At 64.3% G+C, this 56643-nt stretch carries 52 protein-coding genes and 1 tRNA gene (2 of these 53 only partly in view); 19 read left to right on the top strand and 34 right to left on the bottom strand.

Annotation, left to right across the window (positions count from 1 at the left end):
* The 4 genes from J2T57_RS01650 to tal form a co-directional block, all read left to right on the top strand.
* Positions 1-160, top strand: partial view of a glycine cleavage T C-terminal barrel domain-containing protein gene (locus J2T57_RS01650; protein WP_253473246.1) — the 3' portion only. The gene continues 1037 nt to the left of window position 1, outside the view; 160 of the gene's 1197 nt are visible here — the last part of the coding sequence; its start codon lies beyond the left edge, outside the window; it ends in the stop codon at positions 158-160.
* A gap of 4 nt (positions 161-164) precedes the next feature.
* Positions 165-1085 (top strand): methylenetetrahydrofolate reductase, encoded by a 921-nt coding sequence (locus tag J2T57_RS01645; RefSeq protein ID WP_253473243.1) that lies wholly within the window; start codon positions 165-167, stop codon positions 1083-1085.
* 26 nt (positions 1086-1111) lie between these two features.
* Positions 1112-2476, top strand: a complete 1365-nt coding sequence (locus J2T57_RS01640) for an L-serine ammonia-lyase (protein ID WP_253473240.1) — start codon at positions 1112-1114, stop codon at positions 2474-2476.
* A gap of 73 nt (positions 2477-2549) precedes the next feature.
* Positions 2550-3506, top strand: a complete 957-nt coding sequence (gene tal, locus J2T57_RS01635; RefSeq protein ID WP_253473237.1) for a transaldolase — start codon at positions 2550-2552, stop codon at positions 3504-3506.
* Between the two features lie 339 nt (positions 3507-3845).
* Here tal and J2T57_RS01630 read toward each other — a convergent pair whose 3' ends face one another.
* The gene (locus J2T57_RS01630) at positions 3846-4331 is read right to left on the bottom strand and encodes an Lrp/AsnC family transcriptional regulator (RefSeq protein WP_253473234.1); all 486 of its coding nucleotides are present in this window, start codon (positions 4329-4331) and stop codon (positions 3846-3848) included.
* A 140-nt stretch (positions 4332-4471) separates the two neighbouring features.
* Between J2T57_RS01630 and mdeB the strand changes: the two genes are divergently transcribed.
* Positions 4472-7174: an alpha-ketoglutarate dehydrogenase gene (mdeB, locus tag J2T57_RS01625; protein WP_253473230.1), complete on the top strand. Its 2703-nt coding sequence runs from the start codon at positions 4472-4474 to the stop codon at positions 7172-7174.
* Positions 7175-7181: 7 nt separating this feature from the next.
* On the opposite strand, the gene J2T57_RS01620 is transcribed toward mdeB, so the two are convergent.
* The gene (locus J2T57_RS01620; protein WP_253474197.1) at positions 7182-7949 is read right to left on the bottom strand and encodes a dienelactone hydrolase family protein; all 768 of its coding nucleotides are present in this window, start codon (positions 7947-7949) and stop codon (positions 7182-7184) included.
* A 211-nt stretch (positions 7950-8160) separates the two neighbouring features.
* Here J2T57_RS01620 and J2T57_RS01615 point away from each other — a divergent pair, with 211 nt between their 5' ends.
* Both J2T57_RS01615 and J2T57_RS01610 read left to right on the top strand, forming a co-directional pair.
* On the top strand, positions 8161-8601 hold the full coding sequence (locus J2T57_RS01615) for an NfeD family protein (protein WP_253473227.1): 441 nt from the start codon (positions 8161-8163) through the stop codon (positions 8599-8601).
* 44 nt (positions 8602-8645) lie between these two features.
* Entirely contained in the window at positions 8646-9656 is a 1011-nt protein-coding gene (locus J2T57_RS01610; protein WP_253473224.1) for an SPFH domain-containing protein, read from the top strand.
* Here the strand turns inward: J2T57_RS01610 and ggt are convergent.
* The 4 genes from ggt to J2T57_RS01590 all read right to left on the bottom strand — a co-directional run bounded on the left by ggt (position 9644) and on the right by J2T57_RS01590 (position 14883).
* Complete coding sequence (gene ggt, locus J2T57_RS01605) at positions 9644-11512, bottom strand: gamma-glutamyltransferase (protein ID WP_253473220.1); 1869 nt, start codon at positions 11510-11512, stop codon at positions 9644-9646. The genes J2T57_RS01610 and ggt overlap by 13 nt on opposite strands.
* A 98-nt stretch (positions 11513-11610) precedes the next feature.
* Positions 11611-13380 carry a hypothetical protein gene (locus tag J2T57_RS01600; RefSeq protein WP_253473217.1) on the bottom strand — a complete coding sequence of 590 codons (1770 nt, stop codon included), beginning with the start codon at positions 13378-13380 and terminating at the stop codon, positions 11611-11613.
* Between the two features lie 177 nt (positions 13381-13557).
* On the bottom strand, positions 13558-14097 hold the full coding sequence (gene gloA, locus J2T57_RS01595) for a lactoylglutathione lyase (RefSeq protein ID WP_253473214.1): 540 nt from the start codon (positions 14095-14097) through the stop codon (positions 13558-13560).
* 117 nt (positions 14098-14214) lie between these two features.
* A complete protein-coding gene (locus tag J2T57_RS01590; protein WP_253473212.1) occupies positions 14215-14883 on the bottom strand; it encodes an SOS response-associated peptidase in 669 nt (222 codons plus the stop codon).
* Between the two features lie 91 nt (positions 14884-14974).
* Between J2T57_RS01590 and J2T57_RS01585 the strand changes: the two genes are divergently transcribed.
* Positions 14975-16141, top strand: a complete 1167-nt coding sequence (locus J2T57_RS01585) for an FAD-dependent oxidoreductase (protein ID WP_253473209.1) — start codon at positions 14975-14977, stop codon at positions 16139-16141.
* A gap of 43 nt (positions 16142-16184) precedes the next feature.
* Here the strand turns inward: J2T57_RS01585 and J2T57_RS01580 are convergent, their stop codons facing one another.
* Positions 16185-17684 (bottom strand): hypothetical protein, encoded by a 1500-nt coding sequence (locus J2T57_RS01580; RefSeq protein WP_253473206.1) that lies wholly within the window; start codon positions 17682-17684, stop codon positions 16185-16187.
* Positions 17685-17909: 225 nt separating this feature from the next.
* Between J2T57_RS01580 and J2T57_RS22340 the strand changes: the two genes are divergently transcribed.
* From J2T57_RS22340 to J2T57_RS01560, 4 genes are all read left to right on the top strand, one after another.
* Positions 17910-18854: a helix-turn-helix transcriptional regulator gene (locus J2T57_RS22340; RefSeq protein WP_253473203.1), complete on the top strand. Its 945-nt coding sequence runs from the start codon at positions 17910-17912 to the stop codon at positions 18852-18854.
* Between the two features lie 76 nt (positions 18855-18930).
* Positions 18931-19899, top strand: coding sequence for an ATP-binding cassette domain-containing protein (locus J2T57_RS01570; protein WP_253473200.1), 969 nt, complete (start codon positions 18931-18933; stop codon positions 19897-19899).
* The gene (locus tag J2T57_RS01565) at positions 19896-20684 is read left to right on the top strand and encodes an ABC transporter permease (RefSeq protein WP_253473197.1); all 789 of its coding nucleotides are present in this window, start codon (positions 19896-19898) and stop codon (positions 20682-20684) included. Before J2T57_RS01570 ends, J2T57_RS01565 begins: the two co-directional genes overlap by 4 nt.
* A 28-nt stretch (positions 20685-20712) precedes the next feature.
* On the top strand, positions 20713-21015 hold the full coding sequence (locus J2T57_RS01560) for a hypothetical protein (RefSeq protein WP_253473194.1): 303 nt from the start codon (positions 20713-20715) through the stop codon (positions 21013-21015).
* Positions 21016-21034: 19 nt separating this feature from the next.
* Here the strand turns inward: J2T57_RS01560 and J2T57_RS01555 are convergent, their stop codons facing one another.
* The 8 genes from J2T57_RS01555 to gbcB form a co-directional block, all read right to left on the bottom strand.
* Complete coding sequence (locus tag J2T57_RS01555) at positions 21035-21610, bottom strand: hypothetical protein (protein WP_253473191.1); 576 nt, start codon at positions 21608-21610, stop codon at positions 21035-21037.
* Positions 21611-22112: 502 nt separating this feature from the next.
* Positions 22113-22189: transfer RNA gene (locus J2T57_RS01550), tRNA-Ile, on the bottom strand.
* A 274-nt stretch (positions 22190-22463) separates the two neighbouring features.
* Entirely contained in the window at positions 22464-23327 is an 864-nt protein-coding gene (gene purU / locus J2T57_RS01545) for a formyltetrahydrofolate deformylase (RefSeq protein WP_253473187.1), read from the bottom strand.
* Entirely contained in the window at positions 23324-23956 is a 633-nt protein-coding gene (locus tag J2T57_RS01540) for a sarcosine oxidase subunit gamma (protein ID WP_253473184.1), read from the bottom strand. The genes purU and J2T57_RS01540 overlap by 4 nt, the downstream gene beginning before the upstream one ends.
* Positions 23949-26981 carry a sarcosine oxidase subunit alpha gene (locus tag J2T57_RS01535; protein WP_253473181.1) on the bottom strand — a complete coding sequence of 1011 codons (3033 nt, stop codon included), beginning with the start codon at positions 26979-26981 and terminating at the stop codon, positions 23949-23951. The genes J2T57_RS01540 and J2T57_RS01535 overlap by 8 nt, the downstream gene beginning before the upstream one ends.
* Entirely contained in the window at positions 26981-27283 is a 303-nt protein-coding gene (locus J2T57_RS01530) for a sarcosine oxidase subunit delta (RefSeq protein WP_253473178.1), read from the bottom strand. The genes J2T57_RS01535 and J2T57_RS01530 overlap by 1 nt, the downstream gene beginning before the upstream one ends.
* A 10-nt stretch (positions 27284-27293) precedes the next feature.
* Positions 27294-28544 carry a sarcosine oxidase subunit beta family protein gene (locus J2T57_RS01525; RefSeq protein ID WP_253473176.1) on the bottom strand — a complete coding sequence of 417 codons (1251 nt, stop codon included), beginning with the start codon at positions 28542-28544 and terminating at the stop codon, positions 27294-27296.
* Between the two features lie 45 nt (positions 28545-28589).
* On the bottom strand, positions 28590-29693 hold the full coding sequence (gene gbcB, locus J2T57_RS01520) for a glycine betaine monooxygenase reductase subunit (RefSeq protein WP_253473173.1): 1104 nt from the start codon (positions 29691-29693) through the stop codon (positions 28590-28592).
* A gap of 232 nt (positions 29694-29925) precedes the next feature.
* On the opposite strand from gbcB, the gene gbca reads away from it, so the two are divergent.
* Positions 29926-31215, top strand: a complete 1290-nt coding sequence (gbca, locus tag J2T57_RS01515; RefSeq protein WP_301289042.1) for a glycine betaine monooxygenase oxygenase subunit — start codon at positions 29926-29928, stop codon at positions 31213-31215.
* Between the two features lie 275 nt (positions 31216-31490).
* Here gbca and J2T57_RS01510 read toward each other — a convergent pair whose 3' ends face one another.
* The 11 genes from J2T57_RS01510 to rpsU all read right to left on the bottom strand — a co-directional run bounded on the left by J2T57_RS01510 (position 31491) and on the right by rpsU (position 44534).
* Positions 31491-31730, bottom strand: a complete 240-nt coding sequence (locus J2T57_RS01510; RefSeq protein ID WP_253473171.1) for a hypothetical protein — start codon at positions 31728-31730, stop codon at positions 31491-31493.
* A gap of 66 nt (positions 31731-31796) precedes the next feature.
* The gene (gene etfB / locus J2T57_RS01505) at positions 31797-32603 is read right to left on the bottom strand and encodes an electron transfer flavoprotein subunit beta (RefSeq protein ID WP_253473167.1); all 807 of its coding nucleotides are present in this window, start codon (positions 32601-32603) and stop codon (positions 31797-31799) included.
* A complete protein-coding gene (etfA, locus tag J2T57_RS01500) occupies positions 32593-33828 on the bottom strand; it encodes an electron transfer flavoprotein subunit alpha (protein WP_253473164.1) in 1236 nt (411 codons plus the stop codon). Before etfA ends, etfB begins: the two co-directional genes overlap by 11 nt.
* On the bottom strand, positions 33825-35780 hold the full coding sequence (locus J2T57_RS01495) for a (Fe-S)-binding protein (protein WP_366519053.1): 1956 nt from the start codon (positions 35778-35780) through the stop codon (positions 33825-33827). Before J2T57_RS01495 ends, etfA begins: the two co-directional genes overlap by 4 nt.
* Before the next feature lie 2 nt (positions 35781-35782).
* A complete protein-coding gene (locus tag J2T57_RS01490) occupies positions 35783-37849 on the bottom strand; it encodes an NADH:flavin oxidoreductase (protein WP_253473161.1) in 2067 nt (688 codons plus the stop codon).
* 336 nt (positions 37850-38185) lie between these two features.
* Positions 38186-38737 (bottom strand): 4-vinyl reductase, encoded by a 552-nt coding sequence (locus J2T57_RS01485; protein WP_253473158.1) that lies wholly within the window; start codon positions 38735-38737, stop codon positions 38186-38188.
* Positions 38738-38898: 161 nt separating this feature from the next.
* On the bottom strand, positions 38899-39876 hold the full coding sequence (locus J2T57_RS01480; protein WP_253473155.1) for a dipeptidase: 978 nt from the start codon (positions 39874-39876) through the stop codon (positions 38899-38901).
* 200 nt (positions 39877-40076) lie between these two features.
* Positions 40077-41933, bottom strand: a complete 1857-nt coding sequence (gene rpoD / locus J2T57_RS01475; protein ID WP_253473152.1) for an RNA polymerase sigma factor RpoD — start codon at positions 41931-41933, stop codon at positions 40077-40079.
* A 91-nt stretch (positions 41934-42024) separates the two neighbouring features.
* Entirely contained in the window at positions 42025-43770 is a 1746-nt protein-coding gene (dnaG, locus tag J2T57_RS01470) for a DNA primase (RefSeq protein WP_253473149.1), read from the bottom strand.
* A gap of 82 nt (positions 43771-43852) precedes the next feature.
* A complete protein-coding gene (locus J2T57_RS01465; RefSeq protein ID WP_253473147.1) occupies positions 43853-44305 on the bottom strand; it encodes a GatB/YqeY domain-containing protein in 453 nt (150 codons plus the stop codon).
* 13 nt (positions 44306-44318) lie between these two features.
* Complete coding sequence (gene rpsU / locus J2T57_RS01460) at positions 44319-44534, bottom strand: 30S ribosomal protein S21 (RefSeq protein ID WP_253473144.1); 216 nt, start codon at positions 44532-44534, stop codon at positions 44319-44321.
* A 168-nt stretch (positions 44535-44702) separates the two neighbouring features.
* Here rpsU and tsaD point away from each other — a divergent pair, with 168 nt between their 5' ends.
* Positions 44703-45719 (top strand): tRNA (adenosine(37)-N6)-threonylcarbamoyltransferase complex transferase subunit TsaD, encoded by a 1017-nt coding sequence (gene tsaD, locus J2T57_RS01455; protein WP_253473141.1) that lies wholly within the window; start codon positions 44703-44705, stop codon positions 45717-45719.
* A 1-nt stretch (position 45720) separates the two neighbouring features.
* On the opposite strand, the gene plsY is transcribed toward tsaD, so the two are convergent.
* Entirely contained in the window at positions 45721-46317 is a 597-nt protein-coding gene (plsY, locus tag J2T57_RS01450) for a glycerol-3-phosphate 1-O-acyltransferase PlsY (protein ID WP_253473138.1), read from the bottom strand.
* A gap of 115 nt (positions 46318-46432) precedes the next feature.
* Between plsY and folB the strand changes: the two genes are divergently transcribed.
* The 4 genes from folB to J2T57_RS01430 are packed head-to-tail and all read left to right on the top strand — an operon-like array spanning position 46433 to position 49567.
* The gene (gene folB, locus J2T57_RS01445) at positions 46433-46789 is read left to right on the top strand and encodes a dihydroneopterin aldolase (protein ID WP_253473135.1); all 357 of its coding nucleotides are present in this window, start codon (positions 46433-46435) and stop codon (positions 46787-46789) included.
* Positions 46786-47304 carry a 2-amino-4-hydroxy-6-hydroxymethyldihydropteridine diphosphokinase gene (gene folK / locus J2T57_RS01440; RefSeq protein ID WP_253473132.1) on the top strand — a complete coding sequence of 173 codons (519 nt, stop codon included), beginning with the start codon at positions 46786-46788 and terminating at the stop codon, positions 47302-47304. The genes folB and folK overlap by 4 nt, the downstream gene beginning before the upstream one ends.
* On the top strand, positions 47297-48484 hold the full coding sequence (locus J2T57_RS01435) for a class I SAM-dependent methyltransferase (protein WP_253473129.1): 1188 nt from the start codon (positions 47297-47299) through the stop codon (positions 48482-48484). The genes folK and J2T57_RS01435 overlap by 8 nt, the downstream gene beginning before the upstream one ends.
* Before the next feature lie 45 nt (positions 48485-48529).
* Entirely contained in the window at positions 48530-49567 is a 1038-nt protein-coding gene (locus J2T57_RS01430) for an adenylate/guanylate cyclase domain-containing protein (protein ID WP_253473126.1), read from the top strand.
* On the opposite strand, the gene J2T57_RS01425 is transcribed toward J2T57_RS01430, so the two are convergent.
* Positions 49564-50805, bottom strand: coding sequence for a multifunctional CCA addition/repair protein (locus J2T57_RS01425; RefSeq protein WP_253473123.1), 1242 nt, complete (start codon positions 50803-50805; stop codon positions 49564-49566). The two genes, J2T57_RS01430 and J2T57_RS01425, sit on opposite strands and share 4 nt — an antisense overlap.
* On the bottom strand, positions 50802-51770 hold the full coding sequence (locus J2T57_RS01420; RefSeq protein WP_253473120.1) for a complex I NDUFA9 subunit family protein: 969 nt from the start codon (positions 51768-51770) through the stop codon (positions 50802-50804). Before J2T57_RS01420 ends, J2T57_RS01425 begins: the two co-directional genes overlap by 4 nt.
* 131 nt (positions 51771-51901) lie before the next feature.
* Between J2T57_RS01420 and J2T57_RS01415 the strand changes: the two genes are divergently transcribed.
* Positions 51902-52696 carry a sulfite exporter TauE/SafE family protein gene (locus J2T57_RS01415; protein ID WP_253473117.1) on the top strand — a complete coding sequence of 265 codons (795 nt, stop codon included), beginning with the start codon at positions 51902-51904 and terminating at the stop codon, positions 52694-52696.
* Positions 52697-52870: 174 nt separating this feature from the next.
* On the opposite strand, the gene J2T57_RS01410 is transcribed toward J2T57_RS01415, so the two are convergent.
* The 5 genes from J2T57_RS01410 to J2T57_RS01390 form a co-directional block, all read right to left on the bottom strand.
* Positions 52871-53491 (bottom strand): YfaZ family outer membrane protein, encoded by a 621-nt coding sequence (locus J2T57_RS01410; RefSeq protein ID WP_253473114.1) that lies wholly within the window; start codon positions 53489-53491, stop codon positions 52871-52873.
* Positions 53492-53633: 142 nt separating this feature from the next.
* Positions 53634-54977: an acetyl-CoA carboxylase biotin carboxylase subunit gene (accC, locus tag J2T57_RS01405; RefSeq protein ID WP_253473111.1), complete on the bottom strand. Its 1344-nt coding sequence runs from the start codon at positions 54975-54977 to the stop codon at positions 53634-53636.
* Positions 54978-54991: 14 nt separating this feature from the next.
* The gene (accB, locus tag J2T57_RS01400; protein ID WP_253473108.1) at positions 54992-55468 is read right to left on the bottom strand and encodes an acetyl-CoA carboxylase biotin carboxyl carrier protein; all 477 of its coding nucleotides are present in this window, start codon (positions 55466-55468) and stop codon (positions 54992-54994) included.
* A 40-nt stretch (positions 55469-55508) separates the two neighbouring features.
* Complete coding sequence (gene aroQ / locus J2T57_RS01395) at positions 55509-55946, bottom strand: type II 3-dehydroquinate dehydratase (protein WP_253473105.1); 438 nt, start codon at positions 55944-55946, stop codon at positions 55509-55511.
* A 177-nt stretch (positions 55947-56123) separates the two neighbouring features.
* Positions 56124-56643, bottom strand: partial view of a TlpA family protein disulfide reductase gene (locus J2T57_RS01390; protein WP_253473102.1) — the 3' portion only. 5 nt of this gene lie beyond the right edge of the window; the window shows 520 of its 525 coding nt (coding positions 6-525); its start codon lies off the right edge, out of view; its stop codon occupies positions 56124-56126.

Here is a 56643-nt window from a genome sequence, read left to right as displayed (position 1 = left end):
GTCGCCGCGGCTGAAAAAGAATATCGGCTACGCCATGGTGCCAATCGACTACACCGCTCCGGGCACCGAGCTGCGCATCGCGGCCAACACGGGAATGCAGGATGCCCGTGTCGTGGAGAAGCCGTTTTTCGATCCACGCAAGCACACACCCAAGGGCTGATCTGATGCCCGCCACGCGTGTTGCCGGGGTCCGGGAAGCCGGCCCCGGATGCCTGGCCCTGGCAGCGCCGCGCTACGAGGTGTTGCCGGTGTCGGGCGTTGTCGACCGCTGCCGGGCACTGCCATCGGGCGCTACGGTGACCGTGACCTGCTCGCCTCGCCACGGCATCGAGCACACCCTGGAGACCGCGGTGGAGCTTCGGCGGCTCGACCTTCGGGTTGTGCCCCATGTTGCGGCCCGACTGCTAAAGAGTCGCGGTCACCTGGACGATGTGCTCGGCAGGTTGACGGCCGAGGAACTCGATGAGGTCTTTCTGGTGGGCGGCGATAGTCCCCAACCGCAGGGGCCGTATGCCAGTGGACTGGAGGTGCTCGAGACGCTGGATTCCCTCAGTCAGCGCCCGCGGCTGATCGGCGTGCCGGCCTATCCGGAGGGCCACGGCATCATCGACGCGGGGCGGCTGCGCGCATCCCTTGCGGCCAAGGCGGCTGTCGCCCATTACGCAGTCACCCAGCTCTGCTTCGATGCCGGTGTCATCCTGGATTGGCTGACCGCGCAACGTCGCGACGGATTTTCGCTGCCCGTATACCTGGGCGTTGCCGGCCGGGTGGACCCAGCCCGGTTGATGCGTATCGGCATGCGCATCGGGCTCGGCCCCTCCATGCGACTGCTGCGCCGCCAGGGCGGCCTGGTGGGGCGCTTATTGGGCGCAAACCGCCGACGGCAGGACGCCCTGCTGGAAGCGCTTGCCGCGGCTGTCGACCAGCCGGCCCTGAACATAGCCGGCATTCACGTCTATACCTTTAATGAAGTCGATGCTTCCCGTGCATGCCTTGAGTCACTGCGCAGGAAGCACTGCCGGGACTCTTGTCAGCCGGACAGCCGACGCCGCTCGGCGGCGGCCGCCATGACCATCACGTCTTGATTGGAATCGTCTGGAGAGAATAAGCAATGGCGCTCAGCGTCCTGGACCTGTTCAAGGTTGGTATTGGCCCGTCCAGCTCCCATACCGTGGGGCCGATGCGGGCCGCCCGCTTGTTTGCACTGCGGCTGGGCCAGGATGGCTTGCTGGAGGAGGTGGCCCGGGTTCAGGTGGAGCTCTGCGGCTCGCTGGGTGCCACGGGTCGCGGGCACGGCAGTGGGCCGGCGGTGATTGCCGGCCTGGAAGGGCGGGAGCCGGAGACGGTGGATCCGGCCTGGATTCCCCAGCGCGCTGCCGAGGTCGAGGCCTCCAGACGGCTGGCGCTTCGGGGCAATCACAGTATCCGTTTCCAGCCCCGGGACGATCTGCTTTTCCGCAAGCGCCGCAGCCTGCCGGCTCACCCCAATGGCATGGTTTTCACAGCCTGGAACGCCGCCGGCGATGAGCTTGTCAGCGCCATCTACTATTCCGTCGGTGGTGGATTCGTCATGGACGAGGCCAGTGGTGCAATCGGTGAGGACAACACACCCTTGCCGCATCCTTTCGTTACCGCCCGGGAGATGCTGGCCCATTGCAGTGCGCTTGGCTGCAGTGTCAGCGAACTGATGCTGCGCAATGAGGCGGCATTACGCGGTGAGGCTGAGACCCGCGCTGCTCTGCAGGCCATCTGGGTGGCCATGCAGGACTGCGTGGTCAACGGCACGCGGCATTCAGGGGTGTTGCCCGGCGGGCTCAAGGTGCGACGGCGCGCTCCGGAGCTGCTGGCCAAGCTTCAGGAGACCGGTGGATCCACCGATCCGCTGGACGTGATGGACTGGGTCACGCTGTACGCGCTGGCGGTGAACGAGGAAAACGCCGCCGGTGGCCGTATCGTGACCGCGCCCACCAACGGCGCCGCCGGCATCATTCCGGCGGTGCTCCACTACTACCGGGATTTCATGGCCGGTGCCGACGAAGACGGCGTCGCCCGTTTCCTGTTGACGGCGGCGGCCATCGGCATACTCATCAAGCGCAATGCGTCCATTTCCGGCGCCGAGGTGGGCTGTCAGGGCGAAGTGGGATCGGCCTGCGCCATGGCGGCGGCGGGTCTGGCAGAACTCATGGGCGGCACGCCGGCCCAGGTGGAGAATGCCGCCGAGATCGGTCTGGAGCACAATCTCGGGCTGACCTGCGACCCCATCGGCGGGCTGGTGCAGATCCCATGCATCGAGCGCAATGCCGTGGCCAGCGTCAAGGCTGTCAACGCGGCCCGCATGGCCCTGCGCGGTGATGGCGTGCACCATGTGTCCCTGGACAAGGTCATTCGCACCATGCGCAACACGGGCCGCGACATGCTCGCCAAGTACAAGGAGACCTCGCGGGGTGGTCTTGCGGTGAATATCATCGAGTGTTGAGATGCGGCTGGAAACCGGCGCCGACTTGGGCGAGGATATGCGCCCTGTTCCATGCCCGCCCGGGGGTACTGCCATGACCACACGACTGCAGAGTCTGGCCCAGTCCAGCACCATCGTCGCCGATACCGGCGAAATCGGCCTGATCGAGCGCTTTCGTCCCCAGGACTGCACCACCAATCCCTCGCTGCTGTTGAAGGCGGCGCAGGTTGAGGATTACCGTGAGTTGGTGGACGAGGCGGTGGCCTGGGGCAAGGGCCGCACCGGCAGCCGCGAGGATGACGTCGACGCCATCATGGACCGGCTGGCCGTGAACTTCGGCCGTGAACTCACCCGCCTGGTGCCTGGCTATGTATCCACGGAAGTGGACGCTGCCCTGTCCTTCGACACCGCCGGCACCATCGAGAAGGCCCACCGGCTCATCGACCTCTACGCCGAGCTGGATGTGCCCGCGGAGCGGATTCTCATCAAGGTTGCCTCCACCTGGGAGGGCGTGCAGGCTGCCCGCGAACTGCAGCGCAGCGGCATCAATTGCAACATGACGCTGATCTTCAACCAGGTGCAGGCTGTCGCCTGTGCCGAGGCGGATGCCTTTCTGATTTCGCCGTTCGTCGGCCGCATTACTGACTGGTACAAGGCCTCCACCGGCAAGGATTACGCGCCGGAGGATGATCCCGGCGTGCAGTCGGTGCGCAGCATCTTCGAGTACTTCAAGGCCCATGGTCACCAGACGGTGGTGATGGCGGCCTCATTCCGCACCACCGGGCAGGTGGAGGCCCTGGCGGGCTGCGATCGCTTGACCATCTCGCCGCAGTTGCTGGACGAACTGAGCGGCCGTGAGGGTGAAGTGCCGCTGCGCCTTGATGCCGCGGCCGCCGGCAAGGCGGATATTCCCGCCATCGACGCGTCGGAGCGCGGTTTCCGCTGGGCCATCAACGAAGATGCGATGGCCACCGAAAAGCTGGCCGAGGGCATCCGCCGATTCCATGCAGATGCCGAAAAGCTGCGTCAGCATCTGGCGAAGTTGGTCTGATCTGTTCCGTGCGTTCCTGATGCCGCCTGCATGGTTTGCTTCGGGCTCACGGAAGGCTGGGCAGGGCCTGTCCGGGAACGGAGAGCCGGTGCGCCGCTCGGGGACACGCCGTGAATACATCCATGTAGGCTCGACAGCGACATCCCTGTCGCTGACGGTCCCCGAGCGGCGCACCGGCTCTCCGTTTGTGCCATTGGCGTGGGGCGCCGTTTTGGTGCGTTACGGCCTTTGGCCTAACACACCCTACAGCGGGCACGCCTCACGTAGGGTGCGTTAGCGCGAAGCGCGTAACGCACCACGCCAGCGCTGGCCAAGCCACCCCAACCCCCAATCCAACCGTCAACTCGCCGGCAAGGTCTCCAGCGGCAAGGCGGTCTGGTACTTCACCCGTTTCAGGGCAATGCTGGACTGGATGTTGGCGATTCCGGGGATCTTTGTGAGCTGATCCACGATGAGCTGCTCCAGCGCCGCCACATCCGGCACCATGACCCGCAGAAGATAATCCGACTGCCCGGTCATGAGGTAGCACTCCATGACCTCGGGCAGCCGCATCACCGCCGATTCGAATGACTCCAGCTCCCGGCGCACCTGTCGATCCAGGCTGACATGGATGAACACATTCATGTGCAGGCCGAGGCGCTGCGGGGCGAGCAGCGTCACGTGTCGCTCGATAACCCCCGACTCCTCCAGGGCCCGAACGCGGGCCAGGCAGGGTGAGGGTGAGAGGTTGACCCGTGCCGCCAGCTCCACGTTGGTCAGGCGTGCGTCCTGCTGCAACTCTTCCAGAATTCGAATATCTGTTCTATCAAGGCTCTTTCGCGGCATTTTGTTCCGCCTTGCAGGCAAAAAACGAAGGATGATGCCGACAAGCCTGCTTCATGACCCCGACTTCGCGCAATACTGCCTCAGCCTCTACAGTAAAGTGACCAAACCAAAAAAATGCTGCATGCCCGAGGGGGATAGCCATGAGTGCCCTGCCCAAGCCGCCGTTCGTTGCCGCCCGTCACGCCGAATCCGATCAGGATCCGATGGAGACCCGCGAGTGGCTGGAAGCCCTGCAGTCCGTTGTGCAGAATGAAGGCAAGGATCGCGGCCTGTTCCTGTTGCTGCGCCTGCTGGAGGCCGCGCCCAGGCTTGGGCTCAAGACCGACGCACCGCTGACCACGCCCTACTGCAACACCATCGGCGTGGACCAGCAGCCCCCGTTTCCGGGGGATCTGACTGTGGAGGAGCGGCTGGGGGCGCTGGTGCGGTGGAATGCCCTGGCGACGGTGGTGCGGGCCAATCGCGCCGACGGCAGCCTGGGTGGTCACATCGCCAGCTATGCCTCGGCGGCGGATCTGTTCGAAGTGGGCTTCAATCACTTCTTCCGGGCCAAGGTGGACGAGCAGCCCGGCGACCTGGTTTACCTCCAGGCCCACTCGGCGCCCGGCGTCTATGCCCGGGCGTTCCTGGAAGGGCGGCTGGAAGAGGAACAGCTCGAGCGCTACCGACGGGAGGCCGACGGCAAGGGCTTGTCATCCTACCCCCACCCCTGGCTGATGCCCGAGTTCTGGCAGTTCCCCACGGCGTCAATGGGCCTTGGCCCTCTGCAGGCCATCTACCAGGCCCGGTTCATGCGCTACATGGTGGGCCGCGGGCTGTTGCCAGAGAGCAATCGCCACGTCTGGGGCGTATTCGGTGATGGCGAGATGGATGAGCCGGAGTCCATCGGGGCCCTGGCCCTGGCCGCCCGTGAGGGGCTTGATAACGTCACTTTCGTGATCAACTGCAACCTGCAGCGTCTCGACGGCCCGGTGCGGGGCAACGGCCAGATCATCCAGGAACTGGAGGGGCTGTTCCGTGGCGCCGGCTGGAATGTGATCAAGGTGCTCTGGGGCTCGGACTGGGACGATTTATTCGCCCGGGACACCGAGGGTGTCCTGCTGCAGTGCCTGCATGAGACGCTGGACGGCGAATTCCAGACCCTGGCCGCCACCGACGGGCGCTTCAACCGCGAACACTTCTTCGCCAAGAACCCGAAACTGCAGGAACTGGTCTCCCACATGACCGATGACCAGATTGACCGGCTGCGCCGCGGTGGTCATGACATCGTCAAGGTCTATGCGGCCTACCGCGAGGCACTGGCCCACCGGGGCCAGCCCACGGTGATACTCGCCAAGACCAAGAAGGGTTTCGGCATGGGGCACTGGGGCGAGGGCAAGATGACCAGCCACCAGCAGAAAAAGCTGGACGACGAGGCGCTGCTCGCCTTCCGCGACCGCTTCAAGCTGCCCCTCAGCGACGCCGAGGTGACCGGTCTCAAGCTACACCGGCCCGCCGAAGACAGCCCGGAAATGCAGTATCTGCACAAGTGCCGCGAGCGCCTCGGTGGCTACCTGCCCGCCCGGCAAGTTACGGCACCCGCAGTGCCGGTGCCCGCCATCGAGCAGTATGCCGATTTCGCCCTGCACGCCGACGGCAAGACCATGTCCACCACCATGGCCTGGGCGCGGATTCTGAGCGGCCTGCTGCGGGACAAGCAGCTCGGCCCCCGCATCGTGCCCATTGTCGCCGATGAGGCCCGGACCTTCGGCATCGCCAATCTGTTCCGGCAGATCGGCATCTACTCGGCGGTGGGGCAGCTCTACCAGCCCGAGGACGCGGATTCCATCCTCTCCTATCGGGAGGATACCGGTGGCCAGATCCTGGAAGAGGGGATTACCGAGGCTGGCGCCATGTCCAGTTGGATCGCCGCCGGCACGGCCTACAGCAACCATGGTCAGTCCATGCTGCCCATGTACATCTACTACTCCATCTTCGGCTACCAGCGGGTGGGGGACCTGATGTGGGCGGCGGCGGATCAGCGAGTGCGCGGTTTTCTCATCGGCGCCACTGCCGGGCGCACAACGCTGAACGGCGAGGGCCTCCAGCACCAGGACGGCAGCAGTCACGTGATGATGGCGAGCATACCCAATTGCCGCGCCTATGATCCCGCCTTTGCCTACGAGCTGGCGGTCATCATGGATCGTGGCATGCGCGAGATGCTCACCGAGGGCAAGGATGTCTTCTACTACCTTACGGTGATGAACGAGAACTACGACCAGCCGAGCATGCCCAAGGGCGTAGACCCGGAGGAGATTGTTCGTGGGCTTTATCGCTACCGCAATGCCCCGGCGGCCAAGGGCAAGCAGCGGCCTCGGGTGCGGTTGCTGGGTTCCGGCACGCTGTTGCAGGAGGTGATTGCCGCCGCCGATCTGCTGGCCGATGACTGGGGCGTAGACGCGGAAATCTGGAGTGCCACCAGTTACAGCGAGCTGGAGCGGGACGCCCGCAACGTCGCCCGGGACAACCTGTTCCTGCCGGCCCGGCGAAAGCGGATGTCCCATGTTGCCGCCTGTCTGGCCGGGAGTGATCCGGTGATCGCCACCAGTGATTACATTCGCGCCTGGCCGGCACGCATCGCCCCGGACCTGGAAGCGCCGCTGCACGTGCTTGGTACCGACGGCTTCGGACGTTCCGATCAGCGAGTGGCCTTGCGGCGCTTCTTCGAAGTGGACCGCTATCATGTCGTCGCCCAGGCGCTGCGGGCGCTGGCGGATCAGGGAGCCATTACCGAAGCCACGGTGAAAAAAGCCTTGAAGGCTTACGAGATCCGGCCGGATCGACGTGATCCGGCGGCCTCATAGCCAGGATTCATTGGCGCCCAGTGCCGAACAATTCCTCGTAGAAGCGCGTCAGGCCCTGCCAGGAGTGCTGGTCGGCGTGTTCGTCGTAGCCGACGGGCATGCCGAACTCCTCGGCGTAGTCATCGGCTGCGGGGCTGGTGAACGAATGCAGCACATCCGGGTAGCTCACCAGGCTGAAGTCGGCACCCGCGGTCTGCATTTCCTCGACGAAACCGGCGACCTGGGAGGGTGGCACCATCGGATCGGCGCCGCCGGTGTAGACCTGAATGCGAGCCGTGATCGTGCCCGGTTCCGGCGGTTCGCCGCCACCCAGTGCGCCATGCAGGCTCACGACACCGGCGAGGTCGACGCCGCGACGGGCCATGTGCAGCACCACGGCACCGCCAAAGCAGTACCCTTGCGCCGCGATCCGGTTCGGATCCACGGTTTCATGGTTCTGCAGCACCTCCATGGCTGCCCGGAAGCGGGCTTCCGCCACGTCCATGTCACTCATGACCGCCTGCATGAACTGCTGGGCATCATCCGGGTGATCGGCCTGCCGGCCAGTGCCATACATGTCCAGCGCGAAGGCGGTGTAGCCTTCCCGGGCGAGGGCTTCGGCACGATCCCGGGCAAAGTCGTTGTGACCCCACCACTCGTGAACCACCAGAACGCCTGGGCGTTCCCCGGAGATGCTGTCGTCGTAGGCCAGGTAACCGGTGAACTGCTCGCCCTCTACGGTGTAGTCGATGACTTCGGTGCGGATCTCGGCGTGCAGCGTGGCCGCGCTGCCCATTAACACGGCGCAGGCAAGCGCTCGCAGCGGTGTGTTGGCAGTCATGTTGATGGACTCCTTGTGATTCTTGTTGAACAGGCTCTTGGGTATAGCCTCAGAGACCTGTTTTGGCCATCAGGTTCCCGGCCCGTGACCCGAACCTGCCGCCATGGCACACTGCCGGGCCGCGATGGGTCTGCCGCCGCCCCTGTCCAACCGTGGAGAGTCGAGCATGACGTTTGCCATGTGGCAGCTCTGGCTGATCATCGGTCTGCTGCTTCTGCTTGCCGACGTGTTCGTCGCTGGTGGTGCCAGCGGCGTGCTGCTGGTGCTCGGGTTGGGGGCGCTGGGGGGCATGGTGGGGGCGCTGCTCGGGCTGGAGCCCACCGGGCAGATCATGACGGCCGTCGTGGCAAGCGTAGTCAGTCTGCCCTTCGTGGTCTGGATGCTGCGGCGTGCCACCCGTGGCAACAGCGGCAACTCCATCACCGACCCGCGTATCGCCAATTCCGATTTCGAGGTGATCGAACAGCGAGGGCGCCTGGGCATACGTGTGCTTGGCGATTTCTTCCCGGTGCGGACAGTCGATGGAAGCGCCGTGCAGGTGGGTGACAAGGTCCGGGTGGATCGCTTCGAGGGAATCGTTGCCGTGGTCAAGCCGCAATCCGGCTGAGCAGGCCCCGGCAGTTCAGCACTTCACGGTACAGGATGCCTCATATGAATGAACTGATTATTGCCGGCGGTATCGCGGCGCTGGTTATCGCCGTCATCAGCCTGGGGCTGGTGATGGTGCCGCAGCGCCGCACCATGGTCATCGAGCGGCTTGGTCGCTACCACCGGACCCTGGAGCCGGGGCTGAACTTCATCATTCCCTTCGTCGATCAGGGCCGCGCCATCAACATCCTGCGCTTTCGCGGCACCGAACCCTTCATCACCACCGAGCGCAAGATCGACATGCGCGAGATCGTGCTGGATTTCCCCCGCCAGTCGGTGATCACCAAGGACAACGTGGGTGTTGCCATTGACGGCGTGCTCTACTACCAGATCATGGATGGCCAGTCGGCAGTCTACGGCACCGAGAACCTGGTGCTGGCCATCCAGACGCTGGCCCAGACCACGCTGCGCTCGGAGATCGGCAAGATGGAACTGGACGCCATTTTCGAATCCCGGGAGGAAATCAACGCCAGCCTGCAGATCACCATGGACGAGGCCGGCAACAAATGGGGCGTGAAGGTCAACCGGGTGGAAATCCGCGACATCGACATTCCCAACGAAATCCGCGAGGCCATGAACAAGCAGATGGTGGCGGAGCGATCGCGGCGTGCCATGGTGCGGGAGGCCGAGGGTTACAAGGAGGCGGAAATCCAGCGCGCCGAGGGTGACAAGCAGTCGGCCATCCTCAACGCCCAGGGTGATCGGGACGCCGACGTGGCCCGCGCCGAAGGTGAGCGCCAGGCGTTCATCCTTACCGCCGAGGGCGAGGCCCAGGCGATCCGCACCATCATGGATGCCATCGTGGACAAGACCGATCCACAGCAGGCCATCAACTACCTGATCGCCCAGCGCTACATCAGCATGCTGCCGAACCTGGCGAAGGACGGCGACCGGGTGTTCGTGCCCATGGAAGGTACGGCGTTGCTGTCCTCCGTTGGTGGTATGCGGGACCTGTTTGCCCCGGCAGCCGTCGGTGCCATGGATCAGGGCAGTGGCGGACCTCAATCGTCCTGATTGGCGGTGTCCGGTAGCCCCAGGGAAACGACCCCACCGATGCGTCGCCGGTCGGCGGCGCCGTATTGCAGGCCTGTCTCGGGATCGATGATCACGAGTTGCACGGAGCCGATATCCATGGGGCCGGGGCGGAGGTCATGTCCCAAGTCCCGTAACCCTTCGATCACCGAAGGCTGAAACCCGGCCTCCCAGGTTGTCGGCCATCGCTCGGTGGTCTTGGAGATGCGCGGCAGGTCCACCGCCTCCTGGGCGTTCAGCTCGTGATCGATGAGCGCCATGGTCACATTGATCACCGAATTGATGATCGTCGCACCCCCCGGGGAGCCGAATGCCGCCACGGGTCGGTCACCGTCGAAGATCATCGTGGGTGCCATGCTGCTGCGGGGCCGTTTGCCCGGTGCGATGTCGTTGGCACCCGGGTCGTAGGCCTCCGGGTCGTCGTTGGCCTGGGGTGTGAAGTTGAAGTCGGTGAGTTCGTTGTTCAGCAGAAAGCCGTAGCCGGGGACCATCAGCCCGGTCCCCCAGGCGGATTCGATTGTATTGGTGTAGCTCACCACGTTGCCGTGACGGTCGACGATGGAGAAGTGCGTGGTGTTCTCCGGTTCCGGGTGCATCTCCACCACCCGCGCCAGCAGCCGTTCGGCCTGTTCTCCTGTCAGGACAGGCCGCGGATCATTGGCCTCGACGCTGTCGAGACGGCTATTTACGTCGATCAGGGCGCTGCGCTGCGCCAGGTAGTCCGGGTGAATGAGTGCGGCGGTGGGGACGTCCACGAAGTCTTCGTCACCCATCCAGACACCGCGATCGGCAAAGGCAAGCCGCATGGCCTCGAGCATCACGTGCAGTGTTGCGACATCGCCAGCGCCAAAGCCGGCGGCTTCGCTGCCGATGGGGAAGCGCTCGAGCATGCCCAGGACAGCCAGCATGGTAAGCCCGCCGGAGGATGGTGACGGCATGCCGGCAATGCGATAACCCCGGTAGGTGCCCACCACCGGGTCGCGGACGGCGGCGGTATAGGCGGCCAGATCATCCAGTGTCATGCGCCCGGCGAGTTCCGCGTCATCGCCCCGGTGATGGCGTTGGGTCTCGACGATCGCCTCGGCCAATTCGCCAGTGTAGAAGGCGTCGGGCCCCTGTTCGGCGAGCAGACGCAATGTCCGGGCGAAGTCCGGCTGCGTCAGCCATGCGCCTTCCGTCAACGGTTCGCCGTCCGGATGGAAGACGCGGCGTGCCTCATCGTAGGCCGGATCGCCCTGCTCCAGTGTGAGCCGGTCGTGGGTGAGGCTATCCGCAAGGCGCCGACTCACGGGAAAGCCGCCCTCGGCCAGGGCGATCGCCGGCGCCAGCACCTGATCGAAGCCCATGGTGCCCCAGGTGTCGAGGGCCAGTTCCACGCCCCGCACGGCTCCGGGCACGCCAACGGCGATGCCACTGGTGGACGCAACAGGGAAAGAGTGCCCTTCCAGCATGTCAACGCTGGCAGCGGCGGGGGCCGTTTCACGGGAATCGACGATCAGCGTCTCGCCGCTATCCGCCAGGTGGATCATCATGAATCCGCCGCCGCCGATGCCTGACGATTGCGGCTCTAACAGGTTGAGGGCAAACATCACCGCAGCCGCGGCGTCGATGGCATTGCCGCCGTCACGCAGAATCTGCGCGCCAGCCTGCGCGGCTGCTGGTTCCGATGTGGTGACAACACCGCCATCCGCACCGGCAAGCCCGAGCCCCCCGGCGACCGGGGGTGCCAGGCCGAGCACCAGTATCAATGGCAGTGCCAGAGCGAGCCCCGGCGAATGTCTGCCGTGAACGGTGATGCCTTGCGTGCGGCGACCATGGCTGCCCCGGCGAAGCTGCATGAGTGACTCCTTTATTGCGGAAAAGCCCCCGGCGTCACGACGAGCCGGGGGCCTTGCGGCGAAACTGCATTATAGGCGAGGAGTCGCTTGTGCCGGAGTCACTCTGGCTGTTCTTCCTCTTGGCCGAAGGGCAGGAAACGTTCCTGCAAGTTCTCGCGGAGTTCGTCGGTCACAATGGTGGACTGGATGCCGTGATTGAGGCCCTGGATGACATTGGAGCCGCGATTGAATGTCCACTGGGTTGCGCCCCCGACCATGTCCCGAAGCTCGCTACCGGCCCGCTCGATGAGGCTGAGATCCCGGGATTCCGCCGCTGCAGGGTGGTTCGGGTCGGCGGGTGCCGTGGTCAGCGTATTGCCATCGCGCACCACCAGGTTCAGAGAGCCATCGTCGTCACGATTGCGAAGCGCCTGGCCTTCAGCCATGCGGGCGACATTGGCGTATTCATCAAGCAAGTCACTGTTGACGTAGAGCGCCGGCTGATCGTGTTCGCTGGCATTGATCTCCCGAACCTCCCGGCTACCGAAGTCCAGTCCGCCCTTGCCGGCGAAGACCACGGGGCTGACGCCGGAATCAATGGCCTGACTGACCTCGCGGCTCAGCGCATCGTAGCTGACCAACTGGTTGCCGAGGTCGACGTCCGCATTGGCCGCGGCCTCGATGAGTTGCTGGCGCACCGGGTCATCGTAGCTGCGTGGCTCGATACCCTGTCTGGCCTCGTTGTGAAGCAGGCTCAACAGGCCGTCGGCACCATGCTCCGCCTTCACGCCTTCATTGATCACCGCCGCCAGATGGGAGTCGCCGCCATTGCGACTGTCTACCTGCCGCTCGTAGCTGGCCATCAGGCCCAGCGAGGTGCCGTTGGAGTGGAACACACCAACGCCTGGCCCCACCCGGGCAGCGTTTTCACCGACGCCAACACCGACGTTCGCCTCCGCGCTGGTCTGGGAGAAGGTGCCCAGCCATCCGGAGAGTTCGACGCTGGTGGGATTCATCCGCCCCTGTTCGTCCTCGCTACGCTCGATGTTGAGCCCCAGACCTTTCCAGAGGGTACTGGTGGCGGAACTTTCCAGGTTGTACTGCAGAGGTCCGGCGGTGGCAGGCTCCTTGGGTTTTGTGGCTCCCAGACCCTTGCCCAGCCATGCGTGGGCGCGGGCGAGATCCGTACCGTTGTCTTCGTCGCGCTCAAAGCCGATGGGATTGAGCATGCTGACTTTGGCGGGACCCTTGCTCAGGGCGTTGACAGTGCCGGTTGCCGGCACGCCCAGTGAAGAGCTGTGGCTTCCGGAAAGGCTATCGATCGGGCTTAGGCGATAGTTCTTGCCGCTTATGCCGCCTGAAGTCTCGGACTTGGCCCGGTAATTCATGGAGTCCCAGGTGCCGGTATTCGCTGCGATGCCGTTGGTGACGCCGATGTTGATCTTGCCGCCCAGATTCCAGGGCATTTCAGCGATCTGCATGGGGTCGCCGCCAAAGCCGCGCTCCAGGGCCTGGTTCATGCCGTTCGCGAAGTTGCCATACGTTTCCCGATAGGCATTCGCCACGTTGTCAGGAGCTGCTCGCAGATTATCTACAGTGTCACTGCCCAGTTGATGCACCGTATCGCGCACCCCAGCCAGTCCGTCACTCACCACATCAGCGGTCTCGGCCACCATGTCCGCTGCGCCGCGCAGTCCGTCCATGAGGCCGTCCCCGACCTGTTCTCCGAAGCTGCGCTCGCCGTCTTCGGCCGCGACGGATGACTCTTCCGCCTTGACGGCCTTGTCAAACTCCTCGGCGGCACGCTTGCCGAGGGCGCTTCCGGTTTCCGTCGTGCCTTCCTGGCGCTCGCTACGCTCGCTTTCCTCTGCTCTGTAGACACTGCTCATTGCAATCGCTCCCACAACCAAACGGATGACGGCCGCCGATGCCCTTCCCTGGGCAATGGCCGAGACAGGCAATCCAGACTGTACTTCGGGGGAGATTAGAAAAGACGCCGGGCGGTTGGTATCCAGCCGATGGCATAGACCGCGCCGCCACCCATGGCCAGGGCGCCGACGTCTGTCTCAGGATTGGCCCAGTTTTCCGAGCCGGGCGGGCTCGACGATCTCGATCCAGTAACCGTCAGGATCCTTGACGAAGGCCACGTTCTTCATCTTGCCCTGCTCCGGGCGCTTCACGTAGTCGACGTCATTGCTGTCGAACCAGCGCACGGCGGCGTCGAGGTCGGGTACGGCAAAGCAGATATGGCCAAAGCCCTGGGGCTCAGCATTCCCATCGTGGTAGCTGAAATCGGTCTTCTCCTCGCTACCCCAGTTGTGGGTGAGTTCCAGAATGCCTCGTTGACTGAAGGTCCATTGCGTGCGTTCGGCCACGTCTTCCGGCGGTTGCTCGCCGTCGTCCAGCTTGGCAAGGAAATACAGCGAGAACTGCATCTCGGGAAAGTCGAGCTTGCGCAGCAGGCGCATGCCGAATACGCGGCTGTAGTAGTCCAGCGATCGCTGCGGATCCTTCACCCGAAGCATCGTGTGGTTCAGACGGAAGCCCGCTGTCTCCGCTGGCGGCTTTGGGGCCACCCCGGGTTCATGTTCGGTGTCGAAAGCCATGGAATCCTCCATTGGTTATCAGTGCCTGAACGGCCCGTTATCGTGCCTGTGGCGCTGGTTGCGATGCAACATCCGGAAGCGCCCGTTCACCAGACGTCTCAGTGGATCGATGCCTCTTTAGTTGATGGGCTCCAGCAGGTCGGCAGCGTTGTTCCGGGGTGAATTGACCCGGCTGCTGATCCGGTAGGCATCCATCTGTTCCACGGGATAGGTCGCCAGGGTGGCTCTTGCCTCTTCGACGGAACCGAGTAACCACTGCTGGCAATGTTGCGGTTCGAGCATCGCCGGCATCCGGCCCTTGGCATGAATTTCCGCTACCATGGGGTTGGCAGGGACGGTGATGATGGTGCAGGTCTCCACCACGGTGCCATCCGCTTTGGTGGACTGCTCCCAGAGGCCTGCGAAGGCGAAGGCTTCGCCGCCGGCAAGGCGAATGAACCAGGCCTGTTTGCCGCCGTTCACCGCTTGCCATTCGAAATAGCCCACCGCGGGGATGAGACAGCGTCGGCCTTGCCGCCATGGGCCGCGATAGCTGGCGGCTGTGTCGATGGTCTCGGCCCGGGCGTTGATGGTGCTGTAGCGCGTGGGCTCGCCCTTGGCCCAGAAGGGAATCAGCCCCCAACGCAGCATCACGCCCTCGCGCACCTGACCCGCCGTGCGAATGACCGGTACGGGCTGCGTCGGTGCCACGTTGTAGCTGGCCCAGTCATGGCGCCAGTCACGGGGCGTGACGTTAAAGGTCCGCTCGATAGCGGCGTCTGTTCGGCTGACGAAACGACCACACATGTGTCTGGTGATACCCCGGTTCCAGTCTATCCAATAGTCTGGCACAGGCTGGATGGATGGTTCGCCGATTCCCCACGCAGGGCGAGGTGCAATGACAGGCTCGACGAAAGCGACGGACAAGCAGATCGTGCTGATCGGCGGGGGGCACAGCCAGGTGGCCGTGCTCAAGCGCTTCGGTCAACGGCCGGAGCCCGGCGTGGGGCTCACGCTGATCTCCCGCGACCGCTATACGCCGTACTCGGGGATGCTGCCGGGCTATATCGCCGGGCACTACAGCTACAGCGACGTCCACATTGATCTGCAGCGCCTGGCCGACTTCGCCGGTGCCCACCTCGTTATCGACGAAGCGGTGGCCCTGGATCGTGCCTCCCGGCAGGTGCTCTGTCGCGAACACCCGCCGCTGCCCTATGACCTCCTGTCAATCAACATTGGCTCCACGCCGCAGTTTGGTGGCGTGGCTGGTGCAAGTGAACACGCCGTTCCGGTGAAGCCGATCCACGGCTTCAATACCCGTTGGCAAGCATTGCTTGAGCGCATCAGGGCGGGGGCGGGCGAATCTGGCATCGTGGTGGTGGGGGCTGGCGCCGGCGGCGTGGAGATGGTGTTGGCCATGCAGTACCGGCTGCGCCGGGAGCTCTCGGCCCAGGGCAGGGACCCGGACCGGCTGCGCTTCCATCTGGTGGACCGGGGCACGGATGTGCTGGCAAGCCACAATGCCCGCGTGCGGCGGACCTTCCGGGAGGTGTTGCACGCCCGGGGAGTGCAACTGCACCTAGGTGTCGCCGCGGCAGCGGTGGAGCCTGGGCGACTCTTGCTCGCCGATGGCCGTGAACTGCCGGCTGACGACGTGGTGTGGGTGACCCGTGCTGGTGGGGCTGCCTGGCTGGCGCAGACCGGCCTTGCCCTGGATGAGCAGGGTTTCATCCAGATCTCCGAGACGCTACAGACGGTGACTGATCCAGCCGTGTTCGCGGCGGGTGACATCGCCACCATGGTTGATCATCCCCGGGAGAAGGCCGGTGTGATCGCCGTCCGCCAGGGGTCGCCACTGGCCCGAAACCTGCGCCTGGCGGCGCGTGGCGAGACACTGACCCGTTTCGTTCCCCAGCGTCGCTGGCTGGCGCTGATCAGCACCGGTGATCGCTATGCGGTTGCCTCCCGTGGCTGGTTCAGTGCCCGGGGTGGCTGGATCTGGCGGTGGAAGGATTCAATCGACCGGCGATTCATGCGGGCATTCAACGAGCCTGACCAGGGCTGATGACGCGACCCGACCCGGCATCCCGGGCCGGGCCTCGGTCTCCCTAGTGGCTGATGAACCCGTCGCAGTTGCCCGGGCAGACCTCCGTTATCAGCTGTGTGCCGGCTTCTTCCCCGTTACTGCGCCAGAGTTCCTTCCCGGTCGCCAGGTCGCGGGCACCGAACAGGAGCGTCTCCCCGTCTTCGGCGACAGTCAGCATGTTGTTCTGTGTCTGCTGAAAGAAAGGCTGCCCGGTTCCCGTGCCGTTCGCGGTTCCATCGCTGCTCCAGAATCTGTAAAGCCCGGTGAAATCGTCTGAATTGGTGAACGAGTAAATCGCGCCTTCGACACTGATGCGTTGCGCCACGAAGCGGTTAAATCCACCCTGGCCGATCTCGATGTTGGCGACCACACTGACGCCGGAGGTATTGCCCCGCCAGAGCGCGAATCCGTCAGTGGTGTCATCACGGGCAGCGAAATAGACCGTGTCACCGATCACCCCCATGGGAGTTGCATAGACGGACTCGAAGAACTCGATGTTGGTGCCCTCGGCGTCACCGCCCTCCTGCACGATAACAGTGCCGTCCTCGGTGCCGTCGCTGGTCCAGAAGTCACCGCCTGCATACAGGTACAGTTGGTCGCCGGCAGCAGTCAGGGACGCAAAGCCCACACCGAAGTTCTTGACCAACACGGTGCCGCCTGCGGTTCCGTCGCTTTTCCACAGCTGTCCGCCCGTGCTGCTGTTGCCGTCGTTGGCGGCGAAGTACAGCATATCGTCGTCTACCACCACGATGGCCTGCGGACCGAAGACACCCAGCAAGCCCCCGTCTCTGCCCTCCCTGATGACCTTGACGATCTCGGTACCGTCCTCGGTACCGTCGCTTCGCCAGAGTTCCGGGCCCACCTCATTGTCGTTGGCCACGAAGTACAGTGTGCCGCCCATGGCTGTCAGCGACACCGGACTTGATCCGGCGGGATTACCCAGCAGATCGACTCCCCGGATATTCTTCACCAGTACCGTGCCGTCGGCGGTGCCGTCACTCTTCCAGAGTTCCTCTCCGGACGTGTCATCTTCGGCGACGAAGAACAATGTGTCGCCGACGGCGGTGAGTGAGTGCGGACGTGCATCATCCACCAGATCAATGGCTTTCACCATCCCGGTACCACTCTCGGTACCATCGCTTTTCCACAATTGCGGGCCGGCGCCGGTGCCGTCATCGGCCACGAAGTAAAGCGCACCACCGAGCCGTGTGAACTCGTCGATGGCGGCGTCACCGCTGGGGTGAATGTCCCGGACCATGACGGTGCCGTCCTCGGTGCCATCGGTGAGCCAGAGCTGGGATGCCTCCGGGTTGCCGCTGCTACCGTCGTTGCCGGCAAAAAAATGCGGGGGGTCGATGGCGGCGAGTGTTGTAGTACCCCCGTCGCTTCCGCTGCCGCCCCCGCCGGATCCGTCGCTCCCGTTGGATGATCCACCGCCCCCGCCGCCGCCACCACCGCCTATGCAGCCGACGAGTAGCCCGGTGATCATCGATAGCCCAATCAATCGCAAAGTCCTGTCCATACCCTGATTCCCCCCGATTTTCTGCTCAGTCGCGCATCGCGACCGTTTTATTGGAGCGGCAACAGGGCATGAGTGAAATAGTGCAACTGCACCATTGCCATGACCGCAAATCGCTGTGTGCTATTGTGAAAACAAATACATAGGGTCGCGCCTGAGGCTTCTGGTGGAAATCGGGCAGCGGTCGGCAGGATAAAAAAGTCAGCAAGGGAAGTAGCCGGGGGGCCAGTGACTGCTGAGATTGGCAGGATCAGCGAGTTTCTTCTCGCACTCTATCGCGATGCACACCAATTGAGGCCGGATCTCTTTCAGCATCGAACACTGACCCAGATGCGCCATCTGATCGACTTCGACTTTGGTGCCTGGGGCGGCGGTGCGGCCGACGATCGCGAAGTCAGCGATGTGGTGGTGATCGATCAGACCTCCAGCCTCTTCACCGACTGGTCCGCCGTTGCCACCGAGGACGCCTACTGTGACCTTGCGCTAAAGCGCATCAATCACAGCGTCATGTTCGAGGATGTGCCGGACTTTCGGCACTCCCGGGCCTATGTCGAGCACTGGGGTCGCCACGACGCGCGCAACATGGTGGCGACCATCATGGCGGAGCCGGTTTGCGGCTACGTAAGCTTCGTCGGCCTCTGCAGCGCCGATCCTGCGCGCCGCTTCGATGAAGAGCAGCGGTACCGCAAGCAACTGCTCATGCCGCACATCTCCAGTGCCCTGCGATTGTGCAGGGAAAACTGGGCAATGCGCGGCGCTGCGGCGGGAGAGGGTGTGGCCATCGTCAATCAGGCGGGCTGGGTGTTGGCCAGCCATCCCTTGTTTCGGGATCTCATGCGCGAAGAGTGGGGTACCTTCGCCAACAGGCTGCCAGCAGATATCCTGCAGGTGTGCGATACGACGGTGGGGCAGTGGCGAGGCCAGGCGATACAGCTGCGCATCGAAAGTTTCGCGAACTACTACCTGCTTCGGGCGACCGTGCTGTCCCCGCTGGAGTGCATGACCCATCGGGAACAGCAGGTCGCCGAGTGCTTCGCCGGCGGCCTGTCCCACAAGGATGTTGCCCGGGAACTCGGTATCGCCCCCTCGACGGTGCGTAACCACCTGGCCCGCATCTACGAACGGCTCGGAATCGCCAGGAAATCCGAGTTGGTCCGGCTGCTCTGCCAGTAGAAGCTTCCAGTAACCGCAGTCCCCTTTCAATCCTGTAACCAGGCGCTAGAATCCGCCCTTTCGGGAGAGAATGCGCATGACCAACGCGGTCGAGGCAAAAGGACTGGCCAGAAACTTTGGCGTGACCAGGGCACTGGCGGGCGTTGACCTGACCGTCCGGGAAGGGACGGTGCTCGGTTTGCTCGGCCCCAACGGTGCCGGCAAGACCACCGTGGTGCGTGTGCTGGCCACGTTGCTCGCACCCGACGCCGGTGAGGCCTGGGTGGGTGGCTACAACGTACGTACCCAGGCGCATCAGGTGCGCCAACTGGTGGGGCTGACCGGTCAGTATGCCTCGGTGGACGAGCGCCTCACCGGGCGGGAAAACCTGTTGATGATTGCCCGTCTGCTGGGGTTGTCGCACCGTGATGCCAGGGCTCGGGCGGATGCGCTGCTGGCTGATTTCAACCTGTCGGACGCGTCGGGTCGTGCCGCCAAGACCTACTCCGGCGGCATGCGTCGGCGGCTGGATCTGGCCGCAAGCCTGGTCGGCCGACCCCGCATCCTGTTTCTTGATGAACCCACAACCGGGCTTGATCCCCGAGCCCGCATGGACCTCTGGAATCTGGTGCGCGGGCTGGTCAACGACGGCACCACGGTGTTGCTCACAACCCAGTACCTGGACGAGGCCGACCAGCTGGCCGATGACATCGTCGTGATCGACCAGGGACAGGTCATCGCCGCCGGCACGCCGGAACAGCTCAAGGCCCGGGTCGGCCATCGTGCCCTGGTGGTCGGAGCCGTCAGCGCAGCGGATGTACCGGCTATTCGTGCTGCGGTTGCCGAATTGAGCGGTGCCGTGCCGGAGGTGTCGGGGTTACGGGTGACCGTGCCTACGGGCGAGCCGGAGCTCCTTCCGGCAGTGCTGCGTCGACTCGATGCCGAGGGCATACCCGTAAACGAGATGATGCTGCGCAGTGCGAGCCTGGACGATGTGTTCCTGTCGATTACCGGTCGTCATGTGAACGCAGACGGCGTTGGCGGGAACACGGGGGACGAATCATGAATGATCTGCAACCCCGGCCCAGCCTCTCGCAAGGCCTGCAGCAGACGCTCACCCTTGCCTGGCGAACCCTGCTGCAGATTCGCCATAACCCCTGGGAGTTGGGCGATTTCAGCATCCAGCCCATCCTCTTTCTGCTGTTGTTCCTGTACGTCTTCGGTGGCGCCATACTCGGCTCGACGGACGACTACCTGGCGTTCATGCTGCCCGGCGTGATCGTCATGAACACCATGTTCGTCACCGTTTACGTCGGCTACGGGTTGAATACCGACCTGACCCAGGGCGTGTTCGACCGGCTGCGGGCGCTGCCCATCGCCCGCTGGGCCCCACTGGCGGGCCGGATACTGGCGGATCAGGTCAAGCAGGCATGGGGGATTCTGCTCCTGCTGGCGATCGGTTTTCTGCTGGGCTTTCGGGTGGAGACTTCGCTGCTGGGCGTGATCGGCATGATCGTGCTCGTGCTGATTGTCGCGCTCGCCGTGTCCTGGTCCATGGTTCTGGTCGGCGTACTCTCGCGGGACCCGGAACACGTGCAGATCTTCGGCTTCACGGTGCTGTTCCCGGTGACCTTTGTCAGCAACGCCTTCGTGCCGGCAGACACCATGCCTGGCTGGTTGCAGCCCATTGTCTTGGCCAACCCGGTGTCGACACTGGCCGATGCCTCCCGCGGCCTGATGCTCGGTGGACCGGTTTTGCAGCCCGCGCTATGGTCACTGGCCTGGGCAGTAGCGCTCATCGCCGTGTTCGCCCCGATTTCGTTATGGGCCCTGCGCCGCCGCCTGGGTTGAAGTCCACCAGGCCCTGGAGTGGAGTTGTATGACTGCTGATCGATCAGAGGGAAACCCTTGCGCCCTTTGCGCCCGCAGCCTGCCATTGACCTTCCACCATCTGATTCCCCGCAAGAATCACCGCCGCAGCAGCTTCCGCAGGCGCTTCGACATCACCGACATGCGCAGTCGCGGCACCTGGCTCTGCCACGACTGCCACCGCGCCATCCACCGCTTGCATGACGAACGCACCCTGGGGCTCAGGCTGAACACCCTGGAAGCCCTGCAGGCCGACCCCGCCGTGCAGCGGCACGTAAGCTGGGCTGCAAGACAACGGAGGCGGCCGAGCTAGCAGAGATGCCGGGTGAGGGTCAGGAGCCTCCGGGCACGTCCGTTGAGAAGCGCGTGATCACCTGCTTTTCCTTGCGTCCCCACAAGCGGCGGAATGGTCCTGACAGACCGCCGTGGCTCGTCTCCCAGTGATGCAGCAGGTGAATGCGGTCGGTCGGCGTTTTCAGGAACACTTCCAGGTTGGGGAAGTCGTTACCTCGCACGACACCCGACACCGTGAGGCCATTGCCGTTGAAATGGATGCAGGCATCGATGTACGTGTCGATGTCCGGGGCTCCAACGGCGATGGGGTGTGGATTCGATCCGGCGCTGTGAGCGGTAAAGAGTACGAGGCCGTCTTCCAGCCGTGCGTCGGTCACTGTGACGCGCACGTTGGAAATGTACTCTCTGCTTCGGGTCGTGCGGTGGGTTGTAGGGCTGGCGGCGCCAACGCCGGCACCCGTAACGCCGGAACGGTCGAACGGGACGCCCGCCCAGGTTCGGGCGACATCGGGATAGGAGGGCCGACTGTCCCCACGCCCGTGGAAGCCACCACCAAAGGATTCGAATGGCGCGTAACGCTTGAAGACAAGCAAATAGGACATCATCACCTCCATGTGGCACTGCTTCGGCAAAGCAGCTGCTGAAACACCAGCATGCACCACCATGGCGCACGGTGCCCATCCCCCATTTGGGGGGCGTATGTGCAACGAGTTTACTTATGCGTGGGCGAACTGAATGCGTCCCGCCTTAACGCTTTAGGCTAGGCTAAGGAATTTGCAGATCAGCCGTGGCCAAACCGGCAGTCACCATTCAGTCCAAGGGAAACAATCTGGTCAGTAAAGTGAGTTGCGGAAGACTCCAAGCCCAAGTTATGGGACGGCGAGATTACTCTCGTCGACATCACGACTAAAAGAACTACTTATGCCAACTCAGCATGAGTTGTGGATATGTTCGGTTCCGGAGAGAGGAGGCGAACCCCCGACTACGGAAGTCCGAAACAAGGGAGGAACCAGGCTCGTCGCTGCCGCTATGTTTGGTCTAATTTCGAAGGACAACAGCTCACGTGTCTACACACGCACGGCCTTGGAGAATGTAGATCATGAGTCCGTGAAAATATGGTGGGCCCGCCAGGACTCGAACCTGGGACCAAGGGATTATGAGTCCCCTGCTCTAACCAACTGAGCTACAGGCCCATGCAATGAAGGCGTCATCGGCGGGCAGTATATCGTGGGTGTCATTGAGCGCATAGGTGCGGGCGCGGACGATGCCTATCCAGTCACGCCTATACCATCGACAAAAGTTTGGAGGTACGAGTGGAATCGATGGTGCGTTACGCGCTGCGCGCTAATGGCACCCTACGGCAGGCCGTGCCTGATCGAGGCCTGCTGTAGGGTGTGTTAGGCCGAAGGCCGTAACGCACCGGAGCGGAGTCCGATCAGGCCGTGCGACCCTGCCGTACAGCTCCCCCTACGGCTGGAACACCACCGTTCTGCCGGCGTAGAGAAACACCCGCCGCTCCAGGTGGTGACCCACCGCGCGGGCCAGCGTGATGCACTCGATGTCACGGCCCTTGGCGATGAGGTCTTCCGGGTAGTCGGCGTGATTAACCGGCTCGACTCCCTGGGTGATGATGGGGCCTTCGTCCAGGTCATTGTTGATGTAGTGCGCTGTAGCCCCCACCAGCTTCACACCCTTGCGATAGGCCTGATGATAGGGGCGTGCCCCCTTGAAGCCGGGCAGCAGCGAGTGGTGAATGTTGATGGCCCAGCCTTCGAGCCTGGTGCACAGTGCCGGGGAGAGCACCTGCATGTAGCGGGCGAGGATCACCAGCTCCGCCCCGGTTTCCTGGATCACGTCCCAGACCTGCGCTTCCTGCTGCTCCCGCGTCTCGGCGCTCACCGGCAGGTGATGGTAGGGGATGCCGTGCCACTCGGTGAGCTCACGCAGGTCGGGATGGTTCGAGATCACCGCGCGGATGTCCATGTTGAGCTGGCCGATGCGGTGGCGGTAGAGCAGGTCGTTCAGGCAGTGGTCCGATTTCGACACCATGATGACCACCGGTGGCCTGTAGTCCGGCGGTGTCAGGTCGAACTGCATGTCGAAGCCCGCGGCCCTGGGCTGAAAGCCGTCGCGGAAGTCACCGCCATCGAATCCGTCTCCGGGGCGGAATTCGGCGCGGATGTAGAACTGCCCGGTTTCATGGTCGTCGAACGAGTTGAGTTCGGTGATGTAGCACTCGCTCTCCCGCAGGTAGCGGGTGACCACGTCCACCGTGCCGATCCGGCTGGGGCACTGGGCGGTGATGATCCAGGTGTTCGGCGCCCTGCTCATGATGCCTCCACCGCCACTCCGTACTCTTCGCCAGCGTCCAGTAGCCAGCGCCAGACGTAGTCGGCGAAGCTGCGGCGTACCACCAGTTCCCAGGCGTTTTCGTCCACACGGCGAATATTGGCACCTGCTTTGGCGAATACGGTCACAACACCCTTGCCCACTGGAAAGTTGCGCGGGTGGAAATTATAGGGTGCCGACTTCATCAGCACGTCCCGGGCGTTCGGGCCCTGCATGTGGATTACGGTCTGTCCGCCGCTGACATTGACCACCGAGTAGTGGCCTGAGAGAGCGTCGCGCAGGGCGACTTCCAGGTTGTGTTCCCTGCCGCCCGGCAGGATCACGAGCCATTCATCCGGGCTTATCCACTGCACCTGTATGTCGCCATGCGTCACCAGGCTGAGGGGTTCCAGGGGCAGGGCGGTTCCCAGGGCGGTCGCCGCGCCATCGCGAAATGCGGCGTTACCGGCATCGCCTCGCAGCACGAGATGCCCGAGCAGTGCCCGTTCACGGAGTATGACGCCGGGGCTGCCTGTGGCCGGGCTGTCCCGCAAGGTATGGTGCAGGGGTGACTCGGCCGTGGCATCCGTGCCGGGGTGCTGTTCCATCAATGCCACCTTGGCTTCAGACATGCTGGCGTGCTCCTTCCGGGTCGTAGAACACAGGGCTGACGATCTCGGCTTCGTGAGTCTTGCCGTCGGCCATGGGCAGATAGACATGCTCGCCTGTTCGGTCGCGACCGCCTCTCACCACCGCCAGCGCAAAGCCGTGGCCCAGTGACGGGCTGTAGTAGCTTGATGTGACGTGTCCCACCATGGTCATGGGAATGGCCTGGGCCGGGTCGAACACGACCTGCGCACCCTCCTCCAGCACCACGGTGGGGTCGACGGGTTTCAGGCCCACCAGCTGCTTTCGGTCCGTGCGCTGGGTATCGGGGCGGGTGAGCCCGCGCTTTCCCACCCAGGGCAGCGGTTTCTTGTAGCCGATGGCCCAATGCATGCCCAGGTCCTCCGGGGTTACCGAGCCGTCGGTGTCCTGGCCGACGATGATGAACCCCTTCTCCGCCCGCAGCACGTGCATGGTCTCGGTGCCGTAGGGGGTCAAATCGTAGCCGGCACCCTTGTCCACCAGCGCCTTCCAGACGTGCATGCCGTAGTTGGCCTGCACGTTCACCTCGAAGGACAGTTCGCCAGTGAACGAGATGCGGCAGACCCGCGCCGGCACGCCGGCCACGGTGCCCTGGCGCCATTCCATGAACTTGAAGGCGTCGCCGGAGAGGTCGATGTCATCCGTCAGTTCGCTAAGCAGTTCCCGGGACCGGGGGCCGTTCAGTGCGATGGTGGCCCAGTGATCCGTCACCGAGGTCAAGGTGACCTGCAGCTCCGGCCACTCGGTCTGGTGCCAAAGTTCCAGCCACTCGAGGATGGCGGCGGCGCCGCCGGTGGTGGTGGTCATCAGGAAGTGGTTGTCGGCCAGGCACATGGTGACGCCGTCGTCCATGACCATGCCGTCGTCCTTCAGCATGAGGCCGTAGCGGCCCTTGCCCACCGGCAGCTTTTCCCAGGCATTGGCATAGATGAGGCCGAGGAAGCGCCGTGCGTCCGGCCCCTGGATGTCGATCTTGCCCAGGGTCGAGGCGTCCATGATGCCCACCCCGGTGCGCACGGCGAGGCATTCACGGCGCACGGCTTCATCCATGGTTTCCCCGGCCCTGGGGAAATACCAAGGCCGCTTCCACTGGCCCACGTCCTCGAACAGCGCACCCTGTTCAACATGCCACTGGTGCATGGCCGTGTAGCGGATGGGGTCGAACAGCTCTTTACAGTGTCGCCCCACCACAGCGCCGAAGGGCACCGGTGTGTAGTTCGGCCGGAACACCGTGGTGCCGGTCTCCGGGATGGTCTGGCCTAGGCAGCGGGCGGTGATGGCCATGCCGTTGATATTGCCGAGCTTGCCCTGATCGGTGCCGAAGCCCATGGCGGTGTAGCGTTTGACGTGCTCGATGGATTCGAAACCCTCTCGGGTGGCAAGCTCGATGCCCGCCGCCGTGACGTCGTTCTGCAGATCCACGAACTGCTTGGGTGCCCGCATGGTGGGCTTCTCGTGGGGAACCTGATAGAGCGCTGCCTGGGGCTCCTCCACCCACTGCCTTGCTTCCGGCGGTGTGATGGGTTCGGCGCCATCGAACCCGGCGGCCACCGCCGCCTGCAGGCCCACCTGCAGGCCGTCCGCCAGCACCGCCGGGAGTGCATAGATACCGTTTGCGCCGCCGGCGGCATGCATGCCTTTCACCGCCCCCGGCACAAAGCCGAGGATGTCATCGTTCCAGACTGGACGACTGCCGGTATGGGCGGCCAGATGCACCACCGGGCTGTAGCCGCCGGAGCTGGCGATGGTGTCGCAGGCAATCACATGGGTGTCGCCGGTGACCCGAAACTGCTCCGCGTCGATGCGCGCTACCCGGGCGCCGGTGACCCGCTTGCCACCTTGGGCCTCGATGACGGCGCTGCCGGTGATCACCTCGATACCCTGGTCCCGGGCCATCTGCACCAGCTCGCCGCCGGGGCCGGGGCGAGCATCGACGATGGCCACTACCTCGCGGCCGGCGCGCTTCCAGTCCAGCGCCGCCCGGTAGGCATGGTCGTTGGTGACCGACAGGACCAGGCGGTTGCCCGGCACCACGCCATAGCGGTGGATGTAGGCGGACAGGGCGCTGGCGATCATGTTGCCGGGAATGTCGTTATCGCCGTAGACTAGTGGCCGCTCGTGGGCACCGGTGGCCAGCACGACCTGCCTGGCTCGCACCTGATGCATGCGATGACGGGCCTGCTTTCGACCATCGTTGACGGGCGCGGATTCGCCCAGGTGGTCGGTGCAGCGCTCGTGCAGGGTGACGAAGTTGTGATCGTGGTAGCCGTTGGCCGTGGTCCGGGGAAGGAGCAGCACGTCCGGCATTGCGGCGAGCTCGTCCAGCACCTTCGCCACCCAGTCCATGGCGGGCAGATCGCCGACGGTCTCGGTGCAGGCCTGCAGCCAGCCGCCGAAGGTCTCGTCTTCGTCCGCCAGGATGACCCGGGCGCCGCTGCGGGCGGCGGCCAGTGCCGCCATCAGCCCCGCCGGGCCGCCGCCCACCACCAGCACATCGCAGTGCCGGTGCACGTGGTCGTAGATGTCCACGTCGGGTTCCTTCGGCGCACGGCCCAGGCCTGCGGCCTTGCGGATGTACTTCTCGTAGGTCAGCCACATGGACTGGGGTGCCATGAAGGTCTTGTAGTAGAAGCCGGCGGGCATGAAGCGAGCGCCCATCTTGCCAAGAACCGCCATGGCGTCGCGCTCGACACTGGGCCAGCCGTTGGTGCTCGCCGCCACCAGGCCGTCGTAAAGCGGCTGCTGGGTGGCGCGCACGTTGGGTACCTGCGCCGCCTCGTGGCTGCCTAGTTGGAGTACCGCGTTCGGTTCCTCGGCCCCGGCAGCGACGATGCCCCGGGGGCGCGAGTACTTGAAACTGCGATTGACCACGTCCACGCCGTTGGCGATGAGTGCCGAGGCCAGGGTGTCGCCGGCAAAGCCCTGGTAGGACTGACCATTGAAGGTGAAGGTCAGTGGGCGCCCACGATCAATCCGGCCGCCGTCGGTGAGGCGGTTCACCTGGCTCATCAGTGGGCTCCTTGGGCAAGGCCGTCAGCGGTCACCGCCGGCTGCTCGCCGATCCGGTAGACCTCCAGGATCTCGTAGCTCACCGTGTCCCGGGTGACGTTGAAGAACTTGCGACAGCTGGTGTGGTACCACATCTCATGGTGGATACCCCGGGGATTCTTGCGGAAAAACAGGAAGTCGCCCCATTGCTCGTCGCTTGCCGCGTCCGGATCGTCGGGTCGCTTCAGGTGCGCCTCGCCCTTGTAGTGGAATTCCACTTCCTCGCGGGTTTCACCGCAATGGGGGCAGTAGATATGCAGCATGGCCGGCTCCTCAGTGTGCGACGCCGGCGGCGCCGTGCTCGTCGATGAGCGCCCCGGTATTGAAGCGGTCGATGGAAAACGGCTCGGCGATGGGGTGCGCCTTGCCATGGGCCAGCGTCCAGGCGAACACGTGCCCGGAGCCCGGCGTGGCCTTGAAGCCGCCGGTGCCCCAGCCGCAGTTGAAGAACAGCCCCTCGATGGGTGTGGCCGAGAGGATCGGGCAGGCGTCCGGGCAGGTATCCACGATGCCGCCCCACTGGCGGTTCATGCGTACCCGGGAGAAGCTTGGGAAAAGTTCCACGATGGCCTGCAGGGTGTGCTCGATGGTGGGGTAGCTGCCGCGCTGGCCGTAGCCGTTGTAGCTGTCGATGCCCGCACCGATGACCAGGTCGCCCTTGTCGGATTGGCTGATGTAGCCGTGAACGTGGTTAGACATGACCACGGTATCCAGCACCGGCTTGATGGGCTCGGAGACCAGCGCCTGCAGCGGGTGGGATTCGATGGGCAGCTTGAGTCCCGCCATACCGGCCAACACGCCGGAGTTGCCCGCGACCACGCAGCCCACGGTTCTCGCACCAATGAACCCGCGATTGGTTTCCACGCCCAGTACCTTGCCGTCCTTCTCGCGAATGCCGGTGACGGCCGTTTGCTGCAACAGGTCCACGCCCCGGGAGTCCGCTCCCCGGGCGAAGCCCCAGGCCACGGCATCGTGGCGGGCAACACCGGCCCTGGGTTGCCAGGAGGCGCCCAGCACCGGATAACGGCGGTTCGCCGAACAGTCCATCGCCGGCACGATTTCCTTGATCTGCTGCGGGTCGATGACCTCGCTGTCGATGCCGTTCAGGCGATTGGCGTTGACCCGCCGCTGGATGTCGCGCATGTCCTGCAGGGTGTGGCCCAGGTTCATGACGCCGCGCTGCGAGAACATGACGTTGTAGTTGAGTTCCTGGGACAGCCCTTCCCAGAGCTTGAGCGAGTGCTCGTAGAGCGCCGCCGATTCATCCCACAGGTAATTGGAGCGCACGATGGTTGTATTGCGGGCGGTGTTGCCGCCGCCGAGCCAGCCCTTTTCGATCACCGCCACGTTGGTGATACCGTGCTCCCTGGCCAGATAGTAGGCAGTCGCCAAGCCATGGCCGCCGCCACCCACGACGATGACGTCGTACTCCTTTTTCGGCTCCGGATTGCGCCAGACCCGCTGCCAGTTCTCGTGGTAGCGCAGGCCGTGCTTGACCAGGCCGAAACCCGAATAGCGTTCCATGGTTGTGCTCCCCACTACGTTGTCTTCATCCTCGAAAAGGCGGGATCAATAATCAACCACCACGTCTCCCAGCGGTTTGCTGCAACAGGAGAGGATGTATCCGTCGGCCTCATCCTCTTCAGTAATGCCGCCGTTGTGCTCCATGCGCACAGTGCCCGATACGAGAGGCACACGGCAGGTGCCGCAGATGCCCATGCCGCAGGCCTTGGGAATATGCAGCCCCAGCTTGGCGGCGGCGGCATGCACCGTCTCGGTCGGGCCGACGCGGATGCTCTTGCCGGTGGCGCTGAACTCCACGGTGCGCAGGTCCGTAGTCTCTGATATTTCCGCTTCCGCCTCGGCCAGCCCGGCAAGCTCCAGCACCTCGTCACGAATATCCGCCGGGGTCGCACCAAAGCTCTCCTGGTGGTAGTGGCTCATGTCGAAGCCGTCTTCGCCGAGCATCTGGCGTATCGCCGCCATGTAGGGCGTGGGCCCGCAGCAGAAGATCTCACGTTCCAGGTAATCCGGCGCCATGAGCTGCAGCATGGCCCGGTTGAGAAAGCCGCGGTAGCCGGACCAGGCCTCACCGATATCCCGCCGTTCGCAAATGATGTGCAGCGACAGTTCGGGGATGCGGGAGGCCATGTGCTCGAGTTCGCGGTGGTAGATGATGTCCTTGGGCGTACGGGCGCTGTGTACGAAGGCCACGTTGACGTTGGCGTTGGTGTCGAAGAACCAGCGCGCCATGGACATCAATGGCGTGATGCCCACGCCGCCGGAGAGCATCAGCACCTTGTCCGCCGGGTAGTCGATGCAATTGAAATTGCCCACCGGCCCGTGCACCGCGAGTTCGGTGCCTTCCTTCATGCGGTCATGCAGCCAGTTCGAGACGTGGCCGCCGGGCAGGCGCTTCACGGTGATGGAAAAACTGTAGGGCACTGACGGTGAACTGGAGATGGTGTAGGAGCGCAGTACCGTGTCGCCGTCGATATCCAGCTCCAGGGTGACGAACTGTCCCGGCTTGAAGAAAAACAGTACCGGCTGTTCCGCCATGAAGCAGAAGGTGCGTACGTCCCAGGTTTCCTGAATCACCTTCACGCAGCGCACCACGTGACGGCCATTGGTCCAGGTCTGTGTCGTGACCGGGTTCAGAAAGCTCAGGGTCATGGCCGTATCTCTCGCGCCGTGGGTTGTCTCGGGTGGCTGTATTCTCTGCGCCCGCCCGCACCCCCGCTTGCCTGTTTGCGACACCCGCGTATCCACGCCATCCGCACTGCTCCGTGTACGTCGGTGGCGGTGCAGCCCGTGTCGTCCGCAGACAATCGAACAGGCGTGTAGAGAGGCAGAATCCGAGCATCGCGACAACTGATTGGGCGCTTAACGAGAAGGACGCAACGCCATGAGTTCTGCTTTCCGCAATCTGCTGGAAGATCCCCTTGCCGGAGTCCGGTCTGCCGCACTGCGCATGCTCGCCGAGCGCGACGCCGCTTACTCGCTGCCGGCGGCGTTCTACAACGACGAGCGGCTGTTCCAGCTTGATTTGCAGGAGATTTTCGAGAAGGAGTGGTTGTTTGCCGGAATGACTTGCGAAATACCCACCAAGGGCAGCTACTTCACCCTGGATGTCGGTGACAACCCGGTGGTGGTCGTACGCGGGCAGGATGGTGCCATTCACGCCTTCCACAACGTGTGTCGTCACCGTGGTTCGCGGCTTTGCACGCGGGGTAGCGGCAAGGTGGCGAAGCTGGTCTGCCCATACCACCAGTGGACCTACGAGCTGGATGGCCGGCTGCTCTTTGCCGGCAATGACATGGGGCCGGACTTTGACCTGCATGCCTTCGGCCTGAAGCCGGTGCACGTCCGCACTGCGGGCGGCTATATCTTCGTATGCCTGGGTGAGCGCGCGCCGGCCGTCGATGAGTTTCTGCAGGCGCTGGACCGCTATCTGGCACCCCACCACATGGATCAGGTCAAGGTCGCGGCGGAGTCCAGCATCATCGAGGAGGCCAACTGGAAGCTGGTCATCGAGAACAATCGCGAGTGTTATCACTGCAGCGGTTCACACCCGGAACTGCTCAACTCCTTGATGGAGTTCGACGATACCGACGACCCCAAGGCAACCCCGGCCTACCGGGACATGGTGGCCCGCAGGCAGCGGCAGTGGGACGCCTGTGACCTCCCCTACGAGCTGGCCCGTTTCGGAAAGCGCAATCGCATGACCCGCACCCCGTTGCTGGACGGCACGGTGTCCATGACCATGGACGGCAAACCCGCCTGCGGCCGAAGGCTGGGCATCGCCCCCGGGGTGGATGCGGGCGTCTTGCGCATCCTTCATCTGCCAAACTCCTGGAATCACTTCATGGCCGACCATGCGGTGGTGTTTCGCGTTCTACCCCTTGGCCCGCAGCGTACCCAGGTCACCACCAAGTGGCTGGTGCACAAGGATGCGGTGGAAGGCGTTGACTACGAGGTAGAGACGCTGCGCAAGGTCTGGGACGCCACCAACGACCAGGACCGGCGTCTCGCGGAAGAGAACCAGCGCGGCGTCAATTCCCGGGCCTATGAGCCGGGGCCGTATTCCCCTACCTTCGAGTTCGGTGTCGTGGAGTTTGTCGCCTGGTACGCCGAGCGCATGCAGGCCAACCTGGACGAGCACGGCGGCACGCTGCGCGTGGCCAACGCCGAGTAGGGGTTGATTGCCGAATCGGTGCGTTACGCGCTGCGGGCCAACGCACCGTATGGGGGATATCGGGGAACGGCTGTCGGGTACGCCGCTCATGGACACGCCGTAAACCCCTCCCTGGGGGCTCGACAGCCGTTTGTGCCATTGGCTTGGAGCGGGCATGGCCACCGCTGAATCGGTGCGTTACGGCCTTCGGCCTAACAGCACCCTACGGCGGGCTTCGGCCGGCCACGGCAAACTGTAGGGTGTGTTAGCGCGCAGCGCGTAACGCACCGATTCGGCTAGCGCATGCTCGTGAGGAGGTGCTCTTCGATGGCAGCCCGCACCGTGGGCAGCATGACGTCGAAATGGGTCATGAGATCCTTGACCGTATCCTCGAAGGCGGGAATGGGCTGTACGGCGTGAGCCTGCAGCACCATCCGTGCGGCCTCGTCCGGTGCAGCGCCGGCGGGGACTTGTACGCCCATGCGCACCAGCCGCTCGCGGAAGTCGTCCTGGTCAATCAGGTCAACGATCATCATGGGCCATACCCTCTATGCGGCGGCGCTCGTTTGTTTACAGGCGCTGCAAGACCTCCCCAGGCCTTTTCAGCGTAGTACGCCTTCATCGCGAAGCAACTCAAGAATTGCGTCGGCACCCTGTGCAGGTGAGACGTCCGTCAAAATCCGCCCTCCGGTACCCTCGGCTTTCGCGGCGGCTGCCTTGAAGCGGTCGCGAGCCGACGCTGCGCGGATCATCTTGAGCCTTTTGGGCCGCTTCCGTGCAGGCGTTGTCTCTATCGACGCGTGCATGGTATCGGGCTTTGATGTCACTTCGATGACGTCAAACGTGCCTCGCCGGGCAGGCCCGAAGGCGCTCTGCCGCGGGGACGGTGCCGCCTCGTCCACGGTGACAACGCAGGGCAGCCTGACCCTGAGCCGCCGCCGCTGACCGCGAGGCAGTGCCTGCAGCACGGTGAGCGACTCCGCCGTTACCGATTCGAGCACCGCCACACCGGTGACCAGTGGCCAGCCCATGCACTCTGCCAGCAGGTACGGCAGCAGCCCGGAGCCTTCACCACGCTCGGCATGCATGCCGGTTACCACCATGCACGGGGGGCGGGCCCGCAAATGCTCGAGCAATGCGGGGACGGCATCGGCGTCGTCGGTTTGCTGCAACAACGTCAGCCCAGGCACGCCCATGCCGAGGTACTTGCGTAACGCGGGTTCGGTCTCCTCGTCGAGTCGACCGGCATGGACGACGGTCGGCTCGCAGGTCGCTTCCCGCAGGGTCAGCTCCAGCGCGCGGGCGTCCTGGCTGGCGCGCCGTGGACGGCCCGAGCGGGGATGCAGGCCGAGAGAGACCAGGACGGTCACGGGTATCGCCGGTGTTGTGTGGGGCGTCTCAGGCGGCATCGCTTTGCGCCCCCCGGCGGTAGTGGTCGGCACGCAGGATCAGCGCTGCCAGGATGGCGCCCGCATCGCCGATCACGGAGAGATCCGCCCGCTTGACCATGTCGCAGCCGGGATCGTTGCTGATGGCCACCACCTTGTCGCAGGTCTGGATGCCCTGCAGGTGCTGGACCGCCCCGGAAATGCCAACGGCGATGTACACGCGGGCGCTGACCCAGGTGCCGCTGGCGCCCACCTGGCGATCCCGGGGCATGTGGCCGTCGTCCACGGCGACCCGGGATGCCCCTTCCGTAGCCCCCAGAACCCGGGCGAGGGCATGGAACTGCTCCCAGTCCTGTACACCGTTGCCGCCGGAGAGGACGAACTCGGCTTCTGCCAGGGGGATGGCCGCCGGATCAACCGCGACCAAGCCCAGGTCTTCCAGCCGCGCGTAGGCGCTGACAGATTCCTGATTCAAATGCACTGGCTCGGCAGCATGGTTGGTGTCCAGCACGGGGTCGGCGCACTCTTCGGCGGCCAGCAGGATACGCGGACAGGGCCCGCGCAGGTCCAGCTGCCCGCTACCGGTGCGTTGCATGCACTGGCCATCCACCACCTGCCATACCCGGGTGGCGGGGCGCTCACGCAAGCGCGCGGCCAGGCGTCGACCCAGTTCACCGCCTCCGAGTCTGGAGTCCGGTAGCAGCCAATGCCGGGGTTGATAGTGACGCTCCACCGCCGCGAGGGCGGTAAGCCGTGCTTCTGGCGCATAGCCCTGTTCCCGCTCGCCATCCATATGCAGCAGGCGATCCACGCCGGCATCGCCAAACCCGGCTTCCCTTGGCTGGCCGAAGACCACGGCCAGTACGGCGTGACTGTCGCCGGCCAGTTGCCGGGCCAGGCCGAGTACATCGCGGTCGTGGCTTGAGAGTCGGCCGCCGGGCAGATCCGGCACCACGGCGATCACCGGCGCATCTGACGGTATGGCAACCACTCGGCGCTGGTACTCGGGGCTGACGGCGGTGCCTTGCCCCGCGCGCGCACCCTGTTGCGTGCCGCTGCGGTCGATGCGGCGCAGGCCGTTGGCACCGATAAAGCCAACCGCGTGGGGGTCGCGACGTAACACGCCGCCCGGGCTCATCCAGCAATCGGGGTGAGCGGTCTCATCCATGGAGCCGGTATGTTCGGGGTGCAGCCGATTACGGGCGATCCACTCCCGGCGAGGGTCGCGGCGAATGGTCCTGTTCATGCCAGCAATTCCTCCTGCTCGCGACGTGGCCGGGTGCGTGCGGCATCCACTGCGGGCAGGCAGTCCGCCACCAGTTCGGCGATATCCCGAACCTCAGGGCGGGGTTCCACAACGCCTTCCAGCATGGTGGTGCAACCGGGGCATGCCACGGCCACCACTTGAGCGCCGCTGTCGCGGGCGTCGGTCATGCGCATGTCCGGAATGCGCTGCTTGCCGGGAATGTCGGTGATGGGCGCGCCGCCGCCACCGCCGCAGCAGCGGGAGCGGAAACGGCTGCGCTGCATCTCCTGCACGTCCACACCGATGGCAGCGAGTACGGCCCGGGGGGCATCGTATTCGCGGTTGTAGCGCCCCAGGTAACAGGGGTCGTGGTAGGTAACGCCGCTTTCTCCGGATTGGCTGAGCCGCAACCGCCCCGCCTCCAGCAGTTCCTGGATGTAGCCGGTGTGGTGGCTCACCGTGTAGTGGCCGCCCAAGGCGGGATATTCGTTGCGCAGCACATGCAGGCTGTGGGGGTCGCAGGTCACGATGCGCTGGAAGTGGTAGCGGCCCAGGGTGGCGATGTTCTGCCTCGCCAGCTCCTGGAAGGTAGCCTCGTCGCCGAGGCGGCGGGCGACGTCGCCGCTGTCCCGCTCCTCCACGCCAAGCACGGCGAAGTCCACGTCGGCGGCGCGGAGGATCTTCACTAGCGCCCGCAGGGTGCGCTGATTGCGCAGGTCGAAGGCGCCATCACCGAGCCACAGCAGCACCTCGGCGGCACCGCGCTCGCCGATGCATGGCAGGTTCTGGTCGGCGGCCCAGTGCATACGCGCTTCCGGTGTATAGCCTCCCGGGTTGTCGGTACTGGCCAGGTTTTCCAGTACCTCCGCACCCTTGTTCGGCGTCGCGCCATGCTCCAGGGTGAGATGGCGCCGCATGTCGATGATGGCGTCCACGTGCTCGATCATCATCGGGCACTCTTCCACGCAGGCGCGGCAGGTTGTGCAGGACCACAGCGTGTCCGGTTCCAGTAAACCGCCATTGGCCATGTCGAAAATAGGTTTGCCGGGGCCGCCGGAATGCTGACCGACCGCGACGCCCGGGTAGGAGCTGCCCCGATAGCCGGCGTCGCTGCCGCCGGTCATGCCCACCACCAGGTCCTGCACCAGTTTTTTTGGGTTCAGGGGCTGACCGGCGGCAAAGGCAGGGCAGGCCGCCTCGCAGCGCCCGCACTGCACACAGGCATCGAAGCCGAGTAGCTGCGTCCAGGTGAAGTCTGCCGGCCGGCCCACGCCGAGGGGCGCATCCGTGGCTGTCAAATCCAGCGGCCTGATCGCTGTGGAATGACCGCCGCCAAAGCGCTCCGGACGGCGGTGAAAGGCCAGATGGGCGGCGCCGGCAAAGGCGTGCTTCATGGGCCCGCCCCAGGTCATCCCCACAAACAGTTCCGTGAGCCCCCAGGCCACCACCAGAAACAGCAGGCCCGCCACCAACCAGCCGCCGACTGCAGGGGAAACAACACCCGCTGCCGGCAGGGTGAGGAGGAAAAAGCCCAGGGAAAAGGCCAGCAGACTGGCCGGCAGCCGCATCCATGGGCCGCGAGAAAGTCTTGCGGGTGGATTGCGGCGGCGCAGGGCTACGAACACGGCGCCTGCCGCCATGGTGGCGGTGGCAGCCAGCAGTGCCCAGCCAAGCAGCCGTGCTTCAAGCCCCAGTCCGAATACCAGGACAACCAGTAGTGCCGCGGCGACGAAGCCACCGGCGGTGGCGACGTGGCTGTTGGCGATATAGCGGTCCCGCGCCACCACGTGATGGAGATCCACCAGGTAGCGCCGGGGCAGTGCCAGCAGGCCGCCCACCACGTCCACGGCTTCCGGCCGACCCTGACGCCATAGCCGCACGCGCCGCCATGCACCGATCAGCGCCAGGGCAATAGCCGCCAGCACCAGCAATGAAAGGGCGCCGGCGAGCACGGTCAGAAATCCTTGCAGATGCGTAGCGCATCGTAGATGGCGGCGTGGATGTTGCGCGGTGCCGCGCAGTCGCCGATGCGAAACAGGGCGAAGCCGCCACCGTCCCCCGCCTCAAGGCAGGGCTGCGGCCGGGCGGCGTAGAGCGCCTCCAGGTCTACTTGCCCGTGGTTGCGTGACTGGGCCTTCAATGCGTAGTAGAGCGCCTCATCGGGGCGCACGCCGTTTTCCACCACGATCTGGTCCACCACCCGCTCCTCGTGACCGCCGGTGTACTCGTTTTCCAGCACGGCGATGAGCTTCTGCCCCTCACGGTAGACGCTGTGCAGGGCCAGGTCCGGCGTCATGATCACCTGCTTTTCGTAAAGACTGCGGTAGAAGGTGGGGAAGGTGGTGCCGCCCACGGCGGCGCCGGGCTTGATGTCATCGGTGACGATTTCCACCTTTGCACCCTTGGCGGCCAGGTAATCGGCAGCGGACACCCCGGCGAACTCGCAGATGCTGTCGTAGACCAGCACATTGTCGGCGGGCGCGCTGCGGCCACTGAGTACGTCCCAGGTACTGACCACCAGTCCTTCCTCGGCACCCCAGGCCGGCACCTGGGACAGGAACGGTTGGCCGCCGGTGGCGAGGATCACCACATCAGGCTGCAGGTCGTGGATAAGCGCCTCGGTGCCGGGTGTCTCGAAGCGCAGGTCCACCTTGAGTCGCTCCAGTTCCAGCTGGTACCAGCGGGTGATTCCGGCGATCTGGTCGCGCTGCGGTGCCTGGGCGGCAAGGCTGATCTGCCCGCCCAGTCGGTCACTCATTTCCAGCAGGATGACGTGATGGCCCCGCTCCGCGGCGACTCGCGCCGCCTCCAGCCCGCCGGGGCCGCCGCCTACTACCACCACGCGGCGCGCCGTGGCGCTGCTCTTGACCACGATGTGGGGCAGCCCCATGTATTCCCGGGAGGTAGCGGCGTTCTGCACGCAGAGTACGTCCAGCCCCTGGTACTGCCGGTCGATGCAGTAGTTGGCGCCGACGCACTGGCGTATGCGGTCCACCTGGCCGTCGCGCACCTTGTTGACGAAGTGGGGGTCGGCGATCTGTGCCCGGGTCATGCCCACCAGGTCGACATAGCCGCCTTCCAGAATACGGTTGGCCTGGTTGGGGTCCTTGATGTTCTGGGCGTGGATCACCGGGACGTTCACTACCTCCTTGATGCCGGCCGCCAGATGCAGGAAGGGCTCCGGTGGGTAGCTCATGTTGGGGATGACGTTGGCAAGCGTATTGTGGGTATCGCAGCCGGAGCCCACCACGCCGAAGTAGTCCACCTTGCCTGTGGCGTCGTAGTAGGCGGCGATCTGCTTCATGTCGTCGTGGGTGAGGCCGTCCGGGTGGAACTCGTCGCCGCAGATGCGCATGCCCACCACGAAGTCGTCACCCACTTCGGCCCGCACGGCGTTGAGCACCTCCATGCCGAAACGCATGCGGTTCTCGAAGCTGCCGCCCCACTGATCATTGCGCTTGTTGACCCGGGGGCTCCAGAACTGGTCGATCAGGTGCTGGTGGACGCAGGAGAGTTCCACCCCGTCCAGCCCGCCTTCCTTGACCCGCCGCGCGGCCTGGGCAAAGTCGCCGATGATGCGCTGGATTTCTTCTTCTTCGATGGTCTTGCAGGTAGACCGGTGCACCGGCTCGCGGATGCCCGAGGGGGACAGCAGTTGCGGCCAGTCGTGACCGTCCCAGCGGGAGCGGCGACCCATGTGGGTGATCTGGATGAGTATCCTGCCGCCGTGCCGGTGCACTGCCTCGGAGAGGTTCTGCAAGTGCGGGATCACAGCGTCGGTGGCCAGGTTTACCGAGCTCCACCAGGCCTGGGGGCTGTCGATGGAGACGGGCGACGACCCCCCACAGATACACAAGCCGCAACCGCCCTTGGCTTTTTCCTCGTAGTAGCGCACGTAGCGCTCCGTGGTCATGCCGCCATCGGTGGCGTATACCTCGGCATGGGCGGTGCTCACCACCCGGTTGCGGATGGTGAGCTTGCCGATGTCGATGGGCTGGAACAGGGCGTCGAACTGGCTCATGTCAGGCTCCGTGGCGCGGTCGCGTGGCGGCTTCGATCGGGGTGGTGATGGGCCGGCGGGTGTTGCTGTTGCGGACACGCCGTAAACCCATCCATGGGGGCTCGACAGCGGCATCCCTGCCGCTGACGGTCCGCAACAGCAACACCCGCCGGCCCATCGCCACCCAGCGCGTGCGCAGGCCGTCTCGGTTGGCAGCCTTTTGTGAGGGGGTGGCGTGTCTCCCATGGACCGTCAGCGGCAGGGACGCCGCTGTCGAGCCTACACGGACGTATTCACGGCGAGTCCATGGGAGACATGCCATCCCCTCACAAAAGGCCTTGCACCAAACCTTCGCCGTCATGTCATCGCCTCCCGTGGCCGCACCCGGAAAAGCCCCGTGTCGCAGCCGGGCTCGGCGGCGCTGCGGACCTGCTCGGACACGGTACGCAGCGGGCTACCCTGGGCCGCGAGGATCTGGTCCATGGCACCGGCGAACCAGCCGGTGAACATGTAGTCCACCTTGCGGCCCGCCTTGCCGTACTCGTAGACGAAGGCACTGTGGCGCAGGCAGATCTCGGCGCTACCGGAATCGAGATCGATGTGCTCGATCTCGAAGAGGCCCCAGCCACGCTGGGAGAGGCGCTTCATGTAGTGGGCAAATACGGCTACGCCCTCCAGGCCGTGCAGGGCCGCTTCCTTCTCACACCAGTGCCAGGCCGACTTGTAGCCAGCGTCGTAAAGAATGTCGGCGTAGTGCTCCGGCCCCAGGGCCTCTTCCACGGCCTTGTGGTTGTTAATGAAAAAGTGCCGCGGCACATACAGCATGGGCAGCGCGTCGGTGGTCCAGACACCGGTCTCGCTATCGACGGTGATGGGCAATTCTGGGGGGTGGGTGGTCATCATCTTCATCTCTCAGTCGAAGCCGACGGCTGCGGGCACCACGGGTTGCAGGTTCTTCGGGGGAACGGGTTGCGGACCGTCAGCGGCAGGGATGCCGCTGTCGAGCCCCCATGGATGGGTTCACGGCGTGTCCGCAATCCGTTCACCCGAAGAACCCGCCCCCCGGTCCATCACTCGCCCCAGACGTCGCGCAGGACCCTCACCCAGTTCTCGCCCATGACCTTGCGCGTCACCCGCTCGCTCATGCCCCGGCGCATCAGCGCCTCGGTGAGGTTGGGGAAGTCGCCGATGGTGCGAATACCCTTGGGGTTGATGATTTCGCCAAAGCGGGTGAGGCGGCGGGCGTAGCCCTTGTCATGGGTCAGCCACTCGAAGAACTGGGCGTCCTGCCCCTGGGTGAAATCGGTGCCGATGCCGACGCTGTCCTCGCCGGCGATATCCATCACGTACTCGATGGCCTCGCAGTAGTCGTCGATGGTGGAATTGACGCCGTTCTTCAGGAACGGGGTGAACATGGTCACGCCGATGAAGCCGCCGTGCTCGGCGATAAAGCGCAGTTCCTCGTCGGACTTGTTGCGGGGATGCTCCTTGAGCCCGGAGGGCAGGCAGTGGGAGTAGCAGACCGGTTTTTTCGACTCCAGGATCACTTCCTCGGACGTCTTCGAGCCCACGTGGGAGAGGTCGCACATGACGCCGACGCGGTTCATCTCGGCGACGATCTCCCGGCCGAAGCCGGAGAGCCCACCGTCGCGCTCGTAGCAGCCGGTGCCCACCAGGTTCTGGGTGTTGTAGCAGAGTTGCACGATGCCCACGCCGAGCTGCTTGAAGATCTCCACGTAACCGATCTGGTCTTCGTAGGCATGGGCGTTCTGAAAGCCCAGGAGTATGCCGGTGCGGCCTTCTTCCTTGGCGGCGACGATATCCCGGGTGCTGCGCACCGGGCGAACCAGGTCGGCGTTGTCCCGGAGCAGGCCATTGACCATGACGATGTTGTCGACGGTGGCCTGGAAGTCCTCCCACACCGAGACGGTGCAATTGGCGGCGGTGATGCCGCCGCGGCGCATGTCTTCGAACAGGTCACGACCCCATTTGGCAATGATCAGACCGTCGACGACGATGGCGGTATCGTGGATGGATTGCGTGCTCATGCTGGCCCCCGGCTGCGCCGTTTGTGGCTGCGTCAGGCTGCGGCCTGACAACTGCGGCTAGGATAGCGACGGCACTGAAGGGGGGAGCGCGGAAAAGCGACAGCGAGGATTCAGAAAGCGTCATGCCGCAGGGAAACAGACCTCGCACAGCAAAAAGGCGCCCGCAGGCGCCTTTTCGGGGAGGTGTCGAGCCGTGCTGCCTACTCGTCGAGGAAGCTGCGCAACGACTCCGACCGGGTGGGGTGGCGCAGCTTGCGCAGGGCCTTGGCCTCGATCTGCCGGATGCGCTCGCGGGTGACGTCGAACTGCTTGCCCACCTCTTCCAGGGTGTGGTCGGTGTTCATGTCGATGCCAAAGCGCATCCGCAGTACCTTGGCTTCCCGCGGGGTGAGCCCGCCAAGTACGCCGCGTACCGCTTCCTTCAGGCCTTCACGGGTGGCGGAATCCACCGGTGACATGACCATCAGGTCCTCGATGAAGTCGCCCAGGTGGCTGTCCTCGTCGTCGCCAATGGGCGTCTCCATGGAGATCGGCTCCTTGGCGATCTTGAGTACCTTGCGCACCTTGTCCTCGGGCATGTCCATGCGCTCGGCCAGTTCTTCCGGCGTGGCTTCCCGACCCATTTCCTGCAGCATCTGCCGGGAAATGCGGTTCAGCTTGTTGATGGTCTCGATCATGTGCACCGGAATACGGATGGTGCGGGCCTGGTCCGCGATGGAGCGGGTGATGGCCTGCCGGATCCACCAGGTGGCGTAGGTCGAGAACTTGTAGCCGCGACGGTATTCGAACTTGTCCACGGCCTTCATCAGGCCGATGTTGCCCTCCTGGATCAGGTCCAGGAACTGCAGGCCACGGTTCGTGTACTTCTTGGCGATGGAGATCACCAGCCGCAGGTTGGCCTCGACCATTTCCTTTTTTGCCCGCCGTGCCTTGGCCTCGCCAATGGACATCTTGCGGTTGATTTCCTTGATCTCGGCGATGTTCAGGCCGGTGCGATCCTGCAAGGACGCCAGCTGATCCTGCGCGTAGCGCACCCGCTCGCGCTGCTCGCCCAACTTGTCGGCGTAGGATTCGCCACCCTTCGCCAGGCCTTCGAACCACTCGGTGTTGGCCTCGTTGCCGGGGAAGACCTTCAGGAACGTCTTGCGCGGCATGCCGGCCTTCTTGACGCAGGCCTCCATGACCGTGCGTTCCTGGCGGCGAATCCCCTCGACCGCCCGCCGCAACTGACCCACCAGGCCCTCGAGCACGCGCGGTGTGAGCTTCATGCTCAGGAACAGCGTCGCCATCTCGGCGCGCAGTTCCTTCACCTGCTTGCTGCTGCCGCCATGCTTGGCGAGCATGTCCTGGGTTTCGTCATAGAGTTCCTGCATCCGCAGGAAGACTTCCCGTGCCTGTTCCGGATCCGGCCCGGTATCTGGCGACGGCGTGTCGTCATCATCGTCATCGCTGTCGCTATCGCTGTCGTCATCCGACGATGCGTTGGCGGACTGGTTGTTGTTGTCGTTGTTGTCGTTGTTGCCGGCGGCTCCATCGCCTTCGGAGAGATCGCGGAAGCTGGCGACCAGGTCGCTGAGTCGCATCTCCTCGTTCTCGGCGCGGGCATACTCGCCAAGCAGCAGTTGGGCGGATTCGGGATACGCGGCCAGGGCGGTTACAACCTGGTCCAGGCCCTCCTCGATGCGCTTGGCAAGGTGGATCTCGCCTTCACGGGTCAGCAACTCCACCGTTCCCATCTCGCGCATGTACATGCGCACCGGGTCGGTGGTGCGGCCGAATTCGGCATCAACTGCAGCCAGGGCGGCCGCGGCCTCCTCGGCAGCATCCTCGTCGTCGGTGGTCACCGCCGAGTCGTTGAGCAGGAGAGAATCGGAATCGGGCGCAACTTCATGGACGGTGATGCCCATGTCGTTGATCATCCCGATGATATCCTCGATCTGTTCCGGATCGACGATATCGTCGGGCAGGTGATCGTTCACTTCGGCATAGGTCAGGAACCCCTGCTCTTTGCCTTTGGCGATCAATTGTTTAATCTGTGACTGTTGGTCTTGATTCATACCGCTCTACCTGAGAGGCCGGTGAATGGCGACTGGCCGGTTTCAAAGAACCGGCCATTATAGTGCCTGCGCGCTGCTTTTCCAGCGCCGGTCATCTGGACATGCCCTTCGCCTTTAGCAGGGCAAGCCATTCCTGATGCTCTTCGGGGGTCAGATTCCCCTTTTCCAATTGACCCTGTAAGTATTGCAAGCGCTGGCGTGCAAGCAATGTTTCCAGGTGTTCCATGGCCCCGACGAACTCTGCTTCGACCCCGTCGCTTGGCGTCATATGATCCCAAGTGGCCAGTTTCCAGAGCGCTGCCTCATGGGGGGAATCGCGGAAACGCTCGAGCAACGCACCTGAACTCAGATGGGGCTCCTGCTGCAGGATTTCAATGATTTCCGCCAACAGATCCGCCCCGGGTAATGACAGTTGCGCGACCAGTTCCGGAGGCAAGGCACTCTCGGCCAGTGTAGGTCGTTCCAGCAGTAATGCCACCGCCACCCGAATCAATGTGCGCCGCTGCGTCTTGACCCTGGCCGGCCGGGCGGGCGCCTTTTCCGCTGGTGTGGTGGGCTTGTCGCCAGCCATGACCGCCTCCACATGGGCGCGGTCGACCTTTGCCAGACTGGATAGCTCATCGATCATCAGATCGCGAAACACGCCGGGTGGAATGCGCGCAATCAGCGGTGCCGCCGTCTCGGCAATGCGCGCCCGGCCATCCATGCTCTTGAGGTCCGATTCCCCGGCCAGTTCCCTGAACAGGAACTCTGACAGCGGCAGCGCGTCGCCGAGCAGCTCGACGAACGCGTCGCGACTGTGCCGAACCAGGCTGTCCGGATCCTCGCCGTCGGGAAGGAACAGAAAGCGTGCCTGGCGCCGGTCGCGCATGGCTGGCAGGGCGCTTTCCAGGGCTCGCCAAGCCGCCTGACGGCCGGCACGGTCACCATCGAAACAGAACACGACATCGGTGGTGGTCTGAAACAGACGTTCCACGTGCTGCGTGCTGGTAGCCGTCCCCAGGGTTGCCACCGCGTTCCGAAAATCGTGCTGTGCCAACGCAACCACGTCCATATAGCCTTCGACAACCAGAATATCGGCGGGTTTGCGCTGGGCTTGAAGGCACTCATGCAGGCCGTAGAGCTCGCGGCCCTTGTGAAAAACCGGGGTCTCCGGCGAGTTCAGGTACTTGGGCTCGCCGTTGTCGAGCACGCGGCCACCGAAAGCGATGACCCTGCCGCGACGATCCCGGATCGGAAACATGATCCGGTCGCGGAATCGATCGTACTGGCCGCCATTGTCGCGGCTGATGAGCATGCCCGATTTGTGCAGCGGGCCAGCCAGATGCTCCAGCGACTTGAGGAGGTTATCCCAGCCCGGAGGCGCAAAACCGATGCCGTAGTCTGCGGCGATTTCGCCACTGAGTCCCCGGCCGCGCAGATAGTCGATGGCTCTCTGCCGCTGTGGATGGCGGCGCAGCCAATTGCGGTAGAGCTTGTCTGCCTCTGCCAGGGCGTCGTAGAGATCGCCACTGTCATGCGCCTCCCGCGGTCGGGCCTCCCGGGGAATCTCCATGCCCAGCTGCCGCGCCAGCACTTCCACCGCCTCGGGAAATTCGAGTCGGTCGTACTCCATCAGGAAGCGCAGCGCGGTCCCGTTGGCCCCGCATCCGAAGCAGTGATAGAACTGCTTGCTGGGGCTGACGGTAAACGAGGGGGTCTTTTCCGAGTGGAACGGGCAGAGTGCCTGATAGTTGGCACCGGCCTTCTTGAGGTCCAGCCGGCTCCCGATGACATCCACGATGTCGCTACGCGCGATCAGTTCATCTATGAATGGTTGCGGGATGAGGCCAGCCATCGACACCCCCTTCAGATGGGCGAGTCTGTACACACTGCCTCATGGGCAGACAGCGACGCCGGGCGATAGATTGCTGCGAGCGTCAGCTCAGGCGCTGCTTGACGCGACCGCTGGCCGCACCCATGTCGGCGCGACCCTGCAGCTTCGGCCGGAGAACGGCCATCACCTTGCCCATGTCGCGCACTGAATCAGCACCGGTTTCCTGCAGCGCTTCTTCAATGAGTGCGTTGATTTCGTCGTCGCTCAGGGGCTGGGGCAGGAATTCCTGGATGATGACGATTTCGGCCTGTTCTTTCTCCGCAAGATCACTGCGGCTGGCCTGCTCGTACTGGGCGATGGATTCCTGGCGCTGCTTGACCTGCTTGCTCAGGAGGGCCACGACGTCATCGTCGGATAGCTCGATTCGCTCGTCCACTTCCCGCTGCTTGATGGCGGCAGTCAGCAGTCGCAGGGTACCCAGGCGCTGTTTCTCGCCCGCGCGCATGGCCTGCTTGACCGCTTCGAGTATGCGGCCCTTGAGCGACTCGTTGCTCATGCCGACGCTCGACTCAGTAAAGTCGTTCGCGGCGTTGCTGCTCGCGGGACAGGCGCTTCATGTGACGCTTGACGGCAGCCGCCTGCTTGCGCTTGCGCACCTGGGTCGGCTTCTCGTAGTGTTCGCGACGACGAATCTCGGAGAGAACGCCGGCCTTTTCACAGGACCGCTTGAAGCGGCGCAGCGCGACTTCGAAGTGCTCGTTTTCCCGTACCTTGACGCTCGGCATGCAGCTAATCACCTTCCTGACTGAGTGTGTCACCCGCAATAGCGGTTGTAGACTGTGGGCGCGATATTCTAGCGATGCGCCTGCCCCAATACAAGCGCGAGGTGCCCGGCGGACTGCGCGCCGGTTACACTTATGCGCTCTTTTAATTATCCAGGAGACTTTTCGACCATGCGTGTGCTTGGCATCGAGACGTCATGCGACGAGACCGGGGTGGCGATCTATTGCACCCGGGAGGGCCTGCTGGCGCACGCCGTGCATAGCCAGGTGGCGCTGCATGCCCGCTATGGGGGCGTAGTCCCTGAGTTGGCGTCCCGTGATCATGTGCGCAAGCTCGCACCCATGATCAACGGCGTGCTTGCCGATGCCGGGCTGGATCGCCGGCAACTGGATGGAGTGGCCTATACCCGCGGGCCCGGCCTGGTCGGGGCGCTTTTGGTTGGCGCCGGGGTGGCCCGCTCGCTTGCCTGGGGCCTGGATATACCCGCGCTTGGCGTGCACCACATGGAAGCGCATCTGCTGGCGCCCATGCTGGAGGCGCGGAAACCCGCGTATCCGTTTGTTGCACTGCTGGTGTCAGGCGGCCACACCATGCTGGTACTGGTCGCGGGCCTGGGCCGTTATCGCCTGCTGGGCCAGTCGGTTGACGATGCCGCCGGGGAAGCCTTCGACAAGACAGCGAAGCTGTTGCAACTGCCTTATCCGGGCGGGCCGGCGCTGGAGCGTCTTGCCCGGGACGGTGATCCGACGCGATTCCGCTTTCCGCGGCCCATGACCGATCGCCCAGGGCTTGATCTCAGCTTCAGCGGGCTCAAGACCTATACCCGCAATACCGTCCTGCGAGAAGGAGACGATGCTGCCGCCGATATCGCCCGGGCGTTTCAGGATGCCGTCGTGGATACGCTGGCCATCAAGTGTCGCCGGGCGCTGGAGCAGACCGGCGTGAAGGGCCTTGTGGTGTCGGGAGGCGTGGGCGCCAACCGTGCCCTGCGCGAGCGACTCGGCGAGGTTGCCGCCCAGGCGGGCGCAGAGACCTATTACCCGCGGTTCGAACTGTGCACCGACAACGGCGCCATGGTAGCCCATGCCGGCGCCCTGCGGCTCGAGGCGGGGGAGCAATCCGGGCCGGCATTTGACGTGGTGGCGCGCTGGCCGCTTGAGACACTGGAGCCGCCGGTCGCCGCCTGATTCAGCTCTTGGGAGTGCCGATCTTGCCCTCGGTGCCGTTGAGCAGGTTGCGAATGTTGCTCCGGTGGCGCCAGTAGGTCAGTGCCGTGATGGCAGCCATGCCCAGTACCAGGGCAGTGGGTGCCCCGAAGAGCACCATGTAGATGGGGGCCAGCAGGAAACTGGTGAGCGCTGCCAGGGATGAGAAGCGGAACAGGAACGCGACGATCAGCCAGGTGGCACCGGTGGCCAGCAGCCCGAGCCAGGACCAGGCCAGCAGTACCCCGAGTCCGGTGGCAACGCCCTTGCCTCCCTTGAAGCCGAAGAACACCGGATACAGGTGGCCGAGAAAGGCTGCCAGGCCACACAAAGCCATGGTTTCCGGGCTCCGGCCGGCAACAGCGGCCAGCACCACCGGCAGTGTCCCCTTCAGAAAATCCCCTGCCAGGGTCAGCGCCGCCGGTTTTTTGCCACTCATCCGCAGCACATTGGTCGCGCCCGGGTTCCCGGAACCCTGCTGGCGTGGATCCGGTAGCCCCATCATCTTGCAGACCACCACGGCGGTGGAGATGGAGCCGACCAGGTAGGCGGTGATCAGCAGCACAATATCGATAAGCATGGGCGTATTGAACGGGGCCGATCCCGACGGGTCAAGGCGCGGCGTTGTGGTCGGCTGGCCGGATGCTTCCATCGACGGGTATGATCGCGCCACTGGGCGGCTTAGGGAGACACCCATGGATACCGTGTTCATCCGCGCGCTCGGCGTCGAGTCGATCATCGGCGTACACGCCTGGGAGCGCCGGCTGAAACAGCGGCTGACCATCGATCTGGATCTGGCGTGGAATACGGCAGCCGCCGCGGCCGACGATGATCTGTCCGAAGCCCTGGATTACGCTGCCGTAGCGGCCCGGGTGCAGTCCCTGGCTGCCGCGGAGAGCTGCCACCTGCTGGAGACGCTGGCCGAGCGGATGGCTGACACGTTGCGCGAGGAGTTCGGCGTAGCCTGGCTGCGCCTGCGCGTCAGCAAGCCCGGCGCGGTTGCCGGCGCCGCTGCAGTGGGCGTCGTCATTGAGCGGGGCCAGCCTGGATGAGTGTTGTCCGCGTCTACCTGAGCATTGGCAGCAATGTGGAGCCCACGCACAATGTGCGCTCGGCGGTTGCGGCGCTGCGCTCGGATTTCGGCCAGCTCATCGTGTCCCCGGTTTACCGCAATCCCGCTGTCGGCTTCTCCGGCGATGATTTCCTGAATCTGGTGGTAGGGCTCGATACCGAGCTGACGCCACTGGACCTCGCCGAGCGCCTGCGCGCCCTGGAGGATGCCCATGGCCGTCTCCGCCAGGGGCCGAAATTTGCCTCCCGGACCCTGGATATCGACATCCTGACCTACGGGGACGCCGTCCTGCGTCTGGGGCGACTGGTGATTCCGAGAGACGAAATCCTCCGCTATGCCTTCGTGCTGCGGCCGCTGGCGGATATTGCCGGTGACGACGTTCATCCGGAAACCGGACAGCACTACCGGGCCCTGTGGCGCGAGTGTGAGGTGGCCTGGGGTTACCCACCCATGGAAACGGTGCAGCTGGCACTGGCGGATGGTGGCGATGACTGATCCCTTCAGCCTGCCCGAGGGGTTTCCTGCGCCGGATCCCGACGCGCTTGCGATCAGCCGGGACCTGGTTGCCCATCAGCAGCAGCAGATCGACGCCGGCGGCGGCTGGCTGGCCTTCGATGCCTGGATGGAAACCGCGCTCTACACCCCCGGGCTTGGCTATTACGCTGCCGGTGCAACGAAGTTCGGCGCTGCCGGTGATTTCATCACTTCGCCCATGGTGTCACCATTGTTCGCCTGGACGCTGGCGGCCGAAGCGCGGCGCCTGCTCCGGCAGGGCGGAGACACGATTCTCGAGTTCGGCCCTGGGGATGGCCTCCTGGCGCGAGATCTGTTGCAGGAATTGCATCGCCTGGATGCCTTGCCGGCGCGCTATCTGCTCCTGGAGCGCAGTGCCGATCTGCGGGACCGCCAGGCGGCGACGCTCGCGACGCTGCCGTTGGAGGTGCGACGCCGGGTGAGCTGGCTTGACCGTCTGCCGGACGAGCCGATCAGGGGCCTGGTGCTGGCCAATGAGGTTGCCGATGCCCTGCCGGTGAAACGCTTTCGCCGCGAAACGGATGGCGTGGTCGAATTGGGGGTGGTTCGCGACGGTGACGGTTTCCAATGGCAAGGCAGGGCAACCCCCGCCGCCAACACCGTCGTCGACACACTGGAGCGGGAAGCCGGAGACCGTTTTCCCGCGGGATACGAGTCCGAATGGTGCCCCCAATTGCCGCCGTGGGTTGCATCCATTGCCGAAGTGCTTGATTTTGGTGCCGCATTATTGGTCGACTATGGCTATCCGCGTGGCGAGTACTATCTGGCCGAGCGCCGCCGTGGCACGCTGCGATGCCACTATCGACATCGGGCCCATGACGACCCGTTCATGCTGCCCGGCCTGCAGGACATCACTGCCCACGTGGATTTCACGGCTGCTGCCGAAGCGGCGGTGTCGGCCGGCGCCGAGCTGCTGGGGTTTGCCACCCAGGCGCATTATCTGATGGGTGCCGGTGTGACCGACATCCTGCAGGCGCGGATGGCGCAGGAGCCGGCTCGGCAGCTGGAACTGGCGCAGCAGGCGAAGACGCTGCTGTTGCCAGGCGAGATGGGTGAGCGGTTTCGGGTGCTTGGTTTTGCCAAAGGCGGCGATCCGGGACTGACAGGCTTTTCAACGTATAATCATGTCAACCGACTATGACAGTGGCGTCGGGTATACGGTCGCAGGTGGGGGGAAACCGACAGGGTGGTTGATCGACACATACTGCTGGTGGATGACGATCCCGCTTCCGTTGCCGAGATTCGTGGCGATCTGGAGCCGGCGGGGCTCGGCATCGTGCCCTGTGGTGATCTTCAGGCCGCGCAGCGGCTGCTGCGCACCCAGCAGGTGGATGGTTTCATCGTCGCCCAGCGTGATGAACAGGCTGCTATTGCTACCTGCGAGGCGCTGCGCGGTGAGCCGGGCTACTACATGTCGCCCCTGCTTTGCGTCACCGCAAGTGAGAATCGGGATCTGTGGAAGGCGGCATTTCGCGTTGGCTGTGACGATGTGCTGAGGCGCCCCCTGGAGATGGTTGTCCTCCAGGCCCGGCTATTCAATCTGCTGGAGAAGGCCGAGTACGCCCGCGAGCTTGAGCGGGTGCGGGCCAACCTGGCCCGTTACGTATCGCCAAGGCTGCGACAGTTGCTGCAGCGGGCGCAGCCCGATGGTGGCCTGCCCGCGCCGCAGGAGCAGGAGGTCTGCATCCTGTTTTCGGACATCCGTGGCTTTACGGCCCTGTCCCGGACGATTCCCGCCGATGTGCTGTTCGCCACTGTCAGCCGCCACCTTGGCCTGCAGGTGGAAGCTGTCTACGCCCATGGCGGCTACGTGGACAAGTTCGGTGGTGACGGGATCATGGCCGTGTTCGACAGCGCGGAGATGGTCGGTAATGCATGCGCCTGTGCTCTGGACATCATGCAGACCAACCAGGAATTACAGGCAACCGGTGCCGACATGGCGGTGCCCATGGGGATTGGCATTCATGTGGGGCCGGTGGTGGCCGGCAATATCGGCACCGGCGAGCATCTCGATTACACCGTGATCGGCAACACTGTGAACCTGGCGGCCCGACTCTGCGGCTACGCGCGACCCATGGATATCGTGGTGTCCGATGCGGTGCGCCAGAGGCTGGATACCCACCCGGAACTGTCCTGTATCGATCCCAGGAAGGCCGAAATACGCGGGCTGAGTGGCGCTATTACGCTTTATCGGCTCGCCGGCCGCGAAGCGGAGAAAGTCTAGAGTTGCGCGCTGATGGCTTTCGTGCGGGCCGCCGAGACCGCTTGTGCGATGGCCTTTCCTTTCAGTCCCTGGGCGGCGAATTCGGCCCCGCCGATACCTGCTGCCACGGCGTGGCACCGCTCTAGCAGCGGCCTTTGCGGGTAATCCCGATCCTCCAGCCCGGTCCTTCCCCGTGCATCGGCCTCGCAGGCCAGCAGGAATTTCCGAAACCGCTCGGGGCGGCGAAACGCATCGGTGCGTTCAAGCAGGGACAGTACGGTCTCCGGGCGCAGTTCCCGCGCCTGATGGCAGAGCAGATGATAGCGGCTGGTGATCACCGCCAGCTCGCGATGATCATTGGGGACGCGATAGCGCTCGCAGACCTGGCGAACCAGCTTCACGCCCCGTTGCTCGTGGCCGATGTGGCGCGGCCATTGCTCTTGCGGCGTGGTCCCCTTGCCCAGATCGTGCAATAACGCCGCGAAACGGACTTCGTTGTCGTCGGTCAGACGTGCCGCCTGCTCCAGCACCATCAAGGTGTGCACCCCCGTGTCGATTTCCGGGTGGTGCTTCTCCGGTTGCGGAATGCCGAACAGGCGATCAATCTCCGGCAGCAACCTGGCCAGCGCGCCGCAGTCACGCAGCACCTGGATGAACACCGCCGGTGCCGCCTCGCCCAGTGCCTTGCTCCATTCCTGCCAGACCCGTTCCGGGACCAGGGCATCCACCTCGCCGGCTTCCACCATCTCTCGGCATAGCGCCATGGTGTCCTCGGCAGGCGCGAAGCCCAGTGGTGCGTAACGCGCCGCGAAACGCGCCAGACGCAGGATCCGCACCGGGTCTTCCCGAAAGGCTTCGGAAACGTGGCGCAGTTGGCGTGACCTGAGGTCGGCCATGCCGTTGAAGGGGTCGACCAGCTCTCCCTCGGGGGTCTCGGCCATGGCGTTGACGGTAAGGTCACGCCGACCCAGATCCTGTTCCAGTGTTACATCCGGTGCGGCGTGGACCGTGAAGCCGTGATAGCCGGGAGCCGTCTTGCGCTCCGTGCGGGCCAGTGCGAATTCCTCATGGGTTTGCGGATGCAGGAAAACCGGAAAATCCTTGCCCACCGGCCGGAACCCCCGGCGCTCCATGTCCTCAGGTGTTGCGCCCACAACCACCCAGTCGCGCTCGGTGACCGGGCGGTCCAGAAGACGGTCGCGGACGGCACCGCCCACCAGGTAGACCTCGAGGCCCGCGATGGCGGCGTCCCGGCTCATCGTCGTGCCAGGCGGCGGTATCCGTCATAGTCGCCGCGGTGACCCCGACCACCCCCGGACAGATAGCCTGGCACCACGGCCTCCACCGCCGTCGGATGAATACCCAGGGCGGGCAGTGCATTGTGGTCCGAGATGTTATCCACGGTCGCCGACAGGTAGTTGTCCATGGAAAACGGCTTGGTGGGCACCATTCCCATGACCCGCGCCTGCAATCGCGACATCCAGTCCGGGCAGGGAATGATCTTGCGCCGTAGCCCGGCCACGGTTGCGACATAGCGCACCAGTTCAAGCAAGGTGTAGCGTTGCGGCCCCACCAGGTCGAGGGATTTGCCGAAGGTGGTCTCGTTGGTGAGGCTGCGCACAAAGGCTTCGGCCACGTCGCCGACGAACACCGGCTGGAAGCGGGCGTAGGGCGTGGGCAGCGGGAACGCGCCGGGCGCGATTCGCAGCAGCCCGGCGAAGCGATTGAAAAAGCTGTCTTCCGGGCCGAATACCACGGACGGGCGGAACACGGTGACATCAAGCTCCGGGCTCTGGGCCGACAGCACGAGGCGTTCGGCCTCGCCCTTGGTGCGCTGGTAGTGGCTTGGACCGTTGTCGGCATCCGCCCCCAGGGCGCCCATATGCACATAGCGGCGGATGCCGGCCCGGGCGCAGGCGCGAAGCACGATTTCCGTCAGTTCCACGTGGGCGCGGCGGAAGCCGCTGCCATCGGAGCCCTTTTCATTGAGAATGCCAACCAGGTTGATCACCGCATCCGCCCCGGCCAACAGCCTGGTCAGGGCATCCTCGTTGTAGACGTCCGCCTCGATCAGCTCGAGCCGGGGAATAATCAGCAGGTGGCGGCTGCGCTCGCGTCGGCGCGTGGCCACGCGGGCTGCGATGTTGTGTTCCAGCAGGCGGTTTGCCAGGTTGCGGCCGATGAAACCGCTGCCGCCGAGTATGCAGACTCTCTCCATGCGCATGGAAGTTAACCTATCGTCGTACTGTGAATCAGGCGCCCATTGTAAGCGATGAGATTGAAATAACAGTATGATGCCCGCGGCAGGCGAAGGAGACGCCGTCCAATCGCAGTCTGTGCTTCGGGGGTAGATCCTTGCAAATCGAATCCATCCTGCCTTACCTGGTACTGGGTACGGTATCCGGCTTGTTGTCGGGCCTGTTCGGGATCGGAGGTGGTGTGGTTATCGTGCCGATCCTGCTGATCCTCTATACCGCCATCGGCGTGGATCAGGCCGTGATGATGCAGCTGGCCGTGGGCAGTTCACTGGCTGTCATTTCCATAACCGCCGTCTCCTCGGTGCGCGCGCACGCCCGTTACGGCAACGTGGAATGGGGGGCCATGGGGCGGCTGGCGCCGGGTATCGTGGCCGGCGCCCTGCTGGGTGCCGTGGTTGCGGCGCAATTGTCATTCGCCGCATTCCGGATCGGTTTCGCGATTTTCCTTCTGCTACTGGCCGTACAGATCATCCTGCAGTTCAAGCCGAAGAAGACGGCGCCCATGCCGGGTCTGCCCGGCATGTTCGGAGTTGGTGCGGCGATCGGTGTCCTGTCCTCCCTGGTCGGAATCGGTGGCGGCGCCATGACCGTGCCTTTCCTTGCACGCTGTGGCCTCGAGATGCGCCGTGCCGTTGGCACGGCCGCCGCCTGTGGCTTGCCCATCGCCATTGCCGGCATGGTCGGTTTTCTGCTGACGGGCTGGGGACGCGCCGAGCTACCTGCCTGGTCCACCGGTTTCATCTATTGGCCGGCAGTATTCTGGGTTGGGCTGGCAGGCTTCGTGATCGCGCCGCTGGGGGCAAAACTGGCGCAGACCCTGCCTCAGAAGGTGTTGCGGATGCTGTTTGCGGCCTTCCTGGTGTTCGTCGCGGTCAATATGCTGTTGCGCTGATCCTGATGGGCGGTTGGCTCTGTCGGGTGGGGGATGGGGCTTTCTCTGCGGGACACGCCGTAAATACGTCCCTGTAGGCTCGACAGCGGCGTCCATGCCGCTGACGGTCCCGCAGAGAAAGCCCCATCCCCCACCCGACAGAGCCAACCGCAAGGCACCTTGGAGGGTGCCGGATCAGAAGCGGAGGCGGATGCCGGCGTGGAAGCCGTCGTCGATCCGCACGTCCCGATATTCTCTGGATTTGACCTTGATCTGCCGATAGCCGACAAACGCGTGGGCGCCGCGAATGATCTCCGCTTCGAAGCGCACCATGCCCTCGGTCATCCGATCGGCGTCACCGGACGTGGTGATGTTGGGGGAAGCATGGCCCTGAAACGTCACGGCCATGGGGATCTGCGCCGGAATACCGATGCCGATGGAGCCGCCGAGCGCCAGTGCAAAGACGGATTCGTCCGGCCGCTCCAGTGACGCACCCCAGAGTCGGGTGCCGACTCCGAAGGTAAAGGGCTGCCAGCGGCCTTCCGCCCGATTGTTCACTTGCAGGAAGAGCGTCCCCAGCAAGTCGCGCTCGTCGTTGTAGAGCGCACCGCCCCCTACCTGCACGCCCTGGTCGCCGCTGCGGGCGGTCTGGCTGGAAACAAGCCCTTCGAACATTTCATCGCTCAACGCGATTTCCAGTTCGACGGATTGTGCGGCTGGTGCGGCAAGCAGCGCCGCCGCCAGGGTGGCGGCGGCAAGTCGGCGATAGGTGCCTTGGGTCAGGCGGCGCTGGATCGGTGCCGGGCATGGCAACATTCTGCATCTCCCATTGATTCTGATGGGCCCGGTCGCAGCGCGTCAGCAACGGCTCCTGGTGCCGGGATGGCGCTATTACACGGGCTCGGGAGCGTCAAGACAAGACGTCGTCACCGCGAGACAGGCCGAACCAATGGAGCACCTACTGCTGCGACAGTTTGTGCTCCAGATAATGAATGTTGGTGCCGCCCTTCTGGAAGTTGGGGTCGGCGAGAATATCCTGGTGCAGGGTGATGTTGGTCTTGATGCCCTCGATGACGATCTCGGAGAGCGCCGTGCGCATGCGCGCAATGGCGGACTCCCTGGTGTCGCCGAAGGCAATGACCTTGCCGATCATCGAGTCGTAGTAGGGCGGCACGGCATACCCGGAATAAATGTGCGAATCCACGCGAATGCCCGGGCCGCCGGGCGCGTGGTACTGGGTGATCTTGCCGGGAGACGGAATGAACTTGCGCGGGTCCTCGGCGTTGATGCGGCACTCGATTGCGTGACCGCGCAGGCGGATGTCCTCCTGGCGGTAGGCCAGAGGCTCGCCGCCGGCAACGTTGATCTGTTCCTTCACCAGATCCACGCCGGTCACCATTTCCGTGACCGGATGCTCCACCTGAATGCGGGTGTTCATCTCGATGAAATAGAATTCCCCGTCCTCGTACAGAAACTCGAAAGTCCCCGCGCCCCGATAGTTGATCTTCCGGCAGGCTTCGGCGCAGCGGTTGCCGATGAAATTGCGCTGCTCCTCGGTAATGCCGGGAGCCGGGCTTTCCTCGATCACCTTCTGGTGTCGGCGCTGCATGGAGCAGTCGCGTTCTCCCAGATGAATGGCGTCGCCGTGAGTATCGGCCAGCACCTGGATCTCCACATGTCGTGGATTGACCAGGAACTTCTCCATGTACACGGTGGCGTTCCCGAAGGCATTACGGGCCTCGTTGCGGGTCACCGAGATGGCACCGAGCAGATCGGCTTCCTTGTGCACTACCCGCATGCCGCGGCCGCCGCCGCCGCCGGCTGCCTTGATGATCACCGGGTAGCCGATTTCCCGCGCCAGAAAGAGATTGCGCGCCTCGTCGTCGTCCAGCGGGCCGTCGGAGCCGGGCACACAGGGGATGCCGGAATCCTTCATGGCCTTGATGGCGGAGACCTTGTCGCCCATCAGGCGGATCGTGTCCGCGCGCGGCCCGATGAAGGTAAAGCCGCTGCGCTCCACTCGCTCGGCAAAGTCGGCATTCTCGGAGAGGAAGCCGTAGCCGGGGTGGATGGCGTCGGCTGCGGTGACTTCGGCCGCGCTGATGATAGCGGGGATGTTGAGATAGCTCTCGGCGGAGCTGGCCGAGCCGATACAGACGGTTTCGTCGGCCAGGCGTACGTGTTTGAGGTCCCGGTCTGCCGTGGAGTGGACGGCCACGGTGCGGATACCGAGTTCCCGGCAGGCGCGGAGGATACGCAGGGCGATTTCCCCGCGATTGGCGATGAGTACCTTTTCCAGCATCGGCGATTGATTCCTTACTGGACGACGAATAGCGGCTGGTCGAATTCGACGGGCAGGCCGTCCTCGAGCAGGATGGCCGATACCACACCGTCCTTGTCGGATTCGATCTGGTTGAGCATCTTCATGGCCTCGACGATACAGAGCGTGTCACCGACCTTGACGTGCTGGCCGACCTCCACGAAGGGTTTGGCGCCGGGGTTCGGCGCCCGGTAGAAGGTGCCGACCATTGGCGAGCGCACCTGGTGACCTTCAGGCACCGACGGGCTCTCGTCAGCCTTGGCAGTGTCCGGCGCGGGGTTCGGGTTGTGCTGTGCCATGGGCGCAGGTGCCGGCCCCGGTTGATACTGCGGATACTGGGGCGCCGAGGCGTAGACCGTCTGGCTGCCGCCGCGACTGATGCGGACGGATTCCTCGCCTTCCTTGATCTCGATTTCGTTGACGCCGGACTCTTCGAGTAACTCGATGAGTCTCTTGATCTTGCGGATATCCATGGTTTATTCCCGTTATTCCCGGATCGCGTTCTTTAATGGCTCAATTCAAGTGCTCAATGGCTGCCCGCAGCGCCAGTTCGTAGCCCAGGGGGCCGAGGCCGCAGATCACGCCGATGGCCACATCCGACAGATAGGAATGATGGCGAAAAGGCTCTCGGGCATGCACGTTGGACAAATGCACTTCAATGAAAGGTTTGTCGATAGCGGTCAATGCATCACGCAGCGCGACGCTGGTATGGGTAAACGCCGCCGGGTTGATGATGATGAACGCCGTGCCGTCTGTGCGTGCGGCATGCACGCGCTCAATCAGGTCTGCTTCGCTGTTGTACTGCTCTGCAGTCAGCCGCACGCCAAGGTCTGCGGCGAGGGATCCCAGAGACAGATTGATATCGCCGAGCGTCTTGTTGCCGTAGACGCCTGGCTCTCTGGTGCCTAGCAGGTTGAGATTCGGCCCGTGCAGGACGAGTACCGTGCCCATTGCTGTTCCCGACGCTGATTGGTCGTGGTGTTTCCCTGACCGTGGGGCGGATTGTGGATGAAGCCCTATTGGATGTCCACCGATAGCGGCTTTTTCGACGGATTTCGCCGCAAATTTGTGAGCCAGGTCCGTCGCGTGCCTGCATGATGCGAGCCTGTGAACAGGTGCAGTTTCTCGCTACAGATGGCGGCGGATTGCTGGCTCGATGTCATCGCGGCTGACCTCGCCGAAAAAGCGTTCGACGATGCGGCCGTCGCGATTGATGATGACGGTGTAGGGAAGCAGGCCATCACTGTTGCCGTACAGGTCGCTCACGGCCATGGCATCGGCCACGCCCAGCATCGTTGGGTAGGCCAGCTCGATTTCCTCTGCGAAGGCGCGGGCGTCGTCCAGACGGTCAAGCGCGACACCAACAAACTGCAGGCCCTGTTCGCCATATTCTTCCTGCAAGGCATTGAACAGGGGAATTTCCTTCACGCAGGGTGGGCACCAGCTGGCCCAGAAGTTCAGCGCGATGACGTCGCCGTCCCAGTCGCCGATACTCAGCGGGTTGCCTTCCAGGTCCGGCAGGGTGAAGTCGGGGCGCATGTCGGCCTGGGTTGACTGCCACGCATACCAGCCGCCCACCCCTGCACCGAGCCCGAGCACCGCGGCAAGAGCAAGAAAAAGGACCGTGGTACGCCCGGTCTGGTGCAAG

This window comes from Natronocella acetinitrilica, from assembly GCF_024170285.1.
GTDB lineage: Bacteria > Pseudomonadota > Gammaproteobacteria > Nitrococcales > Aquisalimonadaceae > Natronocella > Natronocella acetinitrilica.
The sequence above is the reverse complement of the archived record's forward strand: the minus strand, read 5'-3'. Positions and strand labels throughout refer to the sequence as shown.

Excerpts from the sequence above, each read along its gene's own strand:
- J2T57_RS01645 (WP_253473243.1), top strand. The coding sequence starts at position 165 with ATGCCCGCCACGCGTGTTGCCGGGGTCCGGGAAGCCGGCCCCGGATGC.
- J2T57_RS01640 (WP_253473240.1), top strand. The coding sequence starts at position 1,112 with ATGGCGCTCAGCGTCCTGGACCTGTTCAAGGTTGGTATTGGCCCGTCC.
- tal (WP_253473237.1), top strand. The coding sequence starts at position 2,550 with ATGACCACACGACTGCAGAGTCTGGCCCAGTCCAGCACCATCGTCGCC.
- J2T57_RS01630 (WP_253473234.1), bottom strand. The coding sequence starts at position 4,331 with ATGCCGCGAAAGAGCCTTGATAGAACAGATATTCGAATTCTGGAAGAG.
- mdeB (WP_253473230.1), top strand. The coding sequence starts at position 4,472 with ATGAGTGCCCTGCCCAAGCCGCCGTTCGTTGCCGCCCGTCACGCCGAA.
- J2T57_RS01620 (WP_253474197.1), bottom strand. The coding sequence starts at position 7,949 with ATGGGCAGCGCGGCCACGCTGCACGCCGAGATCCGCACCGAAGTCATC.
- J2T57_RS01615 (WP_253473227.1), top strand. The coding sequence starts at position 8,161 with ATGACGTTTGCCATGTGGCAGCTCTGGCTGATCATCGGTCTGCTGCTT.
- J2T57_RS01610 (WP_253473224.1), top strand. The coding sequence starts at position 8,646 with ATGAATGAACTGATTATTGCCGGCGGTATCGCGGCGCTGGTTATCGCC.
- ggt (WP_253473220.1), bottom strand. The coding sequence starts at position 11,512 with ATGCAGCTTCGCCGGGGCAGCCATGGTCGCCGCACGCAAGGCATCACC.
- J2T57_RS01600 (WP_253473217.1), bottom strand. The coding sequence starts at position 13,380 with ATGAGCAGTGTCTACAGAGCAGAGGAAAGCGAGCGTAGCGAGCGCCAG.
- gloA (WP_253473214.1), bottom strand. The coding sequence starts at position 14,097 with ATGGCTTTCGACACCGAACATGAACCCGGGGTGGCCCCAAAGCCGCCA.
- J2T57_RS01590 (WP_253473212.1), bottom strand. The coding sequence starts at position 14,883 with ATGTGTGGTCGTTTCGTCAGCCGAACAGACGCCGCTATCGAGCGGACC.
- J2T57_RS01585 (WP_253473209.1), top strand. The coding sequence starts at position 14,975 with ATGACAGGCTCGACGAAAGCGACGGACAAGCAGATCGTGCTGATCGGC.
- J2T57_RS01580 (WP_253473206.1), bottom strand. The coding sequence starts at position 17,684 with ATGGACAGGACTTTGCGATTGATTGGGCTATCGATGATCACCGGGCTA.
- J2T57_RS01570 (WP_253473200.1), top strand. The coding sequence starts at position 18,931 with ATGACCAACGCGGTCGAGGCAAAAGGACTGGCCAGAAACTTTGGCGTG.
- J2T57_RS01565 (WP_253473197.1), top strand. The coding sequence starts at position 19,896 with ATGAATGATCTGCAACCCCGGCCCAGCCTCTCGCAAGGCCTGCAGCAG.
- J2T57_RS01560 (WP_253473194.1), top strand. The coding sequence starts at position 20,713 with ATGACTGCTGATCGATCAGAGGGAAACCCTTGCGCCCTTTGCGCCCGC.
- J2T57_RS01555 (WP_253473191.1), bottom strand. The coding sequence starts at position 21,610 with ATGGAGGTGATGATGTCCTATTTGCTTGTCTTCAAGCGTTACGCGCCA.
- purU (WP_253473187.1), bottom strand. The coding sequence starts at position 23,327 with ATGAGCAGGGCGCCGAACACCTGGATCATCACCGCCCAGTGCCCCAGC.
- J2T57_RS01540 (WP_253473184.1), bottom strand. The coding sequence starts at position 23,956 with ATGTCTGAAGCCAAGGTGGCATTGATGGAACAGCACCCCGGCACGGAT.
- J2T57_RS01535 (WP_253473181.1), bottom strand. The coding sequence starts at position 26,981 with ATGAGCCAGGTGAACCGCCTCACCGACGGCGGCCGGATTGATCGTGGG.
- J2T57_RS01530 (WP_253473178.1), bottom strand. The coding sequence starts at position 27,283 with ATGCTGCATATCTACTGCCCCCATTGCGGTGAAACCCGCGAGGAAGTG.
- J2T57_RS01525 (WP_253473176.1), bottom strand. The coding sequence starts at position 28,544 with ATGGAACGCTATTCGGGTTTCGGCCTGGTCAAGCACGGCCTGCGCTAC.
- gbcB (WP_253473173.1), bottom strand. The coding sequence starts at position 29,693 with ATGACCCTGAGCTTTCTGAACCCGGTCACGACACAGACCTGGACCAAT.
- gbca (WP_301289042.1), top strand. The coding sequence starts at position 29,926 with ATGAGTTCTGCTTTCCGCAATCTGCTGGAAGATCCCCTTGCCGGAGTC.
- J2T57_RS01510 (WP_253473171.1), bottom strand. The coding sequence starts at position 31,730 with ATGATGATCGTTGACCTGATTGACCAGGACGACTTCCGCGAGCGGCTG.
- etfB (WP_253473167.1), bottom strand. The coding sequence starts at position 32,603 with ATGCCGCCTGAGACGCCCCACACAACACCGGCGATACCCGTGACCGTC.
- etfA (WP_253473164.1), bottom strand. The coding sequence starts at position 33,828 with ATGAACAGGACCATTCGCCGCGACCCTCGCCGGGAGTGGATCGCCCGT.
- J2T57_RS01490 (WP_253473161.1), bottom strand. The coding sequence starts at position 37,849 with ATGAGCCAGTTCGACGCCCTGTTCCAGCCCATCGACATCGGCAAGCTC.
- J2T57_RS01485 (WP_253473158.1), bottom strand. The coding sequence starts at position 38,737 with ATGAAGATGATGACCACCCACCCCCCAGAATTGCCCATCACCGTCGAT.
- J2T57_RS01480 (WP_253473155.1), bottom strand. The coding sequence starts at position 39,876 with ATGAGCACGCAATCCATCCACGATACCGCCATCGTCGTCGACGGTCTG.
- rpoD (WP_253473152.1), bottom strand. The coding sequence starts at position 41,933 with ATGAATCAAGACCAACAGTCACAGATTAAACAATTGATCGCCAAAGGC.
- dnaG (WP_253473149.1), bottom strand. The coding sequence starts at position 43,770 with ATGGCTGGCCTCATCCCGCAACCATTCATAGATGAACTGATCGCGCGT.
- J2T57_RS01465 (WP_253473147.1), bottom strand. The coding sequence starts at position 44,305 with ATGAGCAACGAGTCGCTCAAGGGCCGCATACTCGAAGCGGTCAAGCAG.
- rpsU (WP_253473144.1), bottom strand. The coding sequence starts at position 44,534 with ATGCCGAGCGTCAAGGTACGGGAAAACGAGCACTTCGAAGTCGCGCTG.
- tsaD (WP_253473141.1), top strand. The coding sequence starts at position 44,703 with ATGCGTGTGCTTGGCATCGAGACGTCATGCGACGAGACCGGGGTGGCG.
- plsY (WP_253473138.1), bottom strand. The coding sequence starts at position 46,317 with ATGCTTATCGATATTGTGCTGCTGATCACCGCCTACCTGGTCGGCTCC.
- folB (WP_253473135.1), top strand. The coding sequence starts at position 46,433 with ATGGATACCGTGTTCATCCGCGCGCTCGGCGTCGAGTCGATCATCGGC.
- folK (WP_253473132.1), top strand. The coding sequence starts at position 46,786 with ATGAGTGTTGTCCGCGTCTACCTGAGCATTGGCAGCAATGTGGAGCCC.
- J2T57_RS01435 (WP_253473129.1), top strand. The coding sequence starts at position 47,297 with ATGACTGATCCCTTCAGCCTGCCCGAGGGGTTTCCTGCGCCGGATCCC.
- J2T57_RS01425 (WP_253473123.1), bottom strand. The coding sequence starts at position 50,805 with ATGAGCCGGGACGCCGCCATCGCGGGCCTCGAGGTCTACCTGGTGGGC.
- J2T57_RS01420 (WP_253473120.1), bottom strand. The coding sequence starts at position 51,770 with ATGCGCATGGAGAGAGTCTGCATACTCGGCGGCAGCGGTTTCATCGGC.
- J2T57_RS01410 (WP_253473114.1), bottom strand. The coding sequence starts at position 53,491 with ATGTTGCCATGCCCGGCACCGATCCAGCGCCGCCTGACCCAAGGCACC.
- accC (WP_253473111.1), bottom strand. The coding sequence starts at position 54,977 with ATGCTGGAAAAGGTACTCATCGCCAATCGCGGGGAAATCGCCCTGCGT.
- accB (WP_253473108.1), bottom strand. The coding sequence starts at position 55,468 with ATGGATATCCGCAAGATCAAGAGACTCATCGAGTTACTCGAAGAGTCC.
- aroQ (WP_253473105.1), bottom strand. The coding sequence starts at position 55,946 with ATGGGCACGGTACTCGTCCTGCACGGGCCGAATCTCAACCTGCTAGGC.